This is a genomic window from Alloyangia pacifica (assembly GCF_020524285.1).
GTDB classification, from domain to species: Bacteria; Pseudomonadota; Alphaproteobacteria; order Rhodobacterales; family Rhodobacteraceae; genus Salipiger; species Salipiger pacificus_B.
The window spans coordinates 54228-109367 of sequence record NZ_JAIVKX010000003.1 but is presented as its reverse complement, the minus strand read 5'-3'; the positions used below and the strand labels follow the sequence as shown (position 1 = coordinate 109367).

Sequence of the window (55140 nt, the reverse complement as noted above, 5' to 3'; positions counted from 1 at the left end):
CCTGGTGGGTGGTGGCCTTCGAGGTCTCGAAGCAGCCGCCCTGGTCGATCGCCACGTCCACCAGCACCGCGCCGGGCTTCATGGTCCCGAGCTGTGCGCGGCTGACCAGCTTCGGCGCGGCGGCGCCGGGGATCAGCACCGCGCCGATCACCATGTCGGCCTCGGCCAGCAGCTCGGCCACCGCGCCCTCGGTCGAGTAGCGGTTCTTGAACAGGCTGCCGAAGGTCTCGTCGAGCTGGCGCAGCCGCGGCAGCGAGCGGTCGAGCACGGTGACATCCGCGCCCATGCCGGCGGCGATGCGCGCCGCGTGGGTGCCGACGACGCCGCCGCCGAGCACCACCACGTTGGCCGGGCCGACGCCGGGCACGCCGCCCATCAGCACGCCGCGGCCGCCGTTGGCCTTCTGCAGCGACCAGGCGCCCATCTGCGGCGCCAGCCGCCCCGCCACCTCGGACATCGGCGCCAGCAGCGGCAGCCCGCCGCGCGCGTCGGTCACCGTCTCGTAGGCGATGCAGGTGGCGCCGGACTCGAGCAGGTCATGGGTCTGCTCGGGATCGGGGGCGAGGTGCAGGTAGGTGAACAGGAGCTGGCCACGCGAAAGCTGCTTGCGCTCGACGGCCTGGGGCTCCTTGACCTTGACGATCATCTCGGCCTCGCCCCAGATTTCCTCGGCGGTGGCGGCGATGCGGGCGCCGGCGGCGGTGTAATCCTCGTCGGAGAAACCGGCACCGAGACCCGCGCCCTGCTGCACGATTACCTCGTGGCCATGGCTGGCGGCCTCGCGCGCCGCATTGGGGGTGAGGCCGACGCGATATTCCTGCGGTTTGATCTCTGTCGGGCAGCCGATTTTCATGATAGTTCCTCCTCCTGGCCCGTTCGGGCGCGTTTTGATGGCTCCAGAATGCGCCTCCCCGCGTGCAATTTCCTTGCTGAAGTGTCCGGTCCAAAGCGCTATTGGGGGAAGAATCTTCGACCAAAGCCCCGAGTTTTCGAAAGACCACGCATGCAACTCGACGATACCGACCGCCGCATCCTGCGCGCGCTGCAGAAGCAGGGCCGCATGTCCAACGCGGAACTGTCGGAAAAGGTGAACCTCTCGGCCTCGGCCTGCCACCGGCGGGTGCAGCGGCTGGAGGCCGAGGGCTACGTGAAGGACTACGTGGCGCTGCTCAACGCGCGCAAGCTGGGGCTGGCGAGCACGGTCTTCGTCGAGATCCGCCTCAGCGCCCAGGCCGACGAGGTTCTGGACGCCTTCGAGAAGGCGGTGGCGCGGGTGCCCGCGGTGCTGGAATGCCACCTGATGGCGGGCACGGCGGATTACATCCTCAAGGTGGTGGCCGAGGACACCGAGGATTTCGCCCGCATCCACCGCCAGTACCTCACCCGCCTGCCGGGCGTGGCGCAGATGCAGTCGAGCTTCGCGCTGCGCACCGTGTTCAAGACCACCGCCCTGCCGCTCTGACCTCCCTGCGCCGCCATGACGCCTTGCGGGTCTGCCGCGCCCTGACTTACCTTCGGGAAGAGTGAGGAGCCGGGAGGGAAAATGGCGTTCGATCATGTGATTGTCGGCGCGGGCAGCGCCGGATGCGTGCTGGCCAAGCGGCTCGCCGAGGGCGGGCGCCGGGTGCTGCTGCTCGAGGCGGGCGGGCGCGACAGCTACCACTGGATCCACATCCCGATGGGCTACCTCTATTGCATCGGCAACCCGCGCACCGACTGGTGCTACAAGACCGCCGAGGAGAAGGGTCTCAACGGCCGATCGCTGCTCTACCCGCGCGGCAAGGTGCTGGGCGGCTGTTCGTCGATCAACGGCATGCTCTACCTGCGCGGCCAGGCGGCGGATTACGACGGCTGGCGGCAGATGGGGCTGACCGGCTGGGGCTGGGACGACGTGCTGCCCTTCTTCAAGAAGTCCGAGGATTACGTCGACGGGCCCTCCGAGGCGCATGGCGCCGGCGGCGAGTGGCGGGTCGAGAACCAGCGCCTGCACTGGGACATCCTCGACGACTGGATGAAGGCGGCCGAGGCCGAGGGCATCCCGCGGGTCGATGACTTCAACGCGGGCGACAACGAGGGCGTCAGCTACTTTCGGGTCAACCAGCGCAACGGCTGGCGGATGAACACCGCGAAGGCCTTCCTGCGCACCACCCGCACGGACCGGCTGAAGGTCGAGACGCAGGCGCATGTGACCCGCCTGCTGATCGAGGGGCGGCGGGTCGTCGGCGTCGAATACGAACAGGGCGGCCAGCGCCACCAGGTGCGGCCCGAGGGCGAGGTGATCCTCTCCGCGGGCGCGGTGAATTCACCGCATCTCCTGCAGCTCTCGGGCATCGGCCCGGCCGGTCACCTGCGCGAACACGGTATCGACGTGGCGCTCGATGCGCCGGAGGTGGGCGGCAACCTTCAGGACCACCTGCAGCTGCGCTGCGCCTGGCGGCTGACCGGCGCCAAGACCCTGAACACGCTGGCCAGCACGCTCTTCGGCAAGGGTAAGATCGGCCTCGACTACGTGCTGCGGCGGCGCGGGCCCATGTCCATGGCGCCCTCGCAACTCGGCGCCTTCTCGCGCTCGCGCGACGGGCTTGCGACGGCGGATCTCGAGTACCACGTGCAGCCGCTCTCGCTGGAAGCCTTCGGCCAGCCACTGCACAACTTTCCTGCGATGACCGCCAGCGTGTGCAACCTGCGCCCCGAGAGCCGGGGCACGGTGCGGCTGGTCTCCGGCGACAGCCGCGCCGCGCCGGTGATCGCGCCCAACTACCTGTCGACCGAGGGCGACCGGCGGGTCGCCGCCGATGCGATCCGGCAGGTGCGGCGGATCATGGGGCAGGCGCCGATGGCCCGCTACGCCCCGGAGGAGCTGAAACCGGGCCTGCAGTTCGAGACCGAGGAGGAGCTGTACCGCGCTGCGGGCGAGGTCGGCACCACGATCTTCCACCCGGTGGGCACGGTGCGCATGGGCGCCGAGGACAGCGCCCCGCTCGACCCGCAGCTGCGCTTTCGCGGGCTTTCGGGGCTGCGCGTCGTCGATGCCAGCGTCATGCCGCGGATCCCCTCGGGCAACACCAATGCGCCGACGATCATGATCGCCGAGAAGGCCGCCGAGATGATCCTGGAATGATCCTGGGGTGATCCTGCAATGATCCCCTGCGGTTGTGCGGGAACCGTGCTATGCTCAGGCGTGTTTGACACTCAAGACTTTGCCACATGCATTTGGAGACTGCCGATGAAAGCCCTTTCGCCGATCGCCGCAGCGGTCCTTTCGCTGAGTTTTGCCGCCCCGGCGCTTGCCGGGGATTTCACCGTCTACGAGGGCGCGCCCGCCGACCGCAATGTCGACGAGAGCCGCTACTTCTCGCGGCTTGATCTGAACAACGACAGCGTCCTGACGTGGTCGGAGCTGGTCGCGGCCTTCGGGGATGGCGCCTTCGACGCGATTATGGCCTTCGATGCCAATGCCGACCGGATGATCACCCGGAACGAGATGCGCGCCTATACCGACCTCGGCACCGGCAAGCCTGCGGGGCTGCTGCACGAGAGCGTGCGCGGCTGAGCTTGCAGGGGAGGGGGCGCTGCCCCCTCGCCGCGGCGCGGCTCACCCCCGGAATATTTTCGCCTAGGCGAAGACAGGGGTATGCGCAGCCACAGGTGCACGAAGACAGGGGAAGACGGGGAAGGGCGGCGCGACGCGTCCTTCGTCTAGATCAAAAAAATCCCCGCCGGAGGCAGGCCCGCAGGGCCTCGTTTTGGCAGGCTCAGTCCTGCTTGGGGCGGTCGTCGTACTGACCCGAGAGGATGCGCTGCGCGTCGCCCTCGGGGTCGTCGTACTGGCGGCTCTTCACGGTGAAGACGAAGAAGCCGAGCCCCAGCCCTCCGAGGATCAGCGAGATCGGGATGAGATAGGCAAGGATGTTCATTGCGTGTCCTTCAGCCCCGGGCCTTTCAGGCGCAGTGCGTTCAGCGAGACGGTGATCGAGGAGGCCGACATGGCCAGCGCCGCGATCAACGGCGAGCAGAGCCCGGCGACGGCCAGCGGCACGGCGATCACATTGTACCAGGTGGCGATGGCGAAGTTCTGGCGGATGCGCCTTGTCGCCTTGCCGGCCACCGCCAGCGCGCCGGGGATCGGCGCGAGGGATCGGCCCAGCAGCACGATGTCCGAGGCGGTGCGCGCCGCATCCAGCGCCGAGGCGGGGGAGATCGAGACATGGGCGCCGGCCAGCGCGGCCGTGTCGTTGAGCCCGTCGCCGACCATCAGCACGTGTCTGCCCGCGCCCGAGAGCGCCCGGATCCGCGCCGCCTTGTCCTGCGGCAGCGCCTCGGCGATCCATTGCGGAATCTGCAGCCGCGTTGCCAGCGCCTCGACCGCGGCGGTGCTGTCACCGGAGATCAGGATCACCTGCTTGCCCATCTTCCCGAGCGCCGAGATGGTTTCTTCGGCACCGTCCCTCAAACTGTCCTCGAAGGTGAAGACCTGCGCCGGGCCTTGCCCAATGCGCAGCCAGGCGGAGGTGGTGGCGCTCTGCCCGCCGCCGACCCAGGCGGCGCGGCCGAGCCGCACGGGCTCTCCGCGCCAGAGCGCCTCGGTGCCATGGCCGGGCACCTCGTTGATGCCGGTGACCTCGGTGGGGGTGATCCCGGCGGCGCGCAGCGCGGCGGTCAGCGAGACCGAGAGCGGGTGGGCAGAGCCCTCGGCGAGGGCGAGGGCGATCTCCAGGTCGTGGTGGGTGAAATCATCGCGGTTGGTCAGCGTCGGCGTGCCCGCGGTCAGCGTGCCGGTCTTGTCGAAGACCACCGTGTCGACCTCGGCCAGCCGCTCGAGCGCGGTGCCGTCCTTGATCAGCAGCCCCTGCTTGAAGAGCCGTCCCGAGGCGGCGGTGGTCACCGCGGGCACCGCAAGGCCGAGCGCACAGGGACAGGTGATGATCAGCACGGCGGCGGCGATATTGAGCGCAACGCGGAAATCGCCCGACCAGAGCAGCCAACCCAGGAAGGCCAGCGCGGCGAGGATATGCACGCCGGGCGCGTAGAGCTTGGCAGCCTTGTCGGCGAGCGGCGTGTAATTTTCGCGGCCCGACTCGGCCACGGCCACCAGATCGGCCATGCGGTGCAGCGAGGTGTCGCGGCCCACCGCCGAGGCGCGGATCACCAGCGGGCCGGTGAGGTTCACCTCGCCCGCGCTGACCGTCTGCCCGGGGGCGGCGTAGACGGGCAGGGTCTCGCCGGTGAGCAGCGAGCGGTCGAGCTCGGACAACCCCTCGCGGATCTCGCCGTCGACCGGCATGCGCCCGCCGGGGCGCACGCGGATCAGGTCGCCGACGCGCAGCTCCGAGGCCGGCACCTGCTCTTCGCCCGCCTCGGTGAGCCGCCAGGCGCGCGGCACTTCCAGCGCCGAAAGCTCCTCGGCGGCGGAGCGGGCGATGGCGCGGGTGCGGTGGTCGAGGTAGCGCCCGGTGAGCAGGAAGAAGGTCAGCGCGATGGCCGCGTCGAAATAGGCGTGCTCGCCCGAGAGCATGGTTTCCCAGAGCGAGGTGACGATGGCCAGCAGGATCGCCAGCGAGATCGGCACGTCCATGTTGAGATGCCCGGCGCGCAGCGCGGTCCAGGCGTTGCGGAAGAAGGGCTGGGCAGAGAAGGCGATGGTGGGCAGCACGATGGCCGCCGAGACCCAGTGGAAGAGATCGCGCGTCGGCCCCTCGGCGCCGGACCAGACGGCGATCGACAGCAGCATCACGTTCATCGCGGCAAAGCCCGCGACGGCGAGGCGCATCAGCAGGTCGCGCCCGGCCTTGTCGGTGGCGGTGGCCGCCAGCGTGCCGGCGTCGAGCTCATGCGCCTCGTAGCCCGCCGCCTCGACCACGGGGATCAGCGCCTCGGCGGTGATCTCGGGCGCGGCCTCGATGCGCACGCGCTTCTGGCTGAGGTTGACCCGGGCGCTGTGCACGCCGGTCACCTTTTCGAGCGCGGTCTCGACCGCAGTCATGCAGGCGGCGCAATGGATGCTGGGCAGCGAGAGCGCCAGCTTCGCCTCGGTTGGCTGCACGCGCTCGGCCAGCGCCTCGGCGGCGGGGGCGGCGACGCAGGCCGGGCAGGCGGAGGCGGGCGGGCGCAGGGTGGCGGTCATCCGGTCAGTCCCTGATGAAGAATTCCAGGCGTTGCTCGAAATGCGTGCCGTCTTCGGAGCGGGCCTTCACCCAGACGTTCCAATGCCCTGCTGCGAGGGCGTCGGCGGCGACGAACTGGCGGCCATCCCAGAAGAACTCGGGGGTGTGGTCGTCCTTGACGTGGGTCGAGCGGCCGAGCGTGGCGGTCATCTCGGCGGGCTTCACCGGCAAACCCTCGGCATCGGTGAACCGCAGCACCACCGCGCCGTCGCGCGGCTCGGCATGGGCGGTCCAGCGCAGGGCCTCCTGTTCGGCGCGGCGCGCGTCGAAGGTCTGGCTGGCGACGTAGGAGTTCGGCACCTCGAGCCCGGGGAAGGTGGCGATGGCATTGTAGGCCAGCGCGATGTTCACCGCGATGATCACCCCGAAGGCACCGCCGAAGATCGCCAGCACGTGCCAGCCGGTGAGCTTGCGTCCGCTATCTTGTGCTTCGGTCATCAGTTGTCCCGTCCGTTGAAGATGGTTTCCTTGCCGGCGCGGTCGCCGGTGGTGAGGTCCTCGACCCAGATGTGGAACTCGGTGCGTTCCGCCTGCGCCTCGGGGGTGCCTTCGGGTGCGGTCACGTAGACCCGTTGAAGGTGCGTCTCGTTGGCGGGCACGTCAACGGTCATGTCGTCCTCCCCCTCGAGGCTGATCTGCAGGGCGGCGTCATCCGAAAGCGACAGCTGGAAGGGCCTGTCCTCGCCATGCTTGTTGAGCAGCCGCACGTCGTAGGTGTTGCGGATCGAGCCGTCCGAGAGCACCACGAAGGTCGGATTGCGCACCGGCGCGACGCTAAGCTCGATCTCGGGACGCATCACCAGCGCGACGACGAGGCCGAGGCCGACCAGCGACCAGAGCGCGGTGTAGAGGATGACGCGCGGACGGAAGATGTGCTTCCAGACCTTGCGCGGTGCGTGGCCGTCGCGCTCGCGGGTCTCGTCCGACAGGGCGAGGTAGTCGATCAGCCCGCGCGGCTTGCCGATCTTCTCCATCACGTCGTCGCAGGCGTCGATGCAGAGCGCGCAGGTGATGCAGGCGAGCTGCTGGCCGTCGCGGATGTCGATGCCCATGGGGCAGACGTTGACGCAGGCGTTGCAGTCGATGCAGTCGCCGAGGTTCTCGGCGCCCTCCGCCTTGCGGTGCTTGCCGCGCGGCTCGCCGCGCCAGTCGCGGTAGCCGACGGTGAGCGTGTCCTCGTCCATCATCGCCGCCTGGATGCGCGGCCAGGGGCAGGCGTAGATGCAGATCTGCTCGCGGGCGAAGCCGCCGAAGGCGAAGGTGGTGGCGGTCAGGATCAGGATGGTGGTGTAGGCCACCGGGTGGGCGTTGCCGGTCACCAGGTCGACCAGCAGCGTCGGGGCGTCGGTGAAATAGAACACCCAGGCGCCGCCGGTGGCCAGCGCGATGAGCAGCCAGGCGACCCATTTGGTCACGCGCAGCCGGGCCTTGCGGACATCCCATTTCTTCTGCCGGTGCAGGCGCAGGCGGGCGTTGCGGTCGCCCTCGATCCAGCGCTCGACCAGGATGAAGAGGTCGGTCCAGACGGTCTGCGGGCAGGCGTAGCCGCACCAGACCCGCCCCAGCGCCGAGGTGAAGAGGAAGAGCCCGAGCCCCGCCATGATCAGCAGGCCCGCGACGAAGTAGAACTCGTGCGGCCAGATCTCGATGAAGAAAAAGAAGAAACGTCGGTTGGCGAGATCGACCAGCACCGCCTGGTCAGGCAGCTGCGGTCCGCGGTCCCAGCGCAGCCAGGGGGTGACGTAGTAGATGCCCAGCAGGACGAGCATCAGCACCCACTTGAGATTGCGGAAATGCCCGCGCACGCGGCGGGGAAAGATCGGCTCGCGCGCCGCGTAGAGCGAGGGCGCGCCTGGTTGGGTCTCGGACACCGCAGGTACTCCGGTTCGAATCTGCCTGTGCCGCCCGTTCTGACGCCGCGGCGCCTCCCGAACTTTGACCTGCATCAATAAGCATATCTTTCACTTAGCTTTTGCGGCTTCTCGTCGCAGCCAGGTGGTGAACAGGCGCAGGGGGGCGCGCAGCACGCCGGGGCGGGTGACCAGATAATACCCCTTCAGGCGGCTGTCTTCGAAGAGAAGTCGCAACCGCCCCGCGGCGATGTCGTCCTCGGCGAAGACCCGGGCGGTGATGGCGATGCCGTGACCCTGCCGCGCCGCCTCGAGCATCAGGTTGCCGGGCAGCGAGCTGACCCCCTGCCGCGCATCGTGGTCGATGCCGTACTCGGCGAACCAGTCGGTGGCCTCGTTGGTGCCGAGCTCCTGCAGCCAGTGGAAGCTGCGCAGCTCCGCCGGGTCGTCGTAGTCGCGGTCGCCGACCAGCCGCGGCGAGCCGACCAGCGCGATCGGCGATTCCACCAGCAGTTCCGACTCGAGCCCCGGCCAGCGGCCCGAGCCGTAGCGCAGCGCCACGTCGACGCCGCCCGGCTCGAGCGGCGCGAGCCGCGACGAGGGGTCGATCATCAGGCTGATCTCGGGGTGCGCCTCGCGGAACCGTGCCAGCCGCGGCATCAGCCAGGACGCGGCGAAGCTCGGCGTCGTGGTGATCGTCAGCGGCCGGTCGGCCTCGGCACCGGTCAGCGCCTCGATCTCCTGCGCTATGCGGCCGAAGCCCTCGGTCAGCGCCTGCGCGAGCCGGGCGCCTTCCTCGGTGAGCGCCATGGAGCGCCGGGACCGGTCGAGCAGCCCGATGCCGAGATGCGACTCGAGGTTACGTATCTGCTGGCTGATCGCCGCGTGGCTGACGTTCAGCGATGCGCCGGCCTTCTGTACCGATCCGGTCTCGGCATAGGCGGCAAAGGCCCTGAGCGCAGGGAGAGGGGGGAGAGAAGTCCAATTCATTATTTAAAACAATCTTACATGTCAGAATTCTTCCTGACTGGCTGGAATTTGGCCCCGGGTCAATAATGTTGGGGCGAAGCGAAATATTCAGGAGGTCAAAAGTGCTTGGAATATATGCGAAAACTTTCATGACTGCGACCCGGACAGACCTTGGAGCCGAGGCTCCGCAGCCTGCGCGTTCGACACATGCCGCCCGACCCGATGCGCCCGAGGCGCCCCGGGTGTGCGACGGGCGTCGCCGGGGTTTGGCTAGGATGATCGGCGGAATCTGGCCGCGTGCCAAGGGCAGAAATGTGCCTGTGGCGCATTGCAGGGGCTGAACCGGCCTGCTGCGACGTGAAACGTGCGCTTTCCGTGCAATCGCAAAATGAAAACGCCGGTGCCCCTGGAAACGCGCAAACAGGAGGGGGCACCGGCGTCTGGCCTCCGGACCGTCGGGCCCGGAGGTATCTTGCGTGGGGCTATTCGGAGGCTTCGCCGCCGCCGAGCCCGTGCACGTAGGTCGCCACGGCGCGGATCTCGGCTTCCGACAGGCGCGTGTTCCAGTTCGGCATGACGCCGAAGCGGGCGTTGGTCACCGTCTCGTGGATGGTCGCGTAGTCGCCGCCGTAGAGCCAGATCGCGTCGGTCAGGTTCGGCGCGCCCTGGAAGCGGTCGCCGGTGCCGTCCTCGCCATGGCAGGCGGCGCAGTTGTCCGCATAGACCGTGGCGCCTTCCTCGACCAGCGAGGCATCCTGCGGCTCCTCGCCCGAGAGGGTCATCACGTAGTTGCTGACCGCGGCGATCTGCTCGCGCTCCAGCAGCCCGTCGCGTCCGAAGGCGGGCATCTCCGAGTAGCGCGCATCGGGGTCGTCCTCGTTGCGGATGCCGTGGGTGATCGTGGTGTGGATCTCCTCGATCGAGCCGCCCCAGAGCCAGTCGTCGTCCAGCAGGTTGGGATAGCCCTTGGCCCCCGCCGCGCCCGAGCCGTGGCACTGCGCGCACCAGGTGCGGAAGACCGCGGCGCCGGCGTTCTGCGCGTAGCCGTTGAGCTCGGGATCGCTCGCGATCGAGGTCAGCTCGACCGAGGCGAGCTGCTCGTTGATCGGCGCGAGCTTGGCCTCCTGCGCCGAGATCTCCTCGGCGACGGCGCCGCGGGTGGACCAGCCGAGCAGGCCCGCGGTGGCCGAGCGCACGCCCGGCCAGGCGGGGTAGGCGATGGTGTAGCCGACGCCCCAGATGATGGTGGCGTAGAAGACCATCAGCCACCAGCGCGGCAGCGGCTTGTTGTACTCCTGGATACCATCCCAGGAATGGCCCGTGGTCTCGTAGTCGAGATCGTCTTTCTTGGTGTCTGTCTTGTCGCTCATGATCCTCGCCTCCTCACTTCTGGGCGGGTTTCTCGGGCGCGGAAGGCGCGACCGGGGCGGTGTCGTTGCGGAGCGGGATGCTTGCGGCATCGTCGTGGGTGCGCCTGGCGCCGGGGCGGAAGATCCAGAGGATCATCCCCACGAAGAACAGGAACATCGCCAGCAGGCCCCAGCTGTCCGCGAAGTGGCGCAGGGCGGAATAGGTGTCCATCTCGATCCCTCCTCAGCGGCTCGCGTCGGGCGTGAAGGTCGAGAAATCGACCAGCGTGCCGAGCATTTGCAGGTAGGCCACCAGCGCATCCATTTCCGAGATGCCCGGATCGCCGTCGAAGTTGCGCACGCTGACCTTCTCGCCGTAGCGCTCGAGCAGCCCGTCGTAGTCGGCATCGGGGTTCGCCTGGACCCGGAAGTCGGCCGAGGCGTTCTCGACCATCTCGTCGGTATAGGGCACGCCGACCATGCGGTGCGTCGCCAGAAGATCCTCCATGTGCGTGCCGTCGATCAGCTTGGCCGAGAGGAACCCGTATTTCGGCATCACCGATTCAGGCACCACGGACTGCGGGTCGGTCAGGTGATCCACGTGCCACTCGTCGGAGTAGCGGCCGCCGACGCGGGCGAGGTCGGGCCCCGTCCGCTTCGAGCCCCATTGGAACGGGTGGTCGTACTGCGACTCCGCCGCGAGGCTGTAGTGGCCGTAGCGCTCCACCTCGTCGCGCATCGGGCGGATCATCTGGCTGTGGCAGACGTAGCAGCCCTCGCGGATGTAGATGTCGCGCCCGGCCAGCTCCAGCGGCGTGTAGGGGCGCATGCCCTCCACGTCCTCGATGGTGTTTTCCAGGTAGAACAGCGGCACGATCTGCACCAGCCCGCCGATGGTCACCACCAGGAAGGCGAAGACGGCCAGCAGTGTGACGTTCTTCTCCAGGATCCCGTGTTTGTCGAGAATGCTCATCTTCGGCCCTCCTTATTCGGCCGGAGTGGCATGCGCCGTGGCGGTCTCGGCTTCGACAGCCGGAGCCCGTTTCACGGTCATCCACAGGTTGTAGCACATGATGATTGCGCCGGAGATGTAGAGCAGGCCGCCAAGGGCACGCACCACGTACATCGGGAACTTGGCAGACACGGTGTCGGCGAAGCTGTTGACGAGGAAGCCGTTGGCATCCACCTCGCGCCACATCAGGCCTTCCATGATGCCCGTGACCCACATCGACGCGGCGTAGAGCACGATGCCGATGGTGGCGAGCCAGAAGTGCCAGCTGACGAGGCTGAGGCTGTAGAGACGCTCACGGTTCCACAGTTTCGGCGTCAGGAAGTAGAGCGCGCCGAAGGTGATCATGCCGTTCCAGCCCAGGGCGCCGGAGTGCACGTGGCCGATGGTCCAGTCGGTGTAGTGCGACAGCGAGTTCACCGCGCGGATCGACATCATCGGGCCTTCGAAGGTCGACATGCCGTAGAAACCGATGGAGATCACCAGCATGCGCATGATCGGGTCGGTGCGCAGCTTGTCCCAGGCCCCCGAGAGGGTCATCAGGCCGTTGATCATGCCGCCCCAGCTGGGCATCCACAGGATGATCGAGAACACCATGCCGAGGGTCGAGGCCCAGTCGGGCAGGGCGGTGTAGTGCAGGTGGTGCGGACCGGCCCAGATGTAGATGAAGATCAGCGCCCAGAAGTGCACGATCGACAGCTTGTAGGAGAACACGGGGCGCTCGGCCTGCTTGGGCACGAAGTAGTACATCATGCCGAGGAAACCGGCGGTCAGGAAGAAGCCCACGGCGTTGTGGCCGTACCACCATTGCGTCATCGCGTCCTGCACGCCAGAGAACACCTGCACCGACTTGGAGCCCCAGATCGACACGGGGATGCTCAGGTTGTTGAAGATGTGCAGCATGGCGACGGTGATGATGAAGCTCAGGTAGAACCAGTTCGCCACGTAGATGTGGGGTTCCTTGCGCTTGATGATCGTGCCGACGAAGACCAGCAGGTAGGCGACCCAGACGACGGTCAGCAGCCAGTCGACGTACCATTCGGGCTCGGCGTATTCCTTGGACTGGGTGGCGCCCAGCAGGTAGCCGGTGGCGGCCAGGACGATGAACAGCTGGTAGCCCCAGAACACCCACCAGGCGAGGTTGCCGCCCCAGAGCCGGGTCGCCGAGGTCCGCTGGACGACGTAGAACGATGTGCAGATCAGCGCGTTGCCGCCAAAGGCGAAAATCACCGCCGAGGTGTGCAGCGGCCGCAGCCGCCCGAAGTTGGCAAAGCCCTGCGCCCACTCGAAATTGAGCGCCGGAAAGGCCAGCTGGGTGGCGATGAACACGCCGACCGCAAAGCCGACCACGCCCCAGAAGGCGGTTGCAATCACGCCGGCACGCACCACATCATCCATGTAGGAGAGTTCACGCACCTTGGGGGGCACCGGCTCGTCGGTGTTGCGGAGGGTCCAGAGGAACAGACCCGCCGCGATGAGGAAGATGGTCAGCGCATTGACCATGTAAGCCACGTCTCGTGCGTAATTGGCGGCAATCAGCGCAAAGAGCGCGACAACCCCCAGCACGATGAGCTTGATATAATTCAGCATCGTTCGTCCCTTCGTCTGACTCGCACGATTCGTTGACCGCGCGAGCGGTTCTGACTGACGGGGTTGTGAAGTGATTGACCCCGCCCAGCCTTGATCTGAATCAAGGCTTTGGCTCCGAAGTCTTGCGTTAAGTCATTCTAAGGGTTGCCCTTCGGGCGTAGAGTGCCGGTGTCGGGCCCTCCCGGACAATACCATGGAGAGTGCAATGGGCTACAAATCAATACTCACGGTCGTCACCGATGAAGCCTTCCTCGGGTCGACCATAGATCACGCTGCCGCCGTCGCCGCGTGCTGGGATGCCCATCTCGATGTTCTGGGCTTCGGCGTCGACCGCACCCAAACCGGCTATTACTACGCCGGTGCGGATGCGATCATTCTGCAGGAAACGCTCGACCGCGCCTCCAAGGACGCCAGCGCGCTGGCCGCCGCGGCCAAGGACCGGCTGAACCGCTTCGAGCTGCGCTGGTCGGTCGAGGAGGGCGTTGCCCAGCTCGCCGACATCGGGCGCCACGTCGCCGGACGGGCGCGCTTTGCCGACATGGTCGTGCTGCCCAAGCCCTACGGGCCTGACCGCGGCGTCGAGCTCGAGCCGGTGGTCGAGGGCGCGCTCTTCGAGGGGCAGGCGCCGGTGCTGGTGGTGCCCCGCGCCTCCGATCCGTCGAGCAAGCCCAAGCGGGTCGTTCTGGGCTGGAACGAGAGCGCCGAGGCGCTGCGCTCGGTGCGCGCCGCCATGCCGATCCTCAAGGAGGCCGAGGCGGTGCACGTGGTGGTGATCGACCCGCCGCAGCACGGGCCGAACCGCTCCGACCCCGGAGGCATGCTGTCGCAATACCTGGCGCGCCACGGCGTCAGCGCCGAGATCGACGTGCTGACCAAGACCATGCCGCGCATCTCCGACATCCTGAACCGCCACGTGAAGGACGTCGACGGCGACATGATCATCATGGGAGCTTATGGCCATTCCCGCTTCCGCGAGGCGATCCTCGGGGGCGCCACGCGCAACATGCTGGAATTGGCCGAGGTACCGGTTTTTCTCGCGCATTGAGGCTTGGGAGAAGAGGCTTCTGCCGAGAGACCGGAGAGGCGGCGCAAGCCGTCCGAGGGCGGGCCCGAGGGCCCGCCTTTGCCATGTCCGGGGCAGGGGTTGCGCCGGCAGCGCACGCGGCGGGCGCAACGGTCCGGGTCGGGCAGCGGCGGTTCCTTTCGCGCGTCCGAGCAGGTAGATTTGGCCAGAGGCCAAAAAAGAACGAGCAGGAGATTCACATGCGCGCATCCATCGGGACCGTGCTGACACGCGGCGCGGCAGCGCTCGCCCTTGCGGCAACACTGGGCGGATGTGCCGCCAATTCCGGCTGGGGGGACCGCTACGAGGTCTATGGCGTCGAAGAGGGCGACATGCTCAAGATGCGCGGCGGGCCGGGCACCGGCTTCGACGTGATCATCGGCCTGCCGAACGGCACCGTCCTGCGGGTCTACGATTGCACCCAGACCGGCGGCACCCGCTGGTGCGAAGCCGCCCTCGACCGCGCGCCGGAGACGCGGGGCTACGTGTCCTGGGCCTACCTGCGCGAGCGCTGACGGGGCGTCCCCGCGGGGACGGGCTCAGAGCTCTCCGAGCGCCATCAGCGCGGCCTTGAGCGTCTCGAGGTCCAGATCGCCAAGCGCCGCGTCCACCGCATCGTGCTCGCGGCGCCAGATCGGCAGCGCCGCCCGCAGGACGTCGTGTCCCCGCGGGGACAGCCGCAGGCGCCGGCCGCGCTTGTCCTCGGCGTCGGCGCTGCTCTCGACCAGCCCGCGCCGTTCCAGCACCTTCAGCGCCGCGGTCAGCGTGGTGCGGTCCATGGCGAGGAAGGGCGCGAGATCGGAGATGCGCGGCGGCTCGGGCCGGTTCAGCGACATCAGGATCGAGAACTGCCCGTTGGTCAGCCCCACGGGTTTCAGCGCCACGTCGAAGCGCCGTCCCAGCGCCCGCGCCGCTCGCTGCGCGCGGAAGCACAGGCAGCGGTCGCGCACTTCGAGGGTCGTCTCATAGGGCAGGGCAGGCGTCGTCTCGCTCATCGGCTCTCATACATGTTGATATCAACTTAATTATGCCCCTAAGCTGCCGGAGAGCAACAGGGAGATGTCTCATGACACATGTTTGGGGATTTCTGACGCCCGTTCCGCTGGAGAACAAGGCGGCTTACCTCGAGTCGGCCCGCAAGTCCTGGGACTTGTTCAAGGAATACGGCGCGCTGTCGATGCACGAGTGCTGGGAGGCCGAGGTGCCCGACGGCAAGGTGACCTCTTTTCCCATGGCGGTGAAGCGGCAGGAGGGCGAGGCGGTGGTGTTCAGCTGGATGATCTGGCCCGACAAGGAGACCGCCGACCGCTGCGGCGCCTCCTTCGAGACCGATGACCGCTGGAAGGAGATGATGGACATGCCCTTCGACGGCAAGCGGATGATCTACGGCGGGTTCGAGCCGATCTTCGAGGCCTGAACGGATGCGCCCAAGCCTCGGTGCGGGCGGTCAGGCGAAGACGCCGCCGTCCGCATCGTCGCCGGCCTCTTCGAGCAGGCGGCCCATGTCGGGAATCGTGACGTGGCGCTTGCCTTCCAGCTCGATCACCCCTTCCTTGCGCAGGGCCGAGACTTGGCGGCTCACCGTCTCCAGCGTCAGCCCGAGGTAGTCGGCCATTGCCTCGCGGGTCAGCGGCAGATCGAAGGTCAGCCGGTCGCCCACGTCGCGCATGTTGATCGAGGCATCGCGGCGGGCAATGATCGACAGCAGCGAGGCGATCTTCTCGCGCGCGGTCTTGCGGCCGAGCACCAGCATCCATTCGCGCGCGGCATCGAGCTCGTCGAGCGTCATCTCCAGCAGGCGCTGCGCGATATGCGGTGTGCGCACCATCATCTCTTCGAAGGGCGTCTTGCGGAAGCAGCACATCACGAGGTCGGTGGTCGCAACCACGTCATAGGCCGCCGAGGGGCGCCCCGGACGCCCGACGAAATCCGACGGCAGCAGCAGGCCGACCATCTGCGTGCGCCCGTCTTCCATGGTCTGGGTCAGCGTGGCGATGCCCGAGACCACCGAGCCGACAAATTCCATCCGGTCGCCGGACCAGATCACCGTCTGACCGGCCTCGAACTTGCGGTAGTACTTGATCTCTTCCAGCCGCTCGAGCTCATCCGACTCGCAGCGCGCGCAGACGGCGCGATGGCGAATCGGACATTCGTTGCAATCTTGCGAAACCGAAAGGCTCTTTTCGTTCAGCATTGCGCTTCCAAATCTTGATCTGCGTCAAAGTCTTGTCGCGGAAATTTTTCGTAAGCGTACGCGTATGATTACGCGAACACAACTCTCCCGACTCGGCCTGTTCGACGCCAAGGTCCCGCGTTACACGAGCTATCCTACGGCCCCGCATTTCTCCGGCGACGTCACGCCCGGCGATTTCGCGCGCTGGATCGAAGCGGTGCCTGAAAATGGCACGGTCTCGCTCTACCTGCACGTGCCTTTCTGTCGCAGGCTGTGCTGGTTCTGCGCCTGCCGTACCCAGGGCACCGCGACGCTGGGTCCGGTAGAAAGCTACGTCGAGACGCTCAAAGCCGAATTGGAACTGCTCAAGCGGCACCTGCCGCGCGGGGTGAAACTGTCGCGGCTGCACTGGGGCGGCGGCACGCCGACGCTGCTCTCGCCCGATCTGATGAAGGCGCTGATCGACAAGATCGCCGAGGTCGCGGACTTCGCGCCGAACGCCGAGTTCTCGGTCGAGATCGACCCCAACGAGATCGACGCCGAACGGCTAGACGTGCTGGCCGCGGGCGGCATGAACCGCGCCTCGATCGGGGTGCAGGACTTCGACGCCGAGATCCAGAAGACCATCGGCCGAGAGCAGAGCTACGAGGTGACCCGCAAGGCGATCGAGATGATCCGCGCGCGCGGCATCGCCAGCCTCAACGCCGACATCCTCTACGGCCTGCCGCACCAGTCCAAGGCGCGGATCACCGAGTCGGTACAGAAGCTGCTGTCGCTGGCGCCGGACCGGGTGGCGCTCTACGGCTACGCCCATGTGCCCTGGATGGCCAAGCGCCAGCAGATGATCCCCTCGGACGCGCTGCCAACGCCGGACGAGCGGCTGGATCTCTTCGACACCGCGCGGCAGCTCTTTACCTGGGACGGCTACGCCGAGATCGGTATCGACCATTTCGCCGTGCCCGATGACGGGCTGGCCGTCGCGCAGAAGACCGGCCGGCTGCGGCGCAATTTCCAGGGCTATACCGATGACACTTCCGAGGTGCTGATCGGGGTGGGGGCTTCGTCGATCTCGCGCTTCCCGCAGGGCTTTGCGCAGAACGCGCCGGCGACCTCGGCGCATGTTTCGGCGATCCGCGAGGGGCGGTTCTCGACCGCGCGCGGACACACCTTCCATGGCGAGGACCGCTTGCGGTCGCGGATGATCGAGATGCTGATGTGCGATTTCCGCATCCGCTCGGACGAACTGATGCGGGACTACGGGGCGAGCGAGGGCATGCTCGAGGGGATGTACCGCGCGGCCAACGCGCGTTTTGACGGGCTGCTGGAGATCACCGAGGACGGGCTGTTCATCCCCCTGGGCGCCCGGCCGCTGACCCGCATGGTGGCGCGCAGCTTCGACGCCTACGAGCTGTCGAAGGCCGGGCACAGCTCGGCGATCTGAGTTCGGGCAGAGGGCCGCCTAGTCCGGAAACAAGGCGAAGCCCCGGGCGGGCGGTCGTTCATCGGTGCGCCATCGGTTCAACCCCGATGGACGACGCCGTTCCGGCGGGCTGGCGCTTTCCGACTTCGCGAAACGGGATGGGGTCGTCCGGGTTTGGCCGGGATAGAGCGTGGCTCTCTTGGGTCGCGGCGCCAGCCCTCGGGCAGGCGCTCGCCCGGCTCACGTCGCGCTATCCCGCCAGCTCGAAGGCCGCGTTGAACAGCTTTTGCGTGTAGTCGGTCTTGGGCGCGGTGAAGATCTCCTGCGCGTCGCCCATCTCGACCACGTCGCCCTGCTTCATCACGATCACCTTGTGGCTCATCGCGCGCACCACCTTCAGGTCGTGGCTGATGAAGAGGTAGGCGAGATCGTACTTGCGCTGCAGCTCGCGCAGCAGCTCGACGATCTGTACCTGCACCGTCATGTCGAGCGCCGATGTCGGCTCGTCCAGCACCACCAGCTTGGGCCGCAGCACCATGGCGCGGGCGATGGCGATGCGCTGGCGCTGGCCGCCGGAGAATTCATGCGGGTAGCGGTGCATGGTGGCCGGGTCGAGCCCGACCTCGGCCATGATCGCCGCCACCACCTCTTTCGCGGGCCGCCCGTCGGGAGAGCCGTGCACGCCCAGACCCTCGGCGATGATCTGTTCGCAGGTCATCCGCGGGCTGAGCGAGCCGAAGGGATCCTGGAAGACGATCTGCATCTCCGAGCGCAGCTTGCGAAGCTGCCGGGTCGAGAGGTCGCGCACGTCGCGCCCGTCGAAGGTGATGCCGCCCTGCGACTGGATCAGCCGCATGATCGCCAGCGCCAGCGTGGTCTTGCCAGAGCCGGATTCGCCGACGATGCCCATGGTCTCGCCCGCGCGCACCGAGAAGGACGCGTCGTTGACCGCCTTCACGTAGCCCACGGTCTTTTTCAGAAAGCCCTTCTGGATCGGGAACCAGATCTTCAGGTTGTCGGCCCGTGCCACCTCTTTCGCGCCCACCTCGACGGGGCGGGGGGTGCCGGTGCTCTCGGCCGAGATCAGTTTCAGCGTGTAGGGGTGCTGTGGGTTGGCGAAGAGCGCGGCGGTGGGGCCGTGCTCGACGATCTCGCCATCCTTCATCACGCAGACCCGGTCGGCGAACTTGCGCACGATATTGAGGTCATGGGTGATGAACAGCAGGCTCATGTTTTCCGCCTGCTTGAGGTCCGCCAGCAGCTCGAGGATCTGCGCCTGGATGGTCACGTCGAGCGCCGTGGTCGGCTCGTCGGCGATCAGCAGCTCGGGCCCGTTGGCCAGCGCCATGGCGATCATCACCCGCTGCCGCTGCCCGCCCGAGAGCTGGTGCGGGTAGGCGGAAAGCCGGCTTTCGGGGTCGCGGATGCCGACCTTGTTGAGCAGGTCGAGGATGCGCGCGCGGGCCTTGTCGCCGGTCAGGCCCTGGTGCAGCGCGAGGCTTTCTCCGAGCTGTTTTTCCAACGTGTGCAGCGGGTTGAGCGAGGTCATCGGCTCCTGGAAGATGAAGCTGATGTCGTTGCCGCGCACCTTGCGCAGCCGCTGGAGGTCGGCGCCGATCATCTCCTGATCGTTGTAGCGCACCGAGCCTTCGACATGCGCCGCGTCGCCGAGCAGCGAAACGGTCGACAGCGCGGTGACCGATTTGCCCGACCCTGACTCGCCGACCAGCGCCACGGTCTCGCCGCGCGGGATGTCGAAGCTGACGCCCTTCACCGCAAGGCTGCTCTTGCCGTCCTGCGTGAAGCTGACCTTCAGGTCGCGGACCTCGAGGATATTGTCGCTCATGAGAAGGTCTTTCTGGGGTCGAACGCGTCGCGCACGCCTTCGAAGATGAAGACCAGCAGCGACAGCATCAGGGCGAAGACGGTGAAGGCGGTGAAGGCCAGCCAGGGCGCCTGCAGGTTCTGCTTGGCCTGCAGTGTCAGCTCGCCCAGCGAGGGCGCCGAGGAGGGCAGGCCGAAGCCGAGGAAGTCGAGGCCCGCGAGGGTGCTGATCGTGCCCGTCACGATGAAGGGCAGCATGGTCAGCGTGGCGACCATGGCGTTGGGCAGCATGTGGCGGAACATGATGGTCCAGTTGCTGACGCCGAGCGCCTTGGCGGCGCGCACGTACTCGAGGTTGCGCGCGCGCAGGAACTCGGCGCGCACCACGCCCACCAGCGCGGTCCATCCGAAGAGCACCGTCAGGAACACCAGCAGCCAGAAACTTCGGCCCAGGATCGCGAAGAGGATGATGATCACGTAGAGCGACGGGGTGGCCGACCAGATCTCGATCAACCGCTGGAAGATCAGGTCCAGCCAGCCGCCGAAGAACCCCTGCAGCGCGCCCGCGACGACGCCGATGATCGACGACACCACGGTGACCACCAGCGTGAAGAGGATCGACAGGCGGAAGCCGTAGATCACCCGCGCCAGCACGTCGCGCTTGGTGTCGTCGGTGCCCAGCAGGTTCTGCCCGTTCGGGGGCAGGGGCGCGGCGCCGGGACGGTCGACGGGGGTGTTGAAGCTATAGGGAATCGGCGGCCAGATGGTCCAACCCTTGGCGAAATCGCCCTCGGGGGTGCCGCCATTGTCCACCGTCTCGATCAGCCCCTCGGGGTCGTCGAAACACTCTTCCAGCCCGCCGGTGCGGATCAGGCACTGCACCTCGGGGTCGCGGTAGGCGGCCTCGGTGCGGAAGTCGCCGCCAAAGGCGGTCTCCGGGTAGAAGTTGAAGATCGGCATCCGCAGCTCGCCGCGGTAGCTGACGAGGATCGGTTTGTCGTTGGCGATGAATTCGGCGAAGAGCGACAGGCCGAAGAGCAGCAGGAAGATCCACAGCGACCAGAAGGCGCGGCGGTTGCGCTTGAAGTTGCGCCAGCGCCGCTGGTTCAGCGGCGACAGGGCGAAGCGGCCGGGTTTCGGCTGCGGCGCCACCGGCGCGGCGGGTTCGGGCTGCGGGCGGATGCCCTCGGCGTCGGGCAGGCGGGGATCGGGCTCGTAGCTCATCTCAGCCCTCCCGCTTCTCGAAGTCGATGCGCGGATCGACCAGAACGTACATCATGTCCGAGATGATCCCGACGACGAGGCCGATGAGGCCGAAGATGAAGAGGGTGCCGAAGATCACCGGGTAATCGCGCGCCACCGCCGCCTCGAAGCCGAGCCGCCCGAGACCGTCGAGCGAGAAGATCGTCTCGATGATCAGGCTCCCCGAGAAGAAGACGCCGATGAACACCGCCGGGAACCCGGCGATGACGATCAGCATCGCGTTGCGGAAGACGTGGCCGTAGAGCACCTTGCTTTCGCTCAGACCCTTGGCGCGGGCGGTCATCACGTAGTGCTTCTTGATCTCGTCGAGGAAGGAGTTCTTGGTCAGCAGCGTCAGCGTTGCGAAGGCCGAGATCGTCGAGGCGATTACCGGCAGGGCGATGTGCCAGAAGTAGTCGGCGATCCGCATCGGCCAGCTCAGCGCCTCCCAGTTGTCGGAGGTCAGCCCGCGCAGCGGGAAGATCTGCCAGAACGAACCCCCGGCGAAGAGCACCAGCAGCAGGATCGCGAAGAGGAAGCCGGGGATGGCATAGGCGACGATAATCACGCCCGAGGTCCAGGTGTCGAAGCTGGACCCGTCCTTCACCGCCTTGCGGATGCCCAGGGGGATCGAGACGATATAGGCGATGATGGTCGACCACAGGCCGAGCGAGATCGACACCGGCATCTTCTCCAGCACGAGGTCGATCACCGAGATCGAGCGGAAGTAGCTCTCGCCGAAGTCGAGCCGCATGTAGTTCCACATCATGCCGAGAAAGCGCTCGAGCGGCGGCTTGTCGAAGCCGAACTCCTTCTCGAGGCTTTCGATGAACTCGGGCGGCAAGCCGCGGGCGCCGACGTATTTCTCGTTCGCGCCGCCGCCCATGCCGGCCCCGACCTCGTTCATCCCGGCGCCGGGGGCGTTGCCGCCGCTGCCGCCGGAGAAGCCGCCGAAGACGTCTCCCTGGCCCTCGATCTGGGCGATGATCTGTTCGATGGGACCGCCGGGCACGAATTGCACCAGCGCGAAGTTGATGATCATGATCCCCACCAGCGTGGGGATGATGAGCAGCAGTCTGCGGAGAATGTAGGCTCCCATATTACTTCAGCACGCCGGCCTCTTTGAGGGCCTTCTCCTTGTCGGGGTTCACCCACCACAGGCTGAGGTAGCCCAGATCGTAGGGCGGAATGGTCTCGGGGTGTTCGTACATGTCGTAATAGGCGACCCAGTAGTCTGCGATATAGCCGTCGGGGACGATGAAGAACTCGTAGCGCAGCGCGCGGTCGAGCGCCATCAGCGCCACGTCGGTTTCGTCCTGGCTGGTGGCCTCGAAGCTGGCGGCGATGATCGCGTCGACCAGCGGGCTGGCCAGCCCCGCGGGGTTGAACAGCGAGAACTCGGCTTCGCGCGAGCCGTACATCTGGCTGAGCCCGCCGCCGGTGGACAGGAAGGCGCCGTAGCGGCTGGAGTAGATCATGTCGTAGTCGCGTTCGCGCTGGCGCAGCGTGTATTGCGACGGGTCGACCTTCTCGTAGCTGGCATCGACGCCGAGGGCGCGCAGGTTCTGGACGTAGGTCTCGTGCATCGACTCGACGCTGGCCTCGATGTTGCTGGGGATGATCATGCGCAGCTTGAGCGTTTCGCCCGCGTCGTTGCGCGCCAGCCCGTCGTCGCCCACGGTCCAGCCCGCCTCCTGCAGCAGCGCGCCGGCGGCGCGGCGGGTGCGGCGGCTGATCAGCTCGGCCGGGTCGCTCTCGTGCATGGTCCAGACATCGGTGGTGTAGAGGTCTTCCGGCACCGCGTCGCCCAGCGACTGCAGGAACGCCAGCTCGGCGCCCTCGGGCATGCCCTTGGCCTCGATCGGCGTGCCCTCGACGAAGGAGCTGCGCGGGCTGTAGAGCCCGTAGCGCAGGCTCTCGTTGCTCCATTCGAAGTTGAAGGCGAGGGCAATCGCCTCGCGCACCTTCTTGTCCTGAAGCTGCGGCTTGGCGAGGTTGAACACGAAGCCGGTGGGGTTGGGCGGGCTGCCGTCGGCGATCTCTTCCTTCTTCACCGTGCCCTGCTGGATGCGCGGGAAGTCGTAGGAGGTGGCCCAGAGCTTGGGATCGCTCTCGATGCGGAAGGTATATTCGCCGGCCTTGAACGCCTCGAAAGACGCGGTCTGGTCGGCGAAATACTCGACGCGGATGGTGCCGTAGTTGTGCCGCCCCTTGTTGAAGGGAATGTCCTTGCCCCAGTAATCGTCGCGCAGCTTGTAGACGATGCGGCGGTTCACCTCGTAGCTGTCGAGCTTGTAGGGGCCCGAGCCGACGGCCACCTCCATGCGCGGCTCGTCGAGGCGGCGGTTCTCGGGGTCTTCCTCGAACCAGGCCTTCTTGAAGACCGGCGTGGCGCCCACGGTCTCGATGCGCGAGCGCTTGGTGAGCTCGGTGTTGAAGGTGAACTTCACGGTGCGCTCGTCGAGCGCCTCGGCGCCGGTCACCATCTCGCCGACGGCGGCAGCATAGGAGGGCAGGCCCTGGGTGATGAAAAGCTTGTGCGAATAGACCACGTCCTCGGCGGTCACCGGGGTGCCGTCCCAGAAGGTCGCCTCGGCGCGGATGTGGAAGATCACCCAGGACTTGTCCTCGGGGTATTCCAGGCTGTCGGCGATGATGCCGTAGTACTGGCCGACGGAATCCTCGGTGCTCTCGATCAGGCTGTCGTATTGCAGCGTGGTCAGCGCCCCGGCGCGGCCCTTGCGGGAATAGGGGTTCATGCTGTCGAAGGTGCCCGAGGCACCGAGCACGATCTCGCCGCCCTTCGGCGCGTCGGGATTCGCGAAGTCGAAGTGGTCGTAATCGGCAGGATAGTCGAGCTCGCCGAAGTAGGAATAGCCGTGCGAGGTGATGATCTTGTCTTCCGTCGCCTCGGTCGAGACCTCGGTCTCGGCTTCCTGGGCCCAGCCGGTCGGCGCGGCGAAGGCAAGTCCCAGCGCGGTCAGCGCGCCGAGGAAGGGGCGCCGGGCAATCAGTTGCCGGGCAATCGGATCGAGGCTGCGAGTGGCGGCCGCGGCAGGGCGCGTCGTCCGGATCATGTGGTCTCCCCTTCGGTTGTCGGCTTGGGCTCTGCCGTTTGATCTAAGCTAAGGTCCCGCCGTGACGACATTCAAGCCGAACTTGCTGGAGATTGCGTGAGCGCTCGCGATTTCGGCGCGAGGGCGCCTGCCGGGGCACGGTGCCGTGAGGGTACAGCCCTGTGCCTAGAGGAAAATACCCCAGGGGGTGGAGCCCCGCGATTGCCGGATGCCGCGCCTGTGGCTTCAAAGGGCTGCGCGCAAAGAAAAAGGCCACAAAGAAAAAGGCCATGGCGCGGGGCCATGGCCTTTGGAAACCTCTGCGTGCTGCGATCAGCCGCCCAGCGAGTCCAGGTAGGCGATCAGGTTCACGCGGTCCTCTGCCTTCTTCAGGCCGGCGAAGGACATCGCGGTACCGGGCGCCACGCCCTTGGGGTCCTCGAGGAAGTGGAACAGGTTCTCGGGGGTCCAGACCTCGCCGACCTGCTCGAGCGCGCCGGAGTAGCTGAAGCCGTCCACCGCGTCGATCTCGCGCCCGACGACGCCGTCGAGGTGCGGGCCGGTGGCGTTGGAGCCGTCGATCTTGTGGCAGGCGCGGCACTTGCCGAAGACCTTCTCGCCCTTGCCGGCATCGGCCGAGGCCATTAGCGTCTCGAAGTCCATGGCTTCTTCTTCGCCGCCACCGCTGCCGCTGTCGTCCACCTCGATCACGTAGGAGGCGACGTCCTCGCCGTGGCTGCCGCCGACATGGTAGAGCCCTTCGCCGACCCAGCCGCCAAGCAGGTAGATCAGAAAGGCGCCGCAGACGCCGCCGACAATCTTCGTCAAGGTCATGGTATCAAACATGTGTCGCGTGTCCTCCCCAGGTCGGGCGTCGAAAGATAACCGTCGCTCAGTGGTCTACGGCTTCCCTTGACCTCTGGCAAGGTATACTAGCCGCGACCAAATGCCCACAAGGCTCAAGTGTTTCCAAAACGACGCGAGACTGACATGACCAACCGCATTGCCTTCCAGGGAGAGCTTGGCGCCTATTCGCACCAGGCCTGCCGTGACGCCCGTCCGGACATGGAGGCCCTGCCGTGCCGCACGTTTGAGGACGCGATCGAGGCGGTGAAGAGCGGCGAGGCGGAGCTCGCGATGCTGCCGGTCGAGAACTCCACCTACGGGCGGGTCGCGGACATTCACTCGCTGCTGCCGCACTCGGGGCTGCACATCATCGGCGAAGCCTTCGTCCGGGTGCATATCAACCTGCTGGCGCTGCCCGGCGTGCCGCTCGAGAAGATCGAGCAGGCTATGACCCACACGGTGCTGCTGGGCCAGTGCCGCAAGTTCCTGAGCGAGCACGGGATCAAACGGCTCACCGGCGCGGACACCGCCGGATCGGCGCGGCAGGTGGCCGAGATGGGCAAGCCCGAGATCGCGGCGCTGGCCTCGGAACTGGCGGGCGAGATCTACGGGCTCGACGTGCTGGCACGCCACATCGAGGACCAGGGCAACAACACCACCCGCTTCCTCGTGATGTCGCCGCAGGCGAATCATGAACGCCGCGGCGAGCACGGCATGATGACCACCTTCGTGTTCCAGGTGCGCAACATCCCCGCCGCGCTCTACAAGGCGATGGGCGGTTTCGCCACCAATGGCGTCAACATGACCAAGCTGGAAAGCTACATGGTCGGCGGCTCCTTCACCGCGACGCAGTTCTACGCCGACATCGAGGGCCACCCCGAGGATCCGGCGGTGAAGCGCGCGCTGGAGGAACTCGATTACTTCACCGAATATCTCGAGATCCTCGGGGTCTATCCGCGCGATCCGCGCCGCGACTGATCCGGGGCAGGGGAGGAACCATGGACGACATGACGGACGACAAGATTCTGGCCCGCGCCTCGGCGATCGGGCCGCGGCGGGTGATCGGCGTCGGCACGATGGGCGGGCTCGGCCTGCTGCTGCTCTGGCTGGCGGTGATGCAGCCGCCGGCGAACCCGCTGTGGCTGGTGTTCCTGATCGTGCTGGGCGTGGCGGCGCTCTGGGTGGCGCAGCACATGTGGCGGGTCACCGCGCGCGAGCTGGTGCTCACCGAAGAGGCGCTGACCGACAGCTCGGGCGCGGTGATCGCCCGCATGGCCGACGTGGTGAAGGTGGACCGCGGCGCCTTTGCGCTGAAACCCTCGAACGGCTTTGCGCTGATGCTCAGCGAGCCGGGGCCGCGGGCCTGGCATCCGGGGCTGTGGTGGCGGACCGGGCGCCGCGTCGCCGTCGGCGGGGTGACCGCCGCGCGCGACACCAAGCCGATGGCCGACATCATTTCTGTGCTCGTCATGCGCCGCAACGGGGACCTGCCGCCGGAGGAGTGATCCACTTCCAGCCGGCGTGGACCCGCGCGCTTGGGGCGAGATGCGAAAAGGGCCGCAGCGATGCTGCGGCCCTTTGTCTTGTGCGGGATCGTGCCGGGGCGAAGGCTTACCAGCCGCCGTTGCCGCTCGGCTCGTTGTTGTAGGAGCCGTCGCTGTTGTCGCAGTCCGTGGCGTTCTCGGCGTTGTTGTTGCACAGGGAGTTGCCTGCAGCGTCCTGGTCGCCGTTGCCCCAGCCGTTGTTGCCGTTCTTGTCGTCGTACAGAAGTTGCGGCGCATAGCGCGGCTGGGTGAAGCTGTATGCCTTGATCGGGAAGGCATCGAGGCCGACGCGGAACAGCGGATAGTAGTCGTCCCAGGTCTCCACCAGGATCACCTGCGTGCCGTCGGCCATGATCGGCAGGCGATCGCGCATGTCGGTGAGATCATTGTCGGCCAGCTCGTCGGGATCGCCCCGCACCACGGACCATTCGACCTGGTACTTGTCCTGCTTCTCCTTGTAGCTGACCACGGTGATCCGCAGGTCGGTGCGGTAGAGATCGCCGTCCGAGAAGCCAGGCGAGGTCTCCTCGTCGTAGACCTCTTCACCGGTGCGGGTGAACAGCTTGAGCAGCTTGTAGGCATTGTCGATGTAGGTGTCGTCGATCTCGTCGGTTTCGCGCGAGAGCGCGTCACCGATCACGTAGTTGGCCTTCTGGTTCACCACGGATTCGCGGAAAACGTCGAAATAGACCCAGCAGCCTGCAAAGATGAGCAGCAGGGCGGGCATGGTGATCATCACCTCCATCGTCACGTTGCCGCGGGTGTCGCGGGCAAAACGCGAGAGGCGCTTGGTCAGGGATTTATTCATCGCGATCATCTCCCCACTCCTTACATCGGCTCATGCACGAAGGCCGAGGTGGCCACGAGTGCGGTGTACCCCTCGTCGTCCTTCGGCATGGATGCGGCCAGGACTCCGGCGGGGGTGATCGGACGATACTTGTAGCAGGCGCGCAGCAGCATGGTCTCGTGCTGGATGCCGTTGACGAAGTTGCGCATCGGGGTCACCGACAGGTTGGTGTCGACGCAATCCGGCGTTGTCTCCGGCTGGACCCAGTCGCGCATGTCGAGGCCGACCATCTCGAGCTGCAGCGTCTCGACGCAGCTTCCCAGGACGGGCGCGCGGTCGCAGATCATCTGCTTGAGATCGTCCGCGGTGAACAGCGTCCCGGTTCCGATCTTCACCTCGCGCACGGTCTCATCGAGCGCGCGGTCGAGGGCGCTCTGGCGCATGGTCGCGGTGCCTGCTTCGACGCTGGCAATGATCAGGCCGACGAAGACCGGGGTCCACATTGCGAAGGGAATGATCATCGAGCCGTCTTCGTCACGGCCGAAACGCCGCAGGGCGGATTTTACAGAACCGATCATTGGGTCAGCCTCAGTTGGTTGAGGGTGTGCGCGATTGTCGAGAAGGCTTCCGAGATCTCCGTGCCGTCGACGCGGAAGAAATGCGACGGCGAGGAAGCGCAGCTTTCCATCACGTCGGCGCCGTGGTCCTGGACCTCGAAGCCGATCGACCAGATGATGATGCCCTTGTCCTTGGCGGCGGTGCAGATGCTGTCGAGCAGCCGGTCGCCGGTGTCGGCGTCGTACTTCTGGTAGTAGAAGTAGCCGCGCTGCCACGAGTAGACGTTGCGGTTCAGCCAGTACCAGAGGTTGTTCTTGCTCCACTGCACATACTCGGATTCCGAGTCGTAGTAGTTCGAGCTGATGCGGAACGACTTGTCGTGCTGGCCGTCGGTCATCAGCACCACGGTCTTCAGCACTTCCTCGTCGTCATAGTCCAGCGGTCGGCCTTCGAAGGCGGAGGACACTTCACCCTCGTCGATCAGGCTGCTGGCGATTTCGCGGGTCGACGGGTCGAGCAGCGCGCTGCCCCACTTCATCCCCAGGAAGATCGAGGTGCCGGCGCGCGGCGTCAGCTTGTTGATCTGTTGCTTCAGGGCGCTGGCGTCCTGGCTGAACGGGGCTATCCGCTCGTAGTCGTAACGCGGGCATACCGTGTCGGTCAGCGTGTTCTTGCCGTCGTAGTTCCACTGGAAGTGCTGCATCTGCTCGTAGGTCATCGACGTGTCGAGCGCGGCGGAGCTGAAGACCGACTCCGGCATCTCGAGGCAATGCGAGTAGCCGTGCTTCCAGTCGACCGAAAGCTTGCTCAGAATGTCGGGGCCGGCGTTGACCTGTTCGGAGTAGGGCACCAGCGAGATCGACACCAGGTCGTCGTTGCCGTCGGCCAGCAGCGTGTCGACGAAGTCGCTGGCGGCGCTCTTGAGGTTGTCCATCTTGCTGTTGTCCGCCATCGACCCCGAGATATCGACGACGAGCGAAACCTCGACCTTGTTGAAGCGCTCGGTGGCCTGGGCGTGGCCGGAGGCGCTGATCGTGTCGATCCCCAGCAACTGCAGGAAGTTCGACGGCATCTGCACGAAACCATCGGCGGTGACGATGCGGTAGTTGAGGCCCTCGTCCACGTCCGACGAGACCAGGGCATCGGACAGCCCCATCTTGGTCATGTAGTCGGTGACGACTTCTTCGGGCTCGAGGGTCTGGTCGAGATCCGCCGCGGCAAGCACCGCGCGGTCAAGCGTGTTCTGGACCTTTGTCCGGTTCAGCTCGGTGACCACCATGTCGACGCCAATGCCGCCGAACACCATCATCACCAGTGAAGAAACAACGGCGAAGTAGGACATGCTGCCCCCTTCGTCGTGGAGGAACGTATCGCAGCCACGCGTCAGCGCCGCCAGCGAGGTCCTGCTCCGGGCGCGGAAATCGCGCCGTTTTGCAGTCTGCTTTTCCATTATCCAGATACCCTTCTTTCGGCCTCTGCTTCCACAGGGCCCGCAAGACTCACCACACTACGGGGGAAACTATCCCGCTCCATGATGGCCAAAATGCGGCTTTTATGACGGCGAAATTGGGACTTACGTGTTTCTGGAGCGGACAATGCGCGCGTGGTTACGGGGGTCGGTTCCAGACTCCGAACAATCCGTTGCGCGGCGGTTAGCAAACGGTTTCGCCGCGCGGGGTTTTCCGTCAGAATTGAGAGGCCGCCGTCCCTCGCTCCTCCGGAAGTTCCGGCGTCGCGGCAGTAGACGGCATTCCGCGCCTCGTCGCGGACCGGCAAGCGTGCGTTTGGTCAGGAGGAGAACCAATGAACGTCTTACCATCCAACGAGCCGACCTTCCGCCAGAGCGTCGACCTGATGTTCAATCGCGCCGTGGCGCTGATGGACCTGCCACCGGGACTGGAAGAGAAGATCCGCGTCTGCAACGCCACCTACACCGTGCGCTTCGGCGTCCGGCTGCGCGGCAAGATCGAGACCTTCACCGGGTACCGCTCGGTGCACTCCGAGCACATGGAGCCGGTCAAGGGCGGCATCCGCTACGCCGCCGCCGTGGACCAGGACGAGGTCGAGGCGCTGGCGGCGCTGATGACCTACAAGTGCGCGCTGGTCGAGGCGCCCTTCGGCGGCTCCAAGGGCGGGCTGCGCATCGACCCGACGCAATACGAGGAACACGAACTCGAACTGATCACCCGGCGTTTCGCCTACGAGCTGTGCAAGCGCGACCTGATCCATCCCAGCCAGAACGTGCCCGCCCCCGACATGGGCACCGGCGAGCGCGAGATGGCCTGGATCGCCGACCAATACGCGCGGATGAACACCACCGACATCAATGCGCGCGCCTGCGTCACCGGCAAGCCGCTCAACGCCGGCGGCATCGCCGGGCGCGTCGAGGCGACGGGGCGCGGCGTGCAATACGCCCTGCGCGAGTTCTTCCGCCACCCCGAGGACGTGGCCAAGGCGCAGCTCTCGGGCGGGCTCGCGGGGAAGCGGGTGATCGTGCAGGGGCTTGGCAACGTCGGCTATCACGCCGCGCGCTTCCTGTCCGAGGAGGACGGCGCGCGGGTCACCGGCATCATCGAACGCGACGGCGCGCTCTTTGACCCCGAGGGGCTCGACGTCGAGGCGGTGAAGGACTGGATGGTGCGCCACGGCGGGCTGGCGGAGTATCCCGACGCCACCCATACCCGCGACGGCGGCGCCGTGCTGACCGAGGACTGCGACATCCTCATCCCCGCCGCGCTCGAGGGGGTGATCAACCTGACCAACGCACACAACGTGCAGGCGAATCTGATCATCGAGGCCGCCAACGGCCCGATCACCGCCGGGGCGGACGACATCCTGAGATCGCGGGGGACGGTCATCATCCCCGACCTCTTCGCCAATGCGGGCGGTGTCACGGTGTCCTATTTCGAATGGGTGAAGAACCTCAGCCACATCCGCTTCGGACGCATGCAGCGGCGGCAGGAGGAGGCCCGGCACCAGCTGGTGGTCGATGAGCTCGAGCGGCTCGACACCGCGCTTGGGGACACCTGGAACCTCGACCCTGCGTTCAAGGCCCGCTACCTGCGCGGCGCCGACGAGCTGGAGCTGGTGCGCTCGGGGCTCGATGACACGATGCGCACCGCCTACCAGTCGATGCGCGAAATCTGGCACGGGCGCGACGATGTCACCGACCTGCGCACGGCGGGGTTCATCGTCGCCATCGACCGGGTGTCGAAGAGCTACAAGGCCAAGGGTCTGTGATCCCCGCGGGCGCGGCCAGCGCCGCGTCCGACGCCTGCCGCGGCGCTGGCTTCGTCTTGGTGCAAATTTCTTCGAGAGGGCTGCGCCCCGACAGCGTCAGCGCAGCCAGCGGTGCATCACGTCGTTGCCGAGCGCCCGCGTCTCGACCAGCCGGAAGCGCGGGGCTTCCGACAGCGCATCGACGCCCATGGCGCCGACGCCGGGCCGTCCCTCGGCGCCAAGCGCGATCCCGGCGGTGAAGCCCACCAGCTCGTCGACCAGGTCGGCGGCCAGCAGCGAGGCGGCGAGCTGCCCGCCGCCCTCGCAGAACACCCGCGTCAGCCCCTGCGCGCCGAGCGCCGAGAGCAGCGCCCCCGGGTCCAGCCGCCCGGCGGTGACGCGGCTTTGGATCAGCGTCGCGCCGCAGCTCTGCCAGGCGCGCCTGGTGGTCGCGGCGGCGTCCGAGCCGTGCACGATCCATACCGGCACCTCGCGCGCCGTCGAGGCGAGGCGGCTCATCAGCGGCACGTCGATCAGCCGCGAGGCGATCACCCGCACCGGCTGGTGCACCTCGCCCCAGCCGCGCACGGTCAGTTCGGGGTCATCGGCGCGCGCGGTGCCCGCGCCGACCATCACCGCGTCATGCGCCGCGCGCAGCCCGTGCACGGCACGGCGCGCCTCGGGGCCGGTGATCCACTTGCTCTCGCCGGTGGCGGTGGCGATGCGCCCGTCGAAACTGTTCGCCAGCTTCAATGTGACCCAGGGGCGGCCTTCCTCGGTCTTGCGGAAGAACCCTGCGTGATCGTGCATCGCCTCTTCGGCAAGCACGCCGGTGGTCACCTCGATGCCGGACTTGCGCAGCATCTCGAAGCCCTGGCCGGAGACCCGCGGATCGCTGTCGGCGATCGGCGCCACGACCCGCGCCACACCCGCCTTGATCAGCGCCGAGGCGCAGGGCGGGGTCTTGCCGGTATGGGCGCAGGGCTCGAGCGTGACATAGGCGGTGGCGCCGCGCGCCTGCGGCCCGGCATCGGCCAGCGCCACGACCTCGGCATGCGGGCGACCGCCGGGCTGGGTCCAGCCACGCCCGACGATGCGGCCGTCCTTGACCAGCACGCAGCCGACGGCGGGGTTGGGCCAGCACTTGCCCATGCCCCGGCGTCCGAGGCGCAGGGCGTGGGCCATGTGGCGGGCATCGTCGGTCACGCGCAGAGGCTCCCTGTTCGCCGGTCCCGTCGCGGGCTCACTTCTCCGGCTGGGTGCCGGGGCGCAGCTCGCTCACGAACTTGTCGAAATCGTCCGCCGCCTGGAAGTTCTTGTAGACGCTGGCAAAGCGCACGTAGGCCACCGTGTCGATCCGGGCGAGCGTTTCCATGACGATCTCGCCGATCTGCTTCGACTGGATGTCGGTCTCGCCGAGGCTCTCCAGCCGTCGCACGATGCCCGAAATCATCTGGTCCACGCGCTCGGGATCGATCGGACGCTTCTGCAGCGCGATGCGGATCGAGCGCTCGAGCTTGTCGCGGTCGAAATCCTCGCGCCGACCGCTGGTCTTGATCACCACGAGGTCGCGCAGCTGCACCCGCTCATAGGTGGTGAACCGGCCACCGCAGGCCGGGCAGAAACGGCGGCGACGGATCGAGACGTGGTCTTCCGCCGGACGTGAATCCTTCACCTGGGTGTCGATATTTCCACAAAACGGGCAGCGCATGCCTTCCCCCAATCACTTCGTTCCGACGCGTCTATGAGGTTATCCCTCATTTATCCACAGCCACTATAGGGGAGCGCCCAGAAATTGGGTAGAGGTCAATTCGCCCCGCTAGATGAAGGGCGTGGAAATTCTTTAAACCGCGCTGAAACTGCTGCGAAAACGGCCTCGCGCGGGGCTCAGCCCCCGAGGTGGGCGAGGACGTCGCGCCGGTGCGGGGCATTGCGGTGCTCGAAGAGGTAGATGCCCTGCCAGGTGCCGAGCCCGAGTTTTCCACCGCTGACCGGAATGGAGAGCGAGACCGGCAGCAGCGCCGCCTTGATATGGGCGGGCATGTCGTCGGGCCCTTCGTAGGTATGCGTGAGGTAGCGCATCGAGGGATCGCTGCTTGGCGGCACCAGCCGGTGGAAGAACTCCGTCAGGTCGGTGCGCACCTCGGGGTCGGCGTTTTCCTGGATGAGCAGCGAGGCCGAGGTGTGCCGAACGAAGAGCGTGAGCAGCCCGTCTGTGGCCCCCGAACCGCCGACCCAACGGTTCACGTCGCGGGTGATCTCGTAGAGGCCGGGGCCGCGGGTCTCGATGGTGAAGCTGGTCTGCATTCGGAGGTCCTGCCTTGCACGCTGCTGTCTCGGATCAGGCCTAGCAAGCGCCGCGCCCATCCGCCAGCGCGCAAGGGTCAGATGGTCGAGGCCACGCAGCGCACTTGCGGCAGGTCGCCGGAGGATTCGAATAGCAGGGGGGTGCCGTCATCGGCGACGGCGGGCATCGAGGCGACCTGCTGCAAAGTCTCGCGGCACTCTGCCAGCTCGTGTGGCGCCACCTCGATCTCGATGACCGTGGCGGCGTCGGGGCCCAGCACCTCGGTCGCGGCATAGGCGGCGACGGCGGTGCAGGTGGCGGCGGCAGTGAGCAGTGCGAGGCGTTTCATCAAAGGTCTCCCTTACTGGTCGGCAAGAAAACGCCGGTGCTGCGAAAGTTGTTCCATTTCCGTTACGTGACGGACGCGTGATGGCCCCGAACGCCCGCTGTCATGGGCCCCGACGCGACGCGCCCTATCTTGCGGACCAGCCGCGCCGGGCTGCCGGTGCGCCAAGTTTCACGCGAAAGTCCTTCGGGAGGATTAATCATGAACCGCAAGACGCTCTTCATCACCGGTGCCTCTTCGGGCATCGGCGCCCAGACCGCCCGCGCGGCGGTCGAGCATGGCTGGAACGTCGGCCTCTTTGCCCGGTCCGAGGATAAGATCGCGGAGCTCGAAAAGGAGCTCGGACCCCACGCGCTGGCGCTGCCGGGCGATGCGACCTCGCTGGAAGAGCAGGAGGCGGCGATGGAGAAGCTGGCCGCGCATTTCGGCGACGTGAACGCGGCCTTCGCCAATGCCGGAACGGGGCTGTCGCAATCGGGCACCCGCAAGGGCGATCCGGCGGAATGGGAGCGGCTGGTACAGCTCAACATCCTCGGGGTGCTCTGGACCGCCAAGGCGGCCTCGGCCTATTTCGTGAAGAATCGTGGCCATCTGCTGCTGACCGGCTCGGCGGCGGGGCGGACGACGATCAAGGGCTCGGTCTACGGCGCCTCGAAATGGTTCGTGCACGGCTACGGCGGCAACCTCGCCGAGGAGTTCCGCGAATGGGGCGCGCGGGTCACGGTGATCGCGCCCGGCATGGTCGACACGCCCTTCTTCGACGAGGCCAAGCCGGACAAGCTCAAGCCCGAGGATATCGCGCGCTCGGTGATGTTTGCCCTGGAAGCCGATCCGCGCGCCAACGTGCGCGAAGTCTTTGTCATGCCGGTCAACTGAGGCGTGTCTTCGGCGCCTGCGCCGCGCCGCCTTCGGAACGGGCGGGGCGGCAACGCGCCATGCCGCGGGGTCATGCAAGGCTTTACAAGCGCAGAACAAGTCGCTCAGGTGTGAGAGGTTTCCCCCAACTGCGGACCCTCACGAATGGCGATCACGGCAAGTATCCACCACCTGACCCATTATAAATATGACCGCCCGGTCTCTCTCGGGCCGCAGATCATCCGGCTCAGGCCCGCGCCGCATTCGCGCACACGGGTGATCTCGCACTCGCTGAAGGTCTCGCCCGAGGGGCATTTCGTCAATCACCAGCAGGATCCCTACGGCAACTGGTTGGCGCGCTTCGTCTTTCCCGAGCCGGTGACCGAGTTCAAGATCGAGGTCGACCTGGTGGCCGACATGACGGTCTACAACCCCTTCGACTTCTTCGTGGATGAAAGCGCCGAGGCCTTTCCCTTCGAGTACTCGCAGGACTTCTCCGAGGATCTGTCGATCTACCGCACGCCCGAGCAGGCCGGTCCGCGGCTGCAGGCCTATCTCGACACGATCGAGAAGAGCGCGCCGCGCACGGTGGACTTCCTTGTCGGGCTGAACGCGCGGCTCGAGAAGGACATCGGCTATATCGTCCGCATGGAGCCCGGCGTGCAGACTCCCGAGGAGACGCTGCAGCTGGCAAGGGGCTCCTGCCGCGACACCTCGTGGCTGCTGGTGCAGATCCTGCGTCACCTCGGGTTCGCGGCGCGCTTCGTATCGGGCTACCTGATCCAGCTCAAACCCGATCTCGTCTCGCTCGACGGGCCGGCCGGCACGGATCACGATTTCACCGACCTGCACGCCTGGTGCGAGGTCTACATTCCCGGTGCCGGCTGGATCGGGCTCGACCCGACCTCGGGGCTGCTGACCGGCGAGAGCCACATCCCGCTGGCCGCCACGCCGCACTACCGCAACGCCGCGCCCATCGTCGGCGGCTATTCCGCGCCGCCGGACACGCAGACCGACTTCGATTTCGCCATGGACGTGCGCCGCATCGCCGAGCACCCGCGCATCACCAAGCCCTTCTCCGACGAGGCATGGGATGCGCTGGATGCGCTCGGGCACAAGGTTGATGCCGAGATCGCGGCGCAGGACATGCGGCTGACCATGGGCGGCGAGCCGACCTTTGTCTCGATCGACGATTTCGAGAGCGCCGAGTGGAACACCGCCGCCGTCGGCCCGCAGAAGCGCGGCCTCGCCGACCAGTTGATCCGCCGGTTGCGCGAGCGCTTCGCGCCGGGCGGCTTCCTGCACTACGGGCAGGGCAAGTGGTACCCGGGCGAGACCCTGCCGCGCTGGACCTTCTCGCTCTACTGGCGGCGCGACGGCAAGCCGGTGTGGAAGAACCCCGACCTCGTGGCGAAGGAGACCGCCAAGGGCGCGGATGCCGCGCAGGCCGACAGCTTCATGACCAAGTTCGCCGAGACGCTGGGACTGGATGGCGACTACGTGCATCCCGCCTATGAAGACCCGGCGGAGTGGATCCTCAAGGAAGCCGACCTTCCGATGAACGTCACGCCCGAGGATTCCAAGCTCAAGGATCCCGAGACCCGCGCCCGCATTGCCCGGGTCTTCAATCGCGGGCTCGACGAAGCGGCGGGCTTCATCCTGCCGCTGCAGCGCTGGCAGTCCAAGGCGACGGGGCCGAAATGGCGCTCGGAGCACTGGAAAACCCGGCGCGGGCACCTGTTCCTGATCCCCGGCGACAGCCCGGTGGGCTTCCGCTTGCCGCTCGGCGCGCTGCCCTTCGTGCCGCCCTCGGCTTACCCCTATGTCTACCCGACCGATCCCAGCGTGCCGCAGACCGCGCTGCCGGATTTCCACGCGCTGCAGGAGGAGCGCCGCGCGCGCCTGATGGAGGAGCTGGAGCGCATCGCGACGGAGGAGCGCGAGGCCATGGCCGCGCTGCCCGAGGTCACGCCGGGGCACGAACAGCCCGTTTCCGAGGCGCGCGATGTCGGGCGGCGGCAGAGGATCATGGAGCAGGGCGTCGACCCGGCGGGCGGCGCGGTGCGCACCGCCATCGCCATCGAGCCGCGCGACGGGCGGCTCTGCCTCTTCATGCCGCCGGTGGAGTCGCTGGAGGATTACCTCGACCTGCTCGCCGCGGCGGAGACCACCGCCGAGGAGCTCGGCCTGCCGATCCACATCGAGGGCTACACGCCGCCGCATGACCCGCGGCTCAACGTGGTCCGTGTCGCCCCCGATCCCGGTGTCATCGAGGTCAACGTGCACCCGGCGCACAGCTGGGAGGACTGCAAGGCGATCACCAATGGCGTCTACGAGGAAGCCCGGCAGTGCCGCCTCGGCGCCGACAAGTTCATGATCGACGGCAAGCACACCGGCACCGGCGGCGGCAATCACGTGGTGGTGGGCGGCGAGACGACGCATGACAGCCCTTTCCTGCGCCGTCCGGACCTGATGCGCTCGATGATCCTGCACTGGCTGCGGCACCCTTCGCTCAGCTACCTGTTCTCGGGTCTCTTCATCGGCCCGACCAGTCAGGCACCGCGCATCGACGAGGCGCGGCACGACAGTCTTTACGAGTTGGAGATCGCGCTCGCGCATTTCCCGGCGCCGGGGCAGGGCGAGCCGCCGCTGCCGTGGCTGACCGACCGGCTGCTGCGCAACATGCTGATCGACGTCACCGGCAACACCCACCGGGCCGAGATCTGCATCGACAAGCTCTACTCGCCCGACGGGCCCACCGGCCGCCTCGGGCTCGTCGAGTTCCGCGGCTTCGAGATGCCGCCGGACGCCAAGATGAGCCTTGCCCAGCAGGTGCTGATCCGGGCGCTTCTGGCGCGCTTCTGGAAATCGCCGATCCAGGGCAAGCCCGTGCGCTGGGGCACCACGCTGCACGACCGCTTCATGCTGCCGCATTTCGTCTGGCAGGATTTTCTGGACGTGCTGCGCGATCTCGGCGATCACGGTTTCACCTTCCGCCCCGAATGGTACGAGGCGCAGCGCGAGTTCCGCTTCCCCTTCGCCGGCGAGGTCGACTACGAGGGCGTCCACCTCGAGTTGCGGCAGGCGCTGGAGCCCTGGCACGTGCTGGGCGAGCGCGGCGCCATCGGCGGCACCGTGCGCTACACCGACAGCTCGGTCGAGCGCATGCAGGTGCAGCTCACCGCCACCGAGCCGGGCCGCTACATCGTCGCCTGCAACGGCCGCGCCGTGCCGATGGCCGAGACCGGCGCCTCGGGCGTCAATGTGGGCGGCGTGCGCTTCAAGGCGTGGCAGCCCGCCGAGGCGCTGCACCCGACGCTGCCGGTGAACGCGCCGCTGACCTTCGACATCTTCGACACCTGGACCGGCCGCGCGCTGGGCGGCTGCCGGTACCACGTGGCGCATCCGGGCGGGCGCAACTACGACACCTTCCCGGTCAATACCAACGAGGCCGACGCCCGCCGACTTGCCCGCTTCGAAAAACTCGGGCACACCCCGGGCAGCTACTGGCCCGCGCCCGAGACGCCGCATCCGGAGTTCCCGATGACGCTCGACCTGCGCCGCCTGCCGGGGATCTGACACCTTGGTGGCGGAGACAACACGCCCGCTGCCGGAGACGGTGGCGAAGTTCCTGCAAGGCTACAGCCCGCCGTCGGGCGTGGCCGACGAGCTGCTGCGCTCCGATGGCAGCCTTCGCCCGGCCTGGCAGCCGCTGATCCGCCACCTCGCTGCGCAGAGCGCCGAGACCCGCGCCCGCGCCTTCGCCCGCGGCGACCAGTACCTGCATGACACCGGGGTCTATTTCCGCCAGCACACTGGCGAGGGCTCGGCCGAGCGCAGCTGGCCGCTGAGCCACGTGCCGGTGATGATCTCGGGGCGGGAATGGGCGACGCTCTCCGAGGGCATCGTGCAGCGCGCCGAACTGCTCGAGCGGGTCATCGCCGACCTCTACGGGCCGGGCGACCTGGTGCGGCAGGGCATCCTGCCGGCCGATCTGGTGGCGCGCAATCCCGAGTGGCTGCGGCCGATCGTCGGCGTGCAGCCGCCCTCGGGCCATTTCCTGCACTTCCTCGCCTTCGAGATCGGCCGCTCGCCGGACGGGTCGTGGCTGGTGCTGGGCGACCGCACGCAGGCGCCCTCGGGCGCGGGCTTCGCGCTGGAGAACCGCATGGCCACGGGGCGGGTCTTCCACGACCTCTTCCCCAAGGCCAACGTCGAGCGGCTGGCGGGCTTCTTCCGTAGCTTCCGCGATGCGCTGATCGGCCTGCGCGCCGATGACCGCAGCCGAGTGGCGATCCTCACCCCGGGACTGCACACCGACACCTACTACGAGCACGCCTATATCGCCCGCTACCTCGGCTTCATGCTGCTGGAATGCGAGGATCTGGCTGTGCGCAACGGCCAGCTCAAGGTGCGCACCGTGGCCGGGGACGAGCCGGTCTCGGTGCTCTGGCGCCGCCTCGATGCGCGCTTCGCCGACCCGCTGGAGCTCGACGAAAGCTCGGCGCTCGGCACGCCGGGCATGGTCTCGGCGCTGCGCGCGGGGGCGATCACCATGGTCAACTGCCTCGGCTCCGGCGCGCTCGAGGCGCGGGCGCTCATGGCCTTCCTGCCGCGCATCTGCGAGGCGCTGACCGGCGAGGCGCTGAAGCTGCCGAACATCGCCACCTGGTGGTGCGGCCAGCCCTCGGAACGCGCCTACGTGCGCGACAATCTCGAGCGCATGCTGATCGGCCCGGCGCAATCCACCAAGCTGCCTTTCGACATCGACGCAAACACCGCGCTCGGCGGGCGCTTCCGGGGCACCGCGCCTGGCTCGGTCTCGGACTGGCTCGAGCGCGAGGGCGACACGCTAGTGGGGCAGGAGGCGGTGACGCTCTCGACCACCCCGGCCATGGTTGGAGACAAGCTGCTGCCGCGGCCGATGGTGGTGCGGGTCTTCGCCGCGCGCACGCCGCAGGGCTGGACGGTGATGCCCGGCGGCTACGCCCGCATCGGGCGCAGCGACGATCCCACGGCGCTGGCGATGCAGGCGGGCGGCTCGGTCGCCGACGTCTGGATCACCTCGGAGGCGCCGGTGGCGCGCGAGACCCTCGCGCCGCAGGAGAAGGGGCCCTTCCTGCGCCGCCAGCCGGGACAGCTTCCGGCGCGGGCGGCGGACAACCTCTACTGGCTCGGGCGCTACGTCGAGCGGGCGGAGATGGGTGTGCGGCAGATCCGCGCCTACCACCTGCGTCTCGAGGACTACGGCCCCGACGCGCTGCCGCTGGTCGAAAGCCTCGCGCGGTTCCTTGCGGGCTACGGTCTCGACCCGTCCGAGCAGCCGGTGCCGCCGGGGCTGCTGCAGCTCTTCGACGTCTCGCGCGGCTGCGCCGCCAAGGTGCGCGACCGCTTCTCCACAGATGGCTGGAGCGCGCTGTCGGATCTCGCCGCAACCGCGCGCGAGGTCTCGGAGGGCTGCCACCCCGGTGACGACGCCGCCCGCGCCATGAGCCTTTTGCTGCGGCGGATCGCCGGCTTCTCGGGTCTGGTGCACGAGAATATGTTCCGCTTCCTCGGCTGGCGCTTCCTGAGCGTCGGCCGGGCGCTCGAGCGGACCGAGCAAATGGCCGCCTTCCTCGCCGCCTTCACCTCGGCCAAGGCGCCCGAGGGCGGGCTCGATCTCGCCGTCGAGGTCGGCGACACGGTGATGACCCACCGCCGCCGCTACTCGGTCGAGACCTCGCGCGAGACAGTGATCGACCTGCTGGCGCTCGACGCGGGCAACCCGCGCTCGATGCTGTTCCAGATCGACGTGCTGCTCGGCGAGGAGGAGCGCATCCGCCTCGCCAGCGGCCGGCCCATGGGCGAGGCGGCGAAACGCATCCTGATGCTGCGCACCGCGCTGGCGGTGGCCGAACCGGCCGAGATCACCCCGGCGCGCCTCGCCGGCTTCCGCGGCGATCTCGCGGCGATCTCCCACGCGCTGACCGCGCAATACCTCAGCTGAGCCCGGAGCCCGCCCATGTCCCAGCTCTATGATATCTCGCTGCGGATCACCTATGAATACGCCCATCCCGCCGGGGCCAGCCGCACCCTGCTGCGCATGCTGCCGCGGGCGTTGCCGGGGCAGGAGCTGCTGGCCGGGGCGGTGAGCGCCGATCCGCCCCCGAGCTGGCGCCGCGACGGCATGGATTTCTTCGGCAATCCCACCTGCGAGATGGCGCATGACATGCGCCTGAGCGAGATCGCCTTTGCCTTCGCAGGCCGGGTGCGCAAGACGCGGCCGGTTGCCGGGCTCGACCTCTCGGGCGATCTTGCCTCGCTGGCGCAGGATCTCGCGGCGGTGCGCAGCATCGGGCCGGAAAGCCCGCATCATTTCCTCGGCGCCTCGCCGCGCCTGCCCGCCGCGCCCGAGATCGCCGCCTTCGCGCGGGACACGCTGACTCCCGCCATGTCGGTGCGCGCAGCGGTCGCCGCGATCAGCCACCGGCTCAATTCGGAGTTCGCCTTCGACCCCGAGGCCACCGAGGTCACCACCACCGCCATCGAGGCCTTCCGCGCCCGCCGCGGCGTCTGCCAGGACATCGCCCACGTGATGATCACCGCGCTGCGCAGCCTTGGCATCCCGGCCGGCTACGTCTCGGGCTTCCTGCGCACCATCCCGCCCGAGGGTCGGCCCCGGCTCGAGGGCGCAGACGCCATGCACGCCTGGGTCCGCGCCTGGTGCGGCGCGGAACTGGGCTGGGTCGAGATCGACCCCACCAACGACATGTTCGCCGGCGCCGACCACGTCACCGTCGGCTACGGGCGCGATTACTCCGACGTGGCGCCGACCCGCGGCTCGCTGCGCTCCGAGGGCAGCCATGCGACGACCCACCAGGTGGATGTGATCCCCGTCTAGCCCCGTTCCGGTCGCGTGCCGACGTTGACGTTTGCTCAACCTCTTTACCGCATGCTTCGCGGAAGGTGCAGAGGGGCATGCGCAGAGGGACGGGCGCAGAAGGCCGGGCGCAGAGGGGCAGGGCAGAGGGACAGGCGATGCGGCGGATCGACGAGAAACTGGCCAAGATCGCGCGCGGGCGCTACGGGCCACGCGATTTCATCCTGACCTTCTGCAAGGATGCCGACCTGATGCGCGGCTGCGCCGCCGCCGGGCGGGACGACACCGGCCGATTGCGCAACGCTCCGGCCTACCGCGCCGACATGCGCCGGGTCATCGAAAGCGATCTGGCCGACATCGTGCTCACCTCGCTCTCCAGCGCCGAGGTGTTCAGCGAGGAGGGGATCTATGCCCGCTCCAATGTCACCCCCGCCGTGCGTCTCACCGACAATACCGATATCTGGCTGGTGCGGGGCGGGCGCTACGTGCAGCTCCCCGCCATACCCTTCCGCAGCTCGCGGCTGGAAAACGTGCGCCCGGTGGCCAATCTCGGTCTCTACGCGCTCAGCTTCTACAATGATATCGACCTCGACCATGCGACCCTCGCCGCCTATGCCGAGTTCCGCCAGATCGCTGCCGCGATCGGGCTGCGTCACTTCCTGCGCGTCGGCGACCCGCCGATCCCGGTCGACACCGGCGACGAGTCCTACGGCGCCTACCGCAACGATGTGCTGACCCGCAGCCTTGCGGGGATCGCCGGCAAGGAGCGCCCGCTGTTCGTCGAGGTCGGCTACCACGGCCCGCGCGCCATGGAGGAACTCGCCGACTGGGATCCCGCCCGGGTGATCTTCGGGCTGACCGGCTTCAAGGAGGGCACCACCCGCGACTGTCTCGAACGGCTGGCGCAGGGCGAGCGCTATGGCGCCCGCACCGCCAGCTTCAGCCGCATCGAATTCGACTGCGAGGATCCGGTGCTGATGATGCGCGCCATGCGCCATGTCGTTCGCGAAGGGATGAGCTCGCGCGAGGCGGTGCAGAGCTACCATGCCGATCTCGAAATGGCCGGAATCACGCCGATCCGCCCGCTGCAGGACGACATGGAACTGACCGTGCCAATGCTGAGCCAGAACCAGAGCCGCGCCGCCTGAGCCGGTCTGAATGATCTGAGCTGACTAATCAGGGTCGAACGATCTCGGCCGCCTGATTTCGGCGTGCTGATCCGGGCGGTAAACGTCGCGACCGCCTCGGCGCGGGGCGCCGGACGCCGCACTTGGGCCGCTCTTGGGGTGTCTGAGGCCCTTGCGCGGCACTAGCTCCCGGCGGGGTCTGCGCATCCCAAAGCGCGGCGAAATGCTGCGCGGCACCTGTCCTGGAATCTCGGGGCCGGCGCGGTGTGGCCCCGGGGCGCAGCGTGCACATCATGGCGCCGCCTTGCCGCGTCGGGCGCCCGCGAGAGCTCCCACCGCGGTGCGCCCGAAGGATTTCCCCTTTCCCCTCGCGCCCGTCTTCTCCAGAAGAGGCCTCGTCAAACGGGGAAACGGAATGGACGGAAGCGGGTTCTGGATCGCGGCGGCGCTGGCCACCTTCTGCGTCGGCGCTTCGAAGGGCGGCATGCCGGTGATCGCCATGCTGGGCGTGCCGCTGTTGTCGATCTTCACCACTCCGGCCACCGCCGCCGGCCTTCTGCTGCCGATGTACATCCTGGCCGATGTCTATGCGATCTGGCTCTTCCGCCGCAACTTCTCGCCCCGCAACCTGAAGATACTGATCCCCGCCGCCGCGGTCGGCATCCTGCTCGGCTTTCTGTGCATCTCGCGCATGCCGCCCGAGGCCGGCAAGCTGATCGTCGCCCTCGTTGGGCTCTACTACCTTGGCGACACGGCGCGCAAATGGCTGGCGCGGGATCATATGGCGCGCCCCGCCGACGTGCCGCGCGGGGTGTTCTGGGGCGCGCTCTCGGGGTTCACCAGCTACATCTCCCACGCCGGCGGCCCGCCGTACCAGGCCTATACCCTGCCGCAGATGATGCCCAAGATGACCTTCGTCGGCACCCAGGCCATTGCCTTTGCCTGCATCAACTGGATGAAGCTGCCGCCCTACATTGCTGCCGGGCAGGTCACCTGGAACAGCCTGCAGCACGTGGCGCTGCTCGCCCCGGTGGCGCTTTTCGGCGCCTGGTCGGGCCAGCGGCTGGTGCGCTGGCTGCCCGAGCGGGTCTTCTTCGGCGTGGTGCGTGCGGCGCTCGGGCTGCTCAGCCTGCGCCTGCTGTGGGAGGTCGCACGGGCCTGGGGCTGGCTCTAGGCGCCCGCCCGCCCCATTTCTTCCAGGCGAAAATATCCCGGGAGAGGCGCGCGTCGCGCGTCGGGGCAGCCCCCTCTTGGCCAAGGGGAAACACACGGCGGACCGCCGGGGGCTGCGGGCCCCCGCGCTTGCACGGCGCCGGGGCGGGCGCTAACACCGAAGCTGCAAGTCTAGGAGGGCAGATGACCAAAGCGGACTGGATCGCGGTGGATTGGGGCACGTCGAACCTGCGCCTGTGGCGGATGGCGGCGGATGGCACGGTGCTGGACCGCGCCGAGAGCGATGCCGGCATGGGCCGCCTTGCGCCCGAAGAGTTCGAGCCGACGCTGCTGGCACTGCTGCCGGGCCTCGACGCAGAAACCCCGGTGATCGTCTGCGGCATGGCCGGGGCGCGGCAGGGCTGGGCCGAGGCGCCCTACGTCAAGACCCCCTGCGCCCCGCCCTGCATCGCCGAGGCGATCACCGTGCCGACGCAGGACCCGCGCCTGCAGGTCCACATCCTGCCCGGCGTGGCGCAAGACCGCCCCGCCGACGTGATGCGCGGCGAGGAGACGCAGGTTGCGGGCTTTCTCGCGCTCAACCCGCGCTTCGACGGGGTGATCTGCCTGCCCGGCACGCACAGCAAATGGGTGCATGTGAGCGCCGGCGAGATCGTCTCCTTCCGCAGCTTCATGACCGGCGAGATCTTCGAGTTGCTGAGCCGGAACTCGGTTCTGCGCCACGGGCTTGGCGGCGGCTGGGACGACAAGAGCTTCGCCGAGGGCGTGGATCAGGCCATGGGCCGCCCCGCCGCTTTCGCCTCCGAGCTCTTCACCCTGCGCGCCGAGGGGCTGCTGCACGGGCTGACGCCCGACAAGGCCACGGCGCGGCTCTCGGGCCTGTTGATCGGCATGGAACTGGCGGCGGCGAAACCCTACTGGCTCGGCCAGAGCGTGGCGCTGCTGGGGGCCTCGAAGCTGGTGGCGCATTACCGCAGCGCGCTCGAGACGCTGGCGGTGCCGGTGGTGATCGCCGATGCTGACCGCATGACGCTGGAAGGGCTGAAGGCGGCCCGCAAGACGGAGAAGACCGAATGACCCGCGAGATCATCGCCATCCTGCGCGGCCTCACCCCCGAGGAGGCCCCCGCCGTCACCGAGGCGCTGATCGGCGCGGGCATCACCAAGATCGAGGTGCCGCTGAACTCGCCGCGCCCCTTCGACTCCATTGCTAAGATGGTGCAGGGCTTCGGCACCGATGCGATCATCGGCGCGGGCACGGTGCTCGCCCCCGAGGAGGTGCTGCGCCTGCAGCAGATCGGCGCGCGCATGGTGGTGTCGCCCGACATGAACCAACGGGTGATCATGGCCACCAAGAAGGCCGGGATGCTCAGCTACCCCGGCGTGCTGACCCCGACCGAGGCCTTCACCGCGCTGCGCACCGGCGCCGACGGGCTGAAGTTCTTCCCCGCCTCGCTGGTCGGCCCCGAGGGGGTGAAGGCGATGAAGGCGGTGCTGCCCGAGGGTACGGCGACCTATGCTGTGGGCGGCGTCAGCGCCGACAACATGGGCGTGTGGCTGGCGGCAGGCGTCACCGGCTTCGGCATCGGCACTTGGCTCTACAAGCCGGGTTGCGGCCTCGACGAGGTGACCGCCCGGGCGCGCGAGGTGGTCGCCGCCTATGACGCGGCGCAGGAAACGGAACTGGCGGGCTGACCCGCGACGCGCTACGCTTCCGGCCAGGAGAGCAGGGAAGGGACGCGCGCCATGAGCCAGAGCATGAGCCAGACCAGGCCTGGCCCCACATCCGGCACGCAGACGGCCAGCACGCAGGCGGATGACGAAATTCGTCCCGGCGAGAGCGCGCTCGACCTGCCGCCCGCGCAGGACGCTGAGCTGCGCTTCATCGGGCGTATCCGCACACCCTTTGCCACGCGGAGCGACTGCCCGCGGCAGGGGGATATCGACGGCCCTGAATGCCGCATCGAACTGGACCCGGAGTGGGCCCCCGCGCTCGAAGGCATCGAGCGGGCGGAGCGCATCCAGGTGCTCTACTGGCTCGACCGCGCCCGGCGCGACCTGCTCACCCAGAGCCCGCGCGGCGCCGAGGGCACGCGCGGCACCTTCGCCCTGCGCTCGCCGGTGCGGCCCAACCCGATCGGGATTTCTTCGGTTCGGCTGGTCCGGCGAGAGGGCCCGGTGCTGGTGGTGCAGGGGTTGGATTGCGTGGACGGAACTCCGCTTCTAGACCTCAAGCCCGACCGCTGCGCCCATGCGAAACGCCCCGGGAATGACTGATTCATCTCAGCCTATTTTTTGCGCGATATCCGTAATTGTGACGCGTTCCTGTGCATGTAGCGCGGGTGGCCGTGCCGCGGCCGGGCCCCTGGCCGCCGCCCTGCTTGTGGTCCCGAGCGGGCTCGAAGAGGGTCCGCGAGGCAAGCGGAGGACAGGCCCATTCCCTATGATCAGCCCCAGATGAGCGCGCCGTCCGGCACGCCCGGCGCCATCGCCGCGCAGCGCGCCCGCGGGCGCGCGCGGCTGGCGGCGCGGCGCCGTGGTGCGGCCAGCGTCATCGGTGATCTGCACATGTCGGGCAGCTCCAAGCTGTTGTTTCCGCGTGGGCTCGAGGCGCTGCAGGCGGTCTATCTCAATAGCTCGGGCGGGGTGACCGGGGGCGATGCCTTCGACATTGACGCCACCGCCCGCGAGGGCGCGCATCTGGCGCTCACCACGCAGGCCGCCGAACGGGTCTACCGCGCGCTGCCCGGCGAGACCGGGCGGGTGGACACGCGGTTGACGCTGGAGGCGGGCGCCCGGCTCGACTGGTTGCCGCAGGAGACCATCCTCTTCGAAGGCGCGGCGCTCGACCGGCGGCTCTCGGTCGAGATGGCCCAGGACGCCCGGCTGCTGCTCTGCGAGCCGCTGATCTTCGGCCGCGCGGCGATGGGCGAAACCGTGACCGATCTGCGCCACGCCGACCGCATCGACATCACCCGGAACGGCAAACGCGTCTGGTCCGACCGGCTGCGTCTTAGCGGCGATGCCGCGGCCTGCCTTGCGGACCCGGCGATCGCCGAGGGCGCGCAGGCCATGGCGAGTGTCGTGCTCGCGGCGCCCGGCGCGGCGGCGCAGGTCGAGGCGCTGCGCGGGATGCTGCCCGACGGCGATGGTGTTTTCCTTGGCGGCGTCTCGGCGCTCGATCCCGACCTTCTCGTGCTGCGCATGCTCGCCATTGACGGCTTCGAGCTGCGCCGTCACCTTTGCCCCATACTGCGGCGCCTGTCGGGCGCCGAACTCCCAAGACCCTGGATGATCTGACCATGCAACTGACCCCCCGCGAAAAGGACAAGCTTCTGGTGGCGCTCGCCGCCGAGGTGGCCCGCAAGCGCCTCGCGCGCGGCGTGAAGCTGAACTACCCCGAGGCCGTGGCCCTGATCACCGACGCGGTGGTCGAGGGCGCCCGCGACGGCCGCTCGGTTGCCGAGATGATGGAGGCGGGCGCGCAGGTCATCAGCGCCGAGCAATGCATGGAAGGCATCCCCGAGATGGTGCACGAGGTGCAGGTCGAGGCGACCTTCCCGGACGGAACCAAGCTGGTGACCGTGCACAACCCGATCCGCTGAAGCCCTTTCGCTGATGTCCCTGGGCAATGACGCCGGGCATCGGCACCGCAACGAAGACCAACAGGTGAGACGATGAAATACCTCCTTCCGATCATGGCGCTGCCGCTCGCAACCCCGGCCCTCGCGCATTCCGGCGCGCACCTGCACCCGCATGGCGCCGAGACCTGGCTGACCGCCGTGGCGGTGCTGGGCGTGGCGGCCTATGCCGGCTGGCGCATGTACGGCGGCGGCCGCAAATGATCCCCGGCGAGATCATCCCCGCCGCGGGCGACCTGGTGCTGAACGCCGACCGCGAGGCAATCACCCTGATGGTTGCCAACACCGGTGACCGTCCGGTGCAGGTCGGCTCGCACTACCATTTCGCCGAAACCAACCCGGCGCTCGACTTCGATCGCGACGCGGCGCGCGGCCTGCGGCTCGACATCGCGGCGGGCACCGCCGTGCGCTTCGAGCCCGGCCAGCGCCGCGAGGTGCAGCTCATCCCGTTCTCCGGGGAACGCAAGATCTACGGCTTCAACCAGAAGGTCATGGGGGCACTCTGAGGTCTCCTCTTCCAGCGAAAGGGACGGCAAGCATGTTCGAAGCATTCACGGCACTGACCGGCAGCATGATGCGGCTGGGTTTTCTTGGCGCCGAGGCGCAGAGCGTGGTCGCCCTCCGCATGCTGGGGTTCGCGGGCATGTGGTCCGTTCCCTCGACCGAGGCGTACCGGATGACCGCCGAGAAGGGCCCCGCCTTCGTGCAGGCCTGGTGGCAGGCAAGCGCGGCGATGATGCGCGGCGCGCCGGCGCCGGTGGTGATCAATACCTTTGCCCGCCCGCTGGAAGTAAAAGCCCGCCGCAACCGCAGGCGGCTGAGCCGGCGCGGGCCGCAGTTCCGCCCCGGCCAGCGCTCGGGCTGGTAGGCAGGGCAGGGGGAACGGCGATGGTCTTCATGACACCCTTCGACTGGGCGGCGCTGATGCTGCGCGGCACGAGCCAGATGCTCGCGGCGCAGGCGCAGATGACCGAGGCTTTCCTGACCTATGGCCGCAAGCAGGGAGCTGTCTTGCCGGCCGCCAGCGCGACCGTGCTGCCCTTCGTGCGCCCGGCGCCCGTGGCGACGATGGGCATCTGCGGCCCGGCCCGGGTGAAGTGAGGAGCCATCTTGCACCGCGCACCCGCCGCATATCCCTTTCCGGCCCGGCCCGCACCGGCGCGCCACCCGCTGGCACGCCGGGCCTTGCCGCTCTCAGGCGTCGGGCAGCGGCGGCAGGCTGCGCAAGTAGAGCACGATGGCGTCGAGATCACCCTCGGTCATCTGCGCGAGGTAGCCGTAGGGCATCGGCGGAAGCATCGGCGAGCCATCCGGCCGGGTGCCCGTGGTGATCATCGCCTTCAGCTCGGCATCGCTGTAGCCCGCCAGCCCGTCTTCGGAACTGGTCAGGTTCGGCGCGGTGACGCTGCCCCACGGCCCGTGGAATTCGAAACCGCCCTGTCCGAGATGATCGGGGTCCACCATCGGTCCCTTGTCCCCCATCGGCGAGTGGCACTCCATGCAATGGGTGACCGCATTGGCAAGGTACGCGCCGTATTCGACCGTGACGCCGCGCTCGGGCGGGGTGACGCTCTCGACCGGCGGGCCGTAGGCCGGGGGCAGCGGGATGTTGTAGACCGAGTCCGGAACCTCGTTCTCGACCGCCGGAAGCGTGCGCAGGAAAGCGACGATCGAAGCAAGGTCGTCATCGCCGAGACCCTTGTACATCGCGAAGGGCATGGGCGGGCCGATCACCGAGCCGTCGGGCAGGATGCCCTCGCGAATGGCTCGCGCCAGCTCTTCATCGCTCCAGTTCGCCACCGCGCCGCCGGGCGTGATATTGGGCGCGTAGGCGGTGAACATGGGGTTGTCCTCGACGAGCCGTCCGCCGAGTTCCATGCTCATGTCCGGGCCCGTCTCGCCGAAGGGCGTGTGGCAATTGCCGCAGCCCGCCGGGCCCCTGACCAGGTATTCGCCGCGGGCGACGTCGCCCTCTGCGGCAGCTGCGCCGGCGCCGAGCGCCAGCAGCGAAAGTCCCGTAATCGTCGACCTGTACATTTGGTTCTCCGTGCTGATGAAATTGCTGGGAGGAAAAATGGACTTCGATAGCTTCACGCGGACGTTACCCCCGTTCCGCCCCGGTACAAAATCATTTCGCATGGCCGGGGTTGCGCTTTTGGCATCTTCTGCCCTGTGTTTTCCAGGGACGGCACGCGCTGCCTGCAGCGATGCGGCCACCACGGTCGAGATGCGGGCGTGCCGGGGCCAGGAATACGAAGCCGCCGACGCCGAGCTCAACGCGGTTTACGGCCAGCTCAAGGCCACCGCTTCCGATGAGGTGATGACGCAGGTCCGCGCCGCGCAGCGCGCCTGGATCCCATTCCGCGACGCTGCCTGCCTTGCCGAGGCCGCCCCCTACGAGGGCGGCACCATCCAGCCGCTGATCCATGTCAGCTGCCTGACCAGACTAACCCAGCGCCGCAGCGAAGATCTGCGCGCGATCCTGCCGAAGTGACAACCCGAGGACGACCCGAATGCCCGCAACGATTTCCCGCCGCGACTACGCCGCCATGTTCGGCCCCACCACCGGGGACAAGGTGCGGCTTGCAGACACCGACCTGATCATCGAGGTCGAACGCGACCTCACCGCCTCGCGCGCCGGTTCGGGCGCGGGCGGCAATGGCGATCTCTACGGGGAGGAAGTGAAGTTCGGCGGCGGCAAGGTGATCCGCGACGGCATGGGCCAGTCGCAGTACACCCGCGCGCAGGGCGCCGTGGACACGGTGGTCACCAACGCGCTGATCGTCGACCACACCGGCATCTACAAGGCGGACGTGGGTCTCAAGGACGGGCGCATCGCCAAGATCGGCAAGGCGGGCAACCCCGACACCCAGCCGGGCGTCGACATCATCGTCGGCCCGGGCACCGAGGTGATCGCGGGCGAGGGACGCATCCTCACCGCCGGCGGCATGGACAGCCACATCCACTTCATCTGCCCGCAGCAGATCGAGGACGCGCTGCACTCTGGCCTGACCACCATGCTCGGCGGCGGCACCGGCCCGGCGCATGGCACGCTGGCGACCACCTGCACCCCCGGCCCATGGCACCTTGGCCGGATGATGCAGGCCGCCGATGCCTTCCCGATGAACCTCGCCTTCGCCGGCAAGGGCAATGCCTCGCTGCCCGCCGCGCTGGAAGAGCAGATCAAGGGCGGCGCCTGCTGCCTCAAGCTGCACGAGGACTGGGGCACCACGCCCGCCACCATCGACACCTGCCTGTCGGTCGCCGACGACTGGGACGTTCAGGTGATGATCCACACCGACACGCTGAATGAATCCGGCTTCGTCGAGAACACCGTGGCGGCGATGAAGGGCCGCACCATCCACGCCTTCCACACCGAGGGGGCAGGGGGCGGTCACGCGCCGGACATCATCAAGATCTGCGGCGAGGAGTTCGTGCTTCCCAGCTCGACCAACCCGACACGCCCCTACACGGCCAACACGCTCGAGGAACACCTCGACATGCTGATGGTCTGCCACCACCTCGACAAGTCGATCCCCGAGGACGTGGCCTTCGCCGAGAGCCGCATCCGCCGCGAGACCATCGCCGCCGAGGACATCCTGCACGACATGGGCGCCTTCTCGATCATCGCCTCGGACAGCCAGGCCATGGGCCGCGTCGGCGAGGTGATCATCCGCACCTGGCAGACCGCCGACAAGATGAAGAAGCAGCGCGGCAAGCTGGCCGAGGAGCAGGGCGACAACGACAACTTCCGCGTCCGCCGCTACATCGCCAAGTACACGATTAACCCGGCCATCGCGCATGGCATCAGTCGCGAGATCGGCTCGATCGAAGAGGGCAAGCGCGCCGATCTGGTGCTGTGGAACCCGGCCTTCTTCGGCGTGAAGCCCGAGATGGTTCTCATGGGCGGCACCATCGTCTGCGCGCAGATGGGCGATCCCAACGCCTCTATCCCGACCCCGCAGCCGGTCTACACGCGCCCGATGTGGGGCGCCTATGGCCGCTCGGTCGAGAACTCGGCGGTGATCTTCGTCTCGGAGGCGGCGCAGGCCGACGGGCTGCGCGACAAGCTCGGCCTCGCCAAGCAGACCGTCGCGGTGAAGAACACCCGCGGCATCGGCAAGAAGGACCTGATCCTAAACGACGCGCTGCCCCATGTGGAAGTGCACCCCGAAACCTACGAGGTCCGCGCCAACGGCGAGCTGCTGACCTGCGAGCCGGCCAAGGAACTGCCGATGGCGCAGCGCTACTTCCTTTACTGAGGTTGGGGTAGGCCGCCCGAGCGCGGCCCCGAGATCATGACGCCGGTCCGTTTCCGCGGGCCGGCGTCGTTGCGTTCAGGGGGGCGAGTCGCAGCCCGCTTGGCGCTGCCGCAGCCCTGCATTCGGCGCAGGTCGTGCCGGATCCCGCGGGTTCGAGATATGCCCGGAAAATCGGCAGCCACGCCCCTGGTGCATGGCTGACTATGGCTAAATGCCGTGTCTGTATGGGTTTTTCGGAAGAGTTTTTCGCAAACTGACGTCGATTTGAGCGCCTAATAATTTTGCTACGACTGGAGTTCGCTCGGCGAAACAAAATTATCTGTGATCTCTGCATGGCTGGCGGGCCGGCTATGCACATGCAGCATTTGTTGTTCCCCGACCGCTGACCTATCTTGGGTGTCAAGGGAGGAAACCAAAACCGAACGCCAACACCAAACGCTAGGATAGGTTTCCAAATGGCATTTCTGACTGCAACCGCACGCGCCGAGCAGGCACCGTTCTTCTCGCGCTTCTTCGCCGCCATCGGCAACGGCCTCGTGGCAATGGGTGAAGCAAACCCGCGTCTGCGCAAGATCGAAGCGCTGCAGCGTCTTTCGGACGAGCAACTGGCCGCACGTGGCATCCGTCGCGAAGACATCGCACGTCACGTCTTCCAGGACGTCTTCTACCTCTGAGTTCCCGCGCGGGGCGCAAGCGCCGCAGAACTCGGCATCCCAAGGCCACGCCCCGGTGATCCCGGCGCGTGGCCTTGCCTTTTCCGGCGGTTGGACCGAGGGTGCTGGCGCAATCCAGACGATCCCCGGAGCCTTCCCCATGACAGCCCCCTCGACCAGCCTGTCCGTGTCCCACGAGATCGCCCGCAAGGGCGCCGGGCCCGCCCCAGCGCTGACGGTCACGCTCAGCTACGAAGACCGATTCCTGCGCCGCAAGGTGCTGAAGAGCGACCAGGGCGAGAGCTTCCTCGTCGACCTCGCGCATACCGAGAGCCTCGACCAGGGCGATGCTTTCGTGCTGACCGACGGCCGCACGGTGCGTGTCGAGGCCGCCGCCGAGCCGCTGCTGGCGGTGAGCGGGGACGACCTGCCGCGTCTCGCCTGGCACATCGGCAACCGCCACACCCCCTGCCAGATCGAGGCCGCGCGGCTGCTGATCCAGCGCGACCACGTGATCCGCGACATGCTTGCCCACATTGGCGCCACGGTGGACGAGGTGACCGAGCCCTTCACCCCCGAGGGCGGCGCCTACGGTCATGGCCGGACGCATGGCCACGACCACTCACATTCGCACGGGCCCGAGGGGCAGGCGCACAGCCATTCGCACAGCCACTCCCATTCGCACAGCCATGCGCACTCGCACGACGATGAGCATGGCCATGGGCACAGCCACAGCCATTCCCACGGCCACGCGCACACGCATGACCACTGATCCGCTGCTGACGCTGCACCAGCTCTTCTCGCCCTCCTTCCCGGTGGGCGCCTTTGCCTATTCGCACGGGCTCGAGACGCTGGTGCAGGAGGGGCGTGTCAACACCGCCGCGCAGCTGCAGGGCTGGCTCGAGGCGGTGCTGCGCCACGGCGCGGGCTGGAGCGACGCGGTGCTGCTGGCGCAGGTCGCACAGGGCGCCGACGCCGCCGAACTGGCGGAACTGGCCACGGCGCTCACGCCCTCGGCGGAGCGGCGGCTCGAGACCGTCAAGCAGGGCGAGGCCTTTGCCGGCACGGTGCGCGATCTCTGGCAGGCCGACATCCTGCCCGCCCCCTATCCCGTGGCGGTGGGGCAGGCGGTGCGCGCGCTGGGGCTGCCGCTGCTGCCCGCGGTGCAGCTCTACCTGCAGGCCTTTGCCTCGAACCTCGCTGCCGCCGGCATCCGGCTGATCCCGCTCGGCCAGACCGAGGGGCAGGGGGTGATCCGCGCGCTCTCGCCGCTCTGCGAGGCGCTCGCCGCGCAGGCGATCGAGGCGTCGCTCGACGAGGTCGGCGGCTTCTCCCCGCTTTCGGACATTGCCAGCCAGCGCCACGAGGCGCTCTATTCCCGCATCTTCAGATCCTGATACCTGACGGAGACCATATGACTTCCCCCAACGGACCCCTCCGCGTCGGCCTCGGCGGCCCCGTGGGCGCCGGCAAGACCTCTCTCACCGCGGCGCTCGCCCGCGCCCTGCGCGACCGGCTGTCGATGGCCGTGGTGACCAATGACATCTACACCCGCGAGGACGCCGAGGAGCTGATGCGCCAGCAGATCCTGCCGCTCGACCGCATCAAGGGTGTCGAGACCGGCGGCTGCCCGCACACGGCGATCCGCGAGGATGCCTCGATCAACCTCGCCGCCATCGCCGAACTGAACGAGACCTTCCCCGACCTCGACCTGATCCTGATCGAGAGCGGCGGCGACAATCTCTCGGCGACCTTCTCGCCGGAGCTGGCCGACGTGACGATCTACGTGATCGACACCGCCGCGGGTGAGGAAATCCCGCGCAAGGGCGGCCCGGCGATCACCAAGTCGGATATCCTCGTGATCAACAAGACCGATCTCGCGCCCTACGTCGGCGCCTCGCTCGAGGTGATGGAGCGCGACGCAACGCGGATGCGGGCGGGCAAGCCCTTCGTCTTCGCGCAGGTCAAGCACGGCAAGGGCGTCGACGAAATCGTCTCGCTGCTGGCCAAGATCGGGGGGCTGCCGCTGCCGGAGGCGGTGGAATGAGCCGGATCGTCATCCTCGGTGTCGGCGCGGTTGGCGGCACGCTGGCGGTCAAGCTCACCCTTGCCGGGCAGGAGGTGCTGGGCATCGCCCGCGGTGCGCAGCTCGAGGCGATCCGCAGCGGCGGGCTGACCCTGCTGACGCCCGAGGGCGCGCTGCAGGCCGAGTTCCCCTGCGTGGCCACGCCCGCCGAGGCGGCGCTGCGCGAGGACGACGTGATCTTCCTCTGCGTGAAGACCCAGCACAGCGAAGCGGCGCTCCTGCAACTGCGCGACGCCGGGCTGCGGGACCAGCATGTCTTCTGCTTCCAGAACGGCGTCGAGAACGAGCGGCTGGCGCAGCGCTACTTCCCCAACGTGCACGGCGTCACCGTCATGCTGCCTGCGGATTTCGTGCAGCCCGGCGAGGTGGTCTGCTACGGCGCGCCCTGTCTCGGCTCGTTCGACATCGGCGGCTTTCCGGCGGGCACCGATGCCGCGGATGACGCGCTCGTTGCGCGGCTCGAGGCGGCGGGATTCCCCTCGGCCACGCGCGATGCGGTGATGGAGCGCAAATACGGCAAGCTGCTGATGAACCTCGGTAACATCGTGGGCGCTGCGCTTGGCGAGGAGGTCGACGGCACGCCGGTGACCGCGGCGCTGAAGGCCGAGGCCGAGGCGGTGATGGCCAAGGCGGGCATCGCCTGGTCGGACCCTGCGGAGAATGACGAGAAGCGCGCGCCGGATCTCAAGATCGTCGAGGTTCCGGGTGTGACCCGCGTCGGGAGTTCGACCTCGCAGAGCCTCGCGCGCGGCGCGGGTTCGGTGGAGACCGACTATCTCAACGGCGAGGTCTCGCTGCTGGGCCGGCAGCATGGCGTGCCCACGCCGGGCAACGACTGGTTCACGGCGCTTGCCGCCCGGCTGGTGCGCGAGGGCGCGGCGCCGGGGGCAGTAACGCTCGCCGAGGTCGAGGCCGCGCTGGGGCTCTGAGAGCGGGCTGGCCTGCACCCCTGCCCATGCACGCGCCCCGGGGATCCGGGGTGCGCGTTGAGGCCCGGCTCGTGGGTGTCCCGGGGGCGTGCCCGGCGGCAGCCCATGTGGACACCGTGCATATTTCTCTTGACCGGGCCCGCGCTTGAAGACATGTCTCTGTCCCATGCTTGGGAACCCGACCCTTTTTGATCGACGCCGACGCCGCAGCTCCTTGCGGCGGCTCTTCGGGCTGCGCGTCGATCAGCGTCCTCCGG

At 67.8% G+C, this 55140-nt stretch carries 57 protein-coding genes (1 of these 57 cut by a window edge); 32 read left to right on the top strand and 25 right to left on the bottom strand.

The annotated features are described in order from the left end of the window. A protein-coding gene (gene ald, locus LC039_RS04640; protein WP_226621897.1) for an alanine dehydrogenase crosses the window boundary here: on the bottom strand, positions 1-853 show its 5' portion. Its footprint begins 266 nt before the window's first position; the window shows 853 of its 1119 coding nt (coding positions 1-853); the start codon lies at positions 851-853; the stop codon falls past the left edge of the window. A 150-nt stretch (positions 854-1003) separates the two neighbouring features. Between ald and LC039_RS04635 the strand changes: the two genes are divergently transcribed. The 3 genes from LC039_RS04635 to LC039_RS04625 all read left to right on the top strand — a co-directional run bounded on the left by LC039_RS04635 (position 1004) and on the right by LC039_RS04625 (position 3553). After that, positions 1004-1462 (top strand): Lrp/AsnC family transcriptional regulator, encoded by a 459-nt coding sequence (locus LC039_RS04635; RefSeq protein WP_092425238.1) that lies wholly within the window; start codon positions 1004-1006, stop codon positions 1460-1462. Positions 1463-1543: 81 nt separating this feature from the next. After that, complete coding sequence (locus LC039_RS04630; protein WP_226621896.1) at positions 1544-3121, top strand: GMC family oxidoreductase; 1578 nt, start codon at positions 1544-1546, stop codon at positions 3119-3121. A gap of 105 nt (positions 3122-3226) precedes the next feature. Beyond that, complete coding sequence (locus LC039_RS04625; RefSeq protein WP_226621895.1) at positions 3227-3553, top strand: hypothetical protein; 327 nt, start codon at positions 3227-3229, stop codon at positions 3551-3553. Between the two features lie 202 nt (positions 3554-3755). Here the strand turns inward: LC039_RS04625 and ccoS are convergent, their stop codons facing one another. The 9 genes from ccoS to ccoN all read right to left on the bottom strand — a co-directional run bounded on the left by ccoS (position 3756) and on the right by ccoN (position 12931). Next, positions 3756-3917: a cbb3-type cytochrome oxidase assembly protein CcoS gene (gene ccoS / locus LC039_RS04620; protein ID WP_226621894.1), complete on the bottom strand. Its 162-nt coding sequence runs from the start codon at positions 3915-3917 to the stop codon at positions 3756-3758. Then, entirely contained in the window at positions 3914-6124 is a 2211-nt protein-coding gene (locus LC039_RS04615) for a heavy metal translocating P-type ATPase (RefSeq protein WP_226621893.1), read from the bottom strand. The genes ccoS and LC039_RS04615 overlap by 4 nt, the downstream gene beginning before the upstream one ends. A 4-nt stretch (positions 6125-6128) precedes the next feature. Next, positions 6129-6602: a FixH family protein gene (locus LC039_RS04610; protein ID WP_226621892.1), complete on the bottom strand. Its 474-nt coding sequence runs from the start codon at positions 6600-6602 to the stop codon at positions 6129-6131. Further along, a complete protein-coding gene (gene ccoG / locus LC039_RS04605) occupies positions 6602-8035 on the bottom strand; it encodes a cytochrome c oxidase accessory protein CcoG (RefSeq protein WP_226621891.1) in 1434 nt (477 codons plus the stop codon). The genes LC039_RS04610 and ccoG overlap by 1 nt, the downstream gene beginning before the upstream one ends. A gap of 90 nt (positions 8036-8125) precedes the next feature. Next, complete coding sequence (locus LC039_RS04600; protein WP_226621890.1) at positions 8126-9004, bottom strand: LysR substrate-binding domain-containing protein; 879 nt, start codon at positions 9002-9004, stop codon at positions 8126-8128. A 461-nt stretch (positions 9005-9465) separates the two neighbouring features. Then, on the bottom strand, positions 9466-10353 hold the full coding sequence (gene ccoP, locus LC039_RS04595) for a cytochrome-c oxidase, cbb3-type subunit III (RefSeq protein ID WP_226621889.1): 888 nt from the start codon (positions 10351-10353) through the stop codon (positions 9466-9468). Between the two features lie 13 nt (positions 10354-10366). Beyond that, positions 10367-10564: a cbb3-type cytochrome c oxidase subunit 3 gene (locus LC039_RS04590; protein ID WP_226621888.1), complete on the bottom strand. Its 198-nt coding sequence runs from the start codon at positions 10562-10564 to the stop codon at positions 10367-10369. Positions 10565-10576: 12 nt separating this feature from the next. Then, entirely contained in the window at positions 10577-11305 is a 729-nt protein-coding gene (gene ccoO / locus LC039_RS04585) for a cytochrome-c oxidase, cbb3-type subunit II (protein ID WP_226621887.1), read from the bottom strand. A 12-nt stretch (positions 11306-11317) separates the two neighbouring features. Further along, a complete protein-coding gene (ccoN, locus tag LC039_RS04580; protein ID WP_226621886.1) occupies positions 11318-12931 on the bottom strand; it encodes a cytochrome-c oxidase, cbb3-type subunit I in 1614 nt (537 codons plus the stop codon). A gap of 205 nt (positions 12932-13136) precedes the next feature. Here ccoN and LC039_RS04575 point away from each other — a divergent pair, with 205 nt between their 5' ends. Together LC039_RS04575 and LC039_RS04570 are read left to right on the top strand one after the other, a co-directional pair. Beyond that, positions 13137-13976, top strand: coding sequence for a universal stress protein (locus LC039_RS04575; protein WP_226621885.1), 840 nt, complete (start codon positions 13137-13139; stop codon positions 13974-13976). Positions 13977-14194: 218 nt separating this feature from the next. Beyond that, the gene (locus LC039_RS04570) at positions 14195-14509 is read left to right on the top strand and encodes an SH3 domain-containing protein (RefSeq protein WP_226621884.1); all 315 of its coding nucleotides are present in this window, start codon (positions 14195-14197) and stop codon (positions 14507-14509) included. A 24-nt stretch (positions 14510-14533) separates the two neighbouring features. Here LC039_RS04570 and LC039_RS04565 read toward each other — a convergent pair whose 3' ends face one another. Beyond that, positions 14534-14989, bottom strand: a complete 456-nt coding sequence (locus LC039_RS04565; RefSeq protein ID WP_226621883.1) for a MarR family winged helix-turn-helix transcriptional regulator — start codon at positions 14987-14989, stop codon at positions 14534-14536. A 71-nt stretch (positions 14990-15060) separates the two neighbouring features. Between LC039_RS04565 and LC039_RS04560 the strand changes: the two genes are divergently transcribed. Then, the gene (locus tag LC039_RS04560; protein ID WP_226621882.1) at positions 15061-15411 is read left to right on the top strand and encodes a DUF1428 domain-containing protein; all 351 of its coding nucleotides are present in this window, start codon (positions 15061-15063) and stop codon (positions 15409-15411) included. A 30-nt stretch (positions 15412-15441) separates the two neighbouring features. Here the strand turns inward: LC039_RS04560 and fnrL are convergent, their stop codons facing one another. Next, the gene (gene fnrL / locus LC039_RS04555) at positions 15442-16188 is read right to left on the bottom strand and encodes a transcriptional regulator FnrL (RefSeq protein WP_226621881.1); all 747 of its coding nucleotides are present in this window, start codon (positions 16186-16188) and stop codon (positions 15442-15444) included. A gap of 64 nt (positions 16189-16252) precedes the next feature. Between fnrL and hemN the strand changes: the two genes are divergently transcribed. Next, positions 16253-17608 (top strand): oxygen-independent coproporphyrinogen III oxidase, encoded by a 1356-nt coding sequence (gene hemN / locus LC039_RS04550; RefSeq protein ID WP_226621880.1) that lies wholly within the window; start codon positions 16253-16255, stop codon positions 17606-17608. A 229-nt stretch (positions 17609-17837) separates the two neighbouring features. Here the strand turns inward: hemN and LC039_RS04545 are convergent, their stop codons facing one another. The 5 genes from LC039_RS04545 to LC039_RS04525 form a co-directional block, all read right to left on the bottom strand. Next, the gene (locus tag LC039_RS04545; protein WP_226621879.1) at positions 17838-19433 is read right to left on the bottom strand and encodes an ABC transporter ATP-binding protein; all 1596 of its coding nucleotides are present in this window, start codon (positions 19431-19433) and stop codon (positions 17838-17840) included. Next, positions 19430-20635 carry an ABC transporter permease gene (locus LC039_RS04540; protein WP_226621878.1) on the bottom strand — a complete coding sequence of 402 codons (1206 nt, stop codon included), beginning with the start codon at positions 20633-20635 and terminating at the stop codon, positions 19430-19432. Before LC039_RS04540 ends, LC039_RS04545 begins: the two co-directional genes overlap by 4 nt. 1 nt (position 20636) lies before the next feature. Next, entirely contained in the window at positions 20637-21752 is a 1116-nt protein-coding gene (locus tag LC039_RS04535; RefSeq protein ID WP_226621877.1) for a microcin C ABC transporter permease YejB, read from the bottom strand. Position 21753: 1 nt separating this feature from the next. After that, a complete protein-coding gene (locus LC039_RS04530; RefSeq protein WP_226621876.1) occupies positions 21754-23730 on the bottom strand; it encodes an extracellular solute-binding protein in 1977 nt (658 codons plus the stop codon). A 312-nt stretch (positions 23731-24042) separates the two neighbouring features. Next, entirely contained in the window at positions 24043-24555 is a 513-nt protein-coding gene (locus tag LC039_RS04525; protein WP_226621875.1) for a c-type cytochrome, read from the bottom strand. A gap of 144 nt (positions 24556-24699) precedes the next feature. Here LC039_RS04525 and LC039_RS04520 point away from each other — a divergent pair, with 144 nt between their 5' ends. Both LC039_RS04520 and LC039_RS04515 read left to right on the top strand, forming a co-directional pair. Beyond that, positions 24700-25533: a prephenate dehydratase gene (locus LC039_RS04520; protein ID WP_226621874.1), complete on the top strand. Its 834-nt coding sequence runs from the start codon at positions 24700-24702 to the stop codon at positions 25531-25533. A 20-nt stretch (positions 25534-25553) separates the two neighbouring features. After that, positions 25554-26060: a hypothetical protein gene (locus LC039_RS04515; protein ID WP_226621873.1), complete on the top strand. Its 507-nt coding sequence runs from the start codon at positions 25554-25556 to the stop codon at positions 26058-26060. Between the two features lie 106 nt (positions 26061-26166). Here the strand turns inward: LC039_RS04515 and LC039_RS04510 are convergent, their stop codons facing one another. From LC039_RS04510 to LC039_RS04500, 3 genes are read right to left on the bottom strand one after another with little or no spacing between them, the layout of a single operon-like run. Beyond that, complete coding sequence (locus tag LC039_RS04510; protein ID WP_226621872.1) at positions 26167-26916, bottom strand: TadE/TadG family type IV pilus assembly protein; 750 nt, start codon at positions 26914-26916, stop codon at positions 26167-26169. Positions 26917-26927: 11 nt separating this feature from the next. Next, the gene (locus LC039_RS04505) at positions 26928-27464 is read right to left on the bottom strand and encodes a TadE/TadG family type IV pilus assembly protein (protein WP_226621871.1); all 537 of its coding nucleotides are present in this window, start codon (positions 27462-27464) and stop codon (positions 26928-26930) included. Beyond that, positions 27461-28786, bottom strand: coding sequence for a TadE/TadG family type IV pilus assembly protein (locus tag LC039_RS04500; RefSeq protein ID WP_226621870.1), 1326 nt, complete (start codon positions 28784-28786; stop codon positions 27461-27463). The genes LC039_RS04505 and LC039_RS04500 overlap by 4 nt, the downstream gene beginning before the upstream one ends. A 461-nt stretch (positions 28787-29247) precedes the next feature. On the opposite strand from LC039_RS04500, the gene LC039_RS04495 reads away from it, so the two are divergent. Next, positions 29248-30684: a Glu/Leu/Phe/Val family dehydrogenase gene (locus LC039_RS04495; protein WP_226621869.1), complete on the top strand. Its 1437-nt coding sequence runs from the start codon at positions 29248-29250 to the stop codon at positions 30682-30684. A gap of 96 nt (positions 30685-30780) precedes the next feature. On the opposite strand, the gene ribD is transcribed toward LC039_RS04495, so the two are convergent. From ribD to LC039_RS04475, 4 genes are all read right to left on the bottom strand, one after another. After that, complete coding sequence (gene ribD, locus LC039_RS04490) at positions 30781-31869, bottom strand: bifunctional diaminohydroxyphosphoribosylaminopyrimidine deaminase/5-amino-6-(5-phosphoribosylamino)uracil reductase RibD (RefSeq protein WP_413463809.1); 1089 nt, start codon at positions 31867-31869, stop codon at positions 30781-30783. A gap of 37 nt (positions 31870-31906) precedes the next feature. Beyond that, a complete protein-coding gene (nrdR, locus tag LC039_RS04485; RefSeq protein WP_226621868.1) occupies positions 31907-32374 on the bottom strand; it encodes a transcriptional regulator NrdR in 468 nt (155 codons plus the stop codon). Positions 32375-32550: 176 nt separating this feature from the next. Continuing rightward, positions 32551-32970: a secondary thiamine-phosphate synthase enzyme YjbQ gene (locus tag LC039_RS04480; RefSeq protein WP_226621867.1), complete on the bottom strand. Its 420-nt coding sequence runs from the start codon at positions 32968-32970 to the stop codon at positions 32551-32553. Positions 32971-33047: 77 nt separating this feature from the next. After that, positions 33048-33299, bottom strand: a complete 252-nt coding sequence (locus LC039_RS04475) for a hypothetical protein (RefSeq protein WP_226621866.1) — start codon at positions 33297-33299, stop codon at positions 33048-33050. 198 nt (positions 33300-33497) lie between these two features. Here LC039_RS04475 and LC039_RS04470 point away from each other — a divergent pair, with 198 nt between their 5' ends. The 15 genes from LC039_RS04470 to LC039_RS04400 all read left to right on the top strand — a co-directional run bounded on the left by LC039_RS04470 (position 33498) and on the right by LC039_RS04400 (position 48054). Continuing rightward, complete coding sequence (locus tag LC039_RS04470) at positions 33498-34172, top strand: SDR family oxidoreductase (protein WP_226621865.1); 675 nt, start codon at positions 33498-33500, stop codon at positions 34170-34172. 144 nt (positions 34173-34316) lie between these two features. Beyond that, entirely contained in the window at positions 34317-37730 is a 3414-nt protein-coding gene (locus LC039_RS04465; protein ID WP_226621864.1) for a DUF2126 domain-containing protein, read from the top strand. Between the two features lie 7 nt (positions 37731-37737). Beyond that, on the top strand, positions 37738-40140 hold the full coding sequence (locus tag LC039_RS04460; RefSeq protein ID WP_226621863.1) for a circularly permuted type 2 ATP-grasp protein: 2403 nt from the start codon (positions 37738-37740) through the stop codon (positions 40138-40140). Positions 40141-40155: 15 nt separating this feature from the next. Continuing rightward, positions 40156-41034, top strand: coding sequence for a transglutaminase family protein (locus LC039_RS04455; RefSeq protein ID WP_226621862.1), 879 nt, complete (start codon positions 40156-40158; stop codon positions 41032-41034). Between the two features lie 137 nt (positions 41035-41171). After that, the gene (locus LC039_RS04450) at positions 41172-42161 is read left to right on the top strand and encodes a hypothetical protein (protein WP_226621861.1); all 990 of its coding nucleotides are present in this window, start codon (positions 41172-41174) and stop codon (positions 42159-42161) included. 394 nt (positions 42162-42555) lie between these two features. Beyond that, on the top strand, positions 42556-43314 hold the full coding sequence (locus tag LC039_RS04445; protein WP_226621860.1) for a sulfite exporter TauE/SafE family protein: 759 nt from the start codon (positions 42556-42558) through the stop codon (positions 43312-43314). 182 nt (positions 43315-43496) lie between these two features. After that, positions 43497-44390, top strand: a complete 894-nt coding sequence (locus LC039_RS04440) for a 2-dehydro-3-deoxygalactonokinase (RefSeq protein WP_226621859.1) — start codon at positions 43497-43499, stop codon at positions 44388-44390. Then, positions 44387-45007, top strand: coding sequence for a 2-dehydro-3-deoxy-6-phosphogalactonate aldolase (locus LC039_RS04435; RefSeq protein ID WP_226621858.1), 621 nt, complete (start codon positions 44387-44389; stop codon positions 45005-45007). Before LC039_RS04440 ends, LC039_RS04435 begins: the two co-directional genes overlap by 4 nt. Positions 45008-45070: 63 nt before the next feature. Beyond that, positions 45071-45589, top strand: a complete 519-nt coding sequence (gene tsaA / locus LC039_RS04430; RefSeq protein ID WP_413463813.1) for a tRNA (N6-threonylcarbamoyladenosine(37)-N6)-methyltransferase TrmO — start codon at positions 45071-45073, stop codon at positions 45587-45589. Positions 45590-45769: 180 nt separating this feature from the next. Further along, on the top strand, positions 45770-46612 hold the full coding sequence (locus tag LC039_RS04425) for an urease accessory protein UreD (RefSeq protein WP_226621856.1): 843 nt from the start codon (positions 45770-45772) through the stop codon (positions 46610-46612). A 2-nt stretch (positions 46613-46614) separates the two neighbouring features. Next, positions 46615-46917 carry an urease subunit gamma gene (locus LC039_RS04420; protein ID WP_226621855.1) on the top strand — a complete coding sequence of 101 codons (303 nt, stop codon included), beginning with the start codon at positions 46615-46617 and terminating at the stop codon, positions 46915-46917. Between the two features lie 72 nt (positions 46918-46989). Next, on the top strand, positions 46990-47157 hold the full coding sequence (locus LC039_RS04415) for a hypothetical protein (protein WP_176806664.1): 168 nt from the start codon (positions 46990-46992) through the stop codon (positions 47155-47157). Then, a complete protein-coding gene (locus tag LC039_RS04410) occupies positions 47154-47459 on the top strand; it encodes an urease subunit beta (protein ID WP_226621854.1) in 306 nt (101 codons plus the stop codon). The genes LC039_RS04415 and LC039_RS04410 overlap by 4 nt, the downstream gene beginning before the upstream one ends. Positions 47460-47491: 32 nt before the next feature. Then, positions 47492-47821: an antifreeze protein gene (locus LC039_RS04405; RefSeq protein WP_226621853.1), complete on the top strand. Its 330-nt coding sequence runs from the start codon at positions 47492-47494 to the stop codon at positions 47819-47821. 20 nt (positions 47822-47841) lie between these two features. Continuing rightward, positions 47842-48054 carry a hypothetical protein gene (locus LC039_RS04400; RefSeq protein ID WP_226621852.1) on the top strand — a complete coding sequence of 71 codons (213 nt, stop codon included), beginning with the start codon at positions 47842-47844 and terminating at the stop codon, positions 48052-48054. A gap of 93 nt (positions 48055-48147) precedes the next feature. On the opposite strand, the gene LC039_RS04395 is transcribed toward LC039_RS04400, so the two are convergent. Next, the gene (locus LC039_RS04395; protein ID WP_226621851.1) at positions 48148-48990 is read right to left on the bottom strand and encodes a c-type cytochrome; all 843 of its coding nucleotides are present in this window, start codon (positions 48988-48990) and stop codon (positions 48148-48150) included. A gap of 37 nt (positions 48991-49027) precedes the next feature. Between LC039_RS04395 and LC039_RS04390 the strand changes: the two genes are divergently transcribed. The 7 genes from LC039_RS04390 (at position 49028) to LC039_RS04360 (ending at position 54883) form a co-directional block, all read left to right on the top strand. Continuing rightward, entirely contained in the window at positions 49028-49447 is a 420-nt protein-coding gene (locus LC039_RS04390) for a lysozyme inhibitor LprI family protein (protein ID WP_226621850.1), read from the top strand. Between the two features lie 19 nt (positions 49448-49466). After that, positions 49467-51215, top strand: a complete 1749-nt coding sequence (gene ureC / locus LC039_RS04385) for an urease subunit alpha (RefSeq protein ID WP_226621849.1) — start codon at positions 49467-49469, stop codon at positions 51213-51215. Between the two features lie 455 nt (positions 51216-51670). Beyond that, the gene (locus tag LC039_RS04380; protein ID WP_226621848.1) at positions 51671-51889 is read left to right on the top strand and encodes a DUF1127 domain-containing protein; all 219 of its coding nucleotides are present in this window, start codon (positions 51671-51673) and stop codon (positions 51887-51889) included. A gap of 139 nt (positions 51890-52028) precedes the next feature. Next, positions 52029-52640 (top strand): urease accessory protein UreE, encoded by a 612-nt coding sequence (locus LC039_RS04375; RefSeq protein ID WP_226621847.1) that lies wholly within the window; start codon positions 52029-52031, stop codon positions 52638-52640. Continuing rightward, on the top strand, positions 52630-53265 hold the full coding sequence (locus LC039_RS04370) for an urease accessory protein UreF (RefSeq protein ID WP_226621846.1): 636 nt from the start codon (positions 52630-52632) through the stop codon (positions 53263-53265). Before LC039_RS04375 ends, LC039_RS04370 begins: the two co-directional genes overlap by 11 nt. 17 nt (positions 53266-53282) lie before the next feature. After that, complete coding sequence (gene ureG, locus LC039_RS04365; RefSeq protein WP_226621845.1) at positions 53283-53915, top strand: urease accessory protein UreG; 633 nt, start codon at positions 53283-53285, stop codon at positions 53913-53915. Next, positions 53912-54883 (top strand): ketopantoate reductase family protein, encoded by a 972-nt coding sequence (locus tag LC039_RS04360; RefSeq protein WP_226621844.1) that lies wholly within the window; start codon positions 53912-53914, stop codon positions 54881-54883. The genes ureG and LC039_RS04360 overlap by 4 nt, the downstream gene beginning before the upstream one ends. Positions 54884-55140 lie beyond the last annotated feature (257 nt).

Coding starts and splice junctions, on each gene's coding strand:
- LC039_RS04635 (WP_092425238.1), top strand. CDS start 1,004: ATGCAACTCGACGATACCGACCGCCGCATCCTGCGCGCGCTGCAGAAG.
- LC039_RS04630 (WP_226621896.1), top strand. CDS start 1,544: ATGGCGTTCGATCATGTGATTGTCGGCGCGGGCAGCGCCGGATGCGTG.
- LC039_RS04625 (WP_226621895.1), top strand. CDS start 3,227: ATGAAAGCCCTTTCGCCGATCGCCGCAGCGGTCCTTTCGCTGAGTTTT.
- ccoS (WP_226621894.1), bottom strand. CDS start 3,917: ATGAACATCCTTGCCTATCTCATCCCGATCTCGCTGATCCTCGGAGGG.
- LC039_RS04615 (WP_226621893.1), bottom strand. CDS start 6,124: ATGACCGCCACCCTGCGCCCGCCCGCCTCCGCCTGCCCGGCCTGCGTC.
- LC039_RS04610 (WP_226621892.1), bottom strand. CDS start 6,602: ATGACCGAAGCACAAGATAGCGGACGCAAGCTCACCGGCTGGCACGTG.
- LC039_RS04600 (WP_226621890.1), bottom strand. CDS start 9,004: ATGAATTGGACTTCTCTCCCCCCTCTCCCTGCGCTCAGGGCCTTTGCC.
- ccoP (WP_226621889.1), bottom strand. CDS start 10,353: ATGAGCGACAAGACAGACACCAAGAAAGACGATCTCGACTACGAGACC.
- LC039_RS04590 (WP_226621888.1), bottom strand. CDS start 10,564: ATGGACACCTATTCCGCCCTGCGCCACTTCGCGGACAGCTGGGGCCTG.
- ccoO (WP_226621887.1), bottom strand. CDS start 11,305: ATGAGCATTCTCGACAAACACGGGATCCTGGAGAAGAACGTCACACTG.
- ccoN (WP_226621886.1), bottom strand. CDS start 12,931: ATGCTGAATTATATCAAGCTCATCGTGCTGGGGGTTGTCGCGCTCTTT.
- LC039_RS04575 (WP_226621885.1), top strand. CDS start 13,137: ATGGGCTACAAATCAATACTCACGGTCGTCACCGATGAAGCCTTCCTC.
- LC039_RS04570 (WP_226621884.1), top strand. CDS start 14,195: ATGCGCGCATCCATCGGGACCGTGCTGACACGCGGCGCGGCAGCGCTC.
- LC039_RS04565 (WP_226621883.1), bottom strand. CDS start 14,989: ATGAGCGAGACGACGCCTGCCCTGCCCTATGAGACGACCCTCGAAGTG.
- LC039_RS04560 (WP_226621882.1), top strand. CDS start 15,061: ATGACACATGTTTGGGGATTTCTGACGCCCGTTCCGCTGGAGAACAAG.
- fnrL (WP_226621881.1), bottom strand. CDS start 16,188: ATGCTGAACGAAAAGAGCCTTTCGGTTTCGCAAGATTGCAACGAATGT.
- hemN (WP_226621880.1), top strand. CDS start 16,253: ATGATTACGCGAACACAACTCTCCCGACTCGGCCTGTTCGACGCCAAG.
- LC039_RS04545 (WP_226621879.1), bottom strand. CDS start 19,433: ATGAGCGACAATATCCTCGAGGTCCGCGACCTGAAGGTCAGCTTCACG.
- LC039_RS04540 (WP_226621878.1), bottom strand. CDS start 20,635: ATGAGCTACGAGCCCGATCCCCGCCTGCCCGACGCCGAGGGCATCCGC.
- LC039_RS04535 (WP_226621877.1), bottom strand. CDS start 21,752: ATGGGAGCCTACATTCTCCGCAGACTGCTGCTCATCATCCCCACGCTG.
- LC039_RS04530 (WP_226621876.1), bottom strand. CDS start 23,730: ATGATCCGGACGACGCGCCCTGCCGCGGCCGCCACTCGCAGCCTCGAT.
- LC039_RS04525 (WP_226621875.1), bottom strand. CDS start 24,555: ATGTTTGATACCATGACCTTGACGAAGATTGTCGGCGGCGTCTGCGGC.
- LC039_RS04520 (WP_226621874.1), top strand. CDS start 24,700: ATGACCAACCGCATTGCCTTCCAGGGAGAGCTTGGCGCCTATTCGCAC.
- LC039_RS04515 (WP_226621873.1), top strand. CDS start 25,554: ATGGACGACATGACGGACGACAAGATTCTGGCCCGCGCCTCGGCGATC.
- LC039_RS04510 (WP_226621872.1), bottom strand. CDS start 26,916: ATGATCGCGATGAATAAATCCCTGACCAAGCGCCTCTCGCGTTTTGCC.
- LC039_RS04505 (WP_226621871.1), bottom strand. CDS start 27,464: ATGATCGGTTCTGTAAAATCCGCCCTGCGGCGTTTCGGCCGTGACGAA.
- LC039_RS04500 (WP_226621870.1), bottom strand. CDS start 28,786: ATGTCCTACTTCGCCGTTGTTTCTTCACTGGTGATGATGGTGTTCGGC.
- LC039_RS04495 (WP_226621869.1), top strand. CDS start 29,248: ATGAACGTCTTACCATCCAACGAGCCGACCTTCCGCCAGAGCGTCGAC.
- nrdR (WP_226621868.1), bottom strand. CDS start 32,374: ATGCGCTGCCCGTTTTGTGGAAATATCGACACCCAGGTGAAGGATTCA.
- LC039_RS04480 (WP_226621867.1), bottom strand. CDS start 32,970: ATGCAGACCAGCTTCACCATCGAGACCCGCGGCCCCGGCCTCTACGAG.
- LC039_RS04475 (WP_226621866.1), bottom strand. CDS start 33,299: ATGAAACGCCTCGCACTGCTCACTGCCGCCGCCACCTGCACCGCCGTC.
- LC039_RS04470 (WP_226621865.1), top strand. CDS start 33,498: ATGAACCGCAAGACGCTCTTCATCACCGGTGCCTCTTCGGGCATCGGC.
- LC039_RS04465 (WP_226621864.1), top strand. CDS start 34,317: ATGGCGATCACGGCAAGTATCCACCACCTGACCCATTATAAATATGAC.
- LC039_RS04455 (WP_226621862.1), top strand. CDS start 40,156: ATGTCCCAGCTCTATGATATCTCGCTGCGGATCACCTATGAATACGCC.
- LC039_RS04450 (WP_226621861.1), top strand. CDS start 41,172: ATGCGGCGGATCGACGAGAAACTGGCCAAGATCGCGCGCGGGCGCTAC.
- LC039_RS04445 (WP_226621860.1), top strand. CDS start 42,556: ATGGACGGAAGCGGGTTCTGGATCGCGGCGGCGCTGGCCACCTTCTGC.
- LC039_RS04440 (WP_226621859.1), top strand. CDS start 43,497: ATGACCAAAGCGGACTGGATCGCGGTGGATTGGGGCACGTCGAACCTG.
- LC039_RS04435 (WP_226621858.1), top strand. CDS start 44,387: ATGACCCGCGAGATCATCGCCATCCTGCGCGGCCTCACCCCCGAGGAG.
- tsaA (WP_413463813.1), top strand. CDS start 45,071: ATGAGCCAGACCAGGCCTGGCCCCACATCCGGCACGCAGACGGCCAGC.
- LC039_RS04425 (WP_226621856.1), top strand. CDS start 45,770: ATGAGCGCGCCGTCCGGCACGCCCGGCGCCATCGCCGCGCAGCGCGCC.
- LC039_RS04420 (WP_226621855.1), top strand. CDS start 46,615: ATGCAACTGACCCCCCGCGAAAAGGACAAGCTTCTGGTGGCGCTCGCC.
- LC039_RS04415 (WP_176806664.1), top strand. CDS start 46,990: ATGAAATACCTCCTTCCGATCATGGCGCTGCCGCTCGCAACCCCGGCC.
- LC039_RS04410 (WP_226621854.1), top strand. CDS start 47,154: ATGATCCCCGGCGAGATCATCCCCGCCGCGGGCGACCTGGTGCTGAAC.
- LC039_RS04405 (WP_226621853.1), top strand. CDS start 47,492: ATGTTCGAAGCATTCACGGCACTGACCGGCAGCATGATGCGGCTGGGT.
- LC039_RS04400 (WP_226621852.1), top strand. CDS start 47,842: ATGGTCTTCATGACACCCTTCGACTGGGCGGCGCTGATGCTGCGCGGC.
- LC039_RS04395 (WP_226621851.1), bottom strand. CDS start 48,990: ATGTACAGGTCGACGATTACGGGACTTTCGCTGCTGGCGCTCGGCGCC.
- LC039_RS04390 (WP_226621850.1), top strand. CDS start 49,028: ATGGACTTCGATAGCTTCACGCGGACGTTACCCCCGTTCCGCCCCGGT.
- ureC (WP_226621849.1), top strand. CDS start 49,467: ATGCCCGCAACGATTTCCCGCCGCGACTACGCCGCCATGTTCGGCCCC.
- LC039_RS04380 (WP_226621848.1), top strand. CDS start 51,671: ATGGCATTTCTGACTGCAACCGCACGCGCCGAGCAGGCACCGTTCTTC.
- LC039_RS04375 (WP_226621847.1), top strand. CDS start 52,029: ATGACAGCCCCCTCGACCAGCCTGTCCGTGTCCCACGAGATCGCCCGC.
- LC039_RS04370 (WP_226621846.1), top strand. CDS start 52,630: ATGACCACTGATCCGCTGCTGACGCTGCACCAGCTCTTCTCGCCCTCC.
- ureG (WP_226621845.1), top strand. CDS start 53,283: ATGACTTCCCCCAACGGACCCCTCCGCGTCGGCCTCGGCGGCCCCGTG.
- LC039_RS04360 (WP_226621844.1), top strand. CDS start 53,912: ATGAGCCGGATCGTCATCCTCGGTGTCGGCGCGGTTGGCGGCACGCTG.